The sequence below is a fragment of the Allobosea sp. genome (genome assembly GCF_017308015.1).
In the GTDB taxonomy this organism is placed as follows: domain Bacteria; phylum Pseudomonadota; class Alphaproteobacteria; order Rhizobiales; family Beijerinckiaceae; genus Allobosea.
Genome location: NZ_JAFKFW010000009.1, coordinates 1 through 55,194 on the forward strand (window position 1 = coordinate 1; position 55,194 = coordinate 55,194).

At 64.4% G+C, this 55,194-nt stretch carries 59 protein-coding genes and 1 pseudogene (1 of these 60 only partly in view); 21 read left to right on the forward strand and 39 right to left on the reverse strand.

The window, feature by feature from the left end:
- Both groL and groES read right to left on the reverse strand, forming a co-directional pair.
- Positions 1-1,529, reverse strand: a 1,529-nt coding sequence (gene groL / locus J0I42_RS09525) for a chaperonin GroEL (RefSeq protein ID WP_291654593.1), incomplete at its 3' end; no start/stop codon positions are given.
- A 56-nt stretch (positions 1,530-1,585) separates the two neighbouring features.
- Positions 1,586-1,900, reverse strand: coding sequence for a co-chaperone GroES (gene groES / locus J0I42_RS09530; protein WP_291654594.1), 315 nt, complete (start codon positions 1,898-1,900; stop codon positions 1,586-1,588).
- Positions 1,901-2,161: 261 nt separating this feature from the next.
- Between groES and J0I42_RS09535 the strand changes: the two genes are divergently transcribed.
- Both J0I42_RS09535 and J0I42_RS09540 read left to right on the forward strand, forming a co-directional pair.
- Entirely contained in the window at positions 2,162-2,431 is a 270-nt protein-coding gene (locus tag J0I42_RS09535; RefSeq protein WP_291654595.1) for an usg protein, read from the forward strand.
- Positions 2,432-2,596: 165 nt separating this feature from the next.
- A complete protein-coding gene (locus tag J0I42_RS09540) occupies positions 2,597-2,893 on the forward strand; it encodes a DUF982 domain-containing protein (RefSeq protein WP_291654596.1) in 297 nt (98 codons plus the stop codon).
- Between the two features lie 219 nt (positions 2,894-3,112).
- On the opposite strand, the gene J0I42_RS09545 is transcribed toward J0I42_RS09540, so the two are convergent.
- Both J0I42_RS09545 and J0I42_RS09550 read right to left on the reverse strand, forming a co-directional pair.
- A complete protein-coding gene (locus tag J0I42_RS09545) occupies positions 3,113-5,530 on the reverse strand; it encodes a YbcC family protein (RefSeq protein WP_465247667.1) in 2,418 nt (805 codons plus the stop codon).
- A 24-nt stretch (positions 5,531-5,554) separates the two neighbouring features.
- Positions 5,555-7,126, reverse strand: a complete 1,572-nt coding sequence (locus J0I42_RS09550; protein WP_291654597.1) for a proton-conducting transporter transmembrane domain-containing protein — start codon at positions 7,124-7,126, stop codon at positions 5,555-5,557.
- Positions 7,127-7,229: 103 nt separating this feature from the next.
- Between J0I42_RS09550 and J0I42_RS09555 the strand changes: the two genes are divergently transcribed.
- The gene (locus tag J0I42_RS09555) at positions 7,230-8,120 is read left to right on the forward strand and encodes a LysR family transcriptional regulator (RefSeq protein WP_291654745.1); all 891 of its coding nucleotides are present in this window, start codon (positions 7,230-7,232) and stop codon (positions 8,118-8,120) included.
- Between the two features lie 91 nt (positions 8,121-8,211).
- Here J0I42_RS09555 and J0I42_RS09560 read toward each other — a convergent pair whose 3' ends face one another.
- The 4 genes from J0I42_RS09560 to J0I42_RS09575 form a co-directional block, all read right to left on the reverse strand.
- Positions 8,212-8,694, reverse strand: coding sequence for an NUDIX domain-containing protein (locus J0I42_RS09560; RefSeq protein WP_291654598.1), 483 nt, complete (start codon positions 8,692-8,694; stop codon positions 8,212-8,214).
- A gap of 116 nt (positions 8,695-8,810) precedes the next feature.
- Positions 8,811-9,560, reverse strand: coding sequence for an SDR family oxidoreductase (locus J0I42_RS09565; RefSeq protein WP_291654599.1), 750 nt, complete (start codon positions 9,558-9,560; stop codon positions 8,811-8,813).
- Between the two features lie 84 nt (positions 9,561-9,644).
- A complete protein-coding gene (ribA, locus tag J0I42_RS09570) occupies positions 9,645-10,766 on the reverse strand; it encodes a GTP cyclohydrolase II RibA (RefSeq protein ID WP_291654600.1) in 1,122 nt (373 codons plus the stop codon).
- 311 nt (positions 10,767-11,077) lie between these two features.
- Complete coding sequence (locus tag J0I42_RS09575) at positions 11,078-12,196, reverse strand: IS5 family transposase (protein WP_291654601.1); 1,119 nt, start codon at positions 12,194-12,196, stop codon at positions 11,078-11,080.
- Positions 12,197-12,535: 339 nt separating this feature from the next.
- On the opposite strand from J0I42_RS09575, the gene trpB reads away from it, so the two are divergent.
- The gene (gene trpB / locus J0I42_RS09580) at positions 12,536-13,783 is read left to right on the forward strand and encodes a tryptophan synthase subunit beta (RefSeq protein WP_291654602.1); all 1,248 of its coding nucleotides are present in this window, start codon (positions 12,536-12,538) and stop codon (positions 13,781-13,783) included.
- A 120-nt stretch (positions 13,784-13,903) separates the two neighbouring features.
- On the opposite strand, the gene J0I42_RS09585 is transcribed toward trpB, so the two are convergent.
- The 4 genes from J0I42_RS09585 to J0I42_RS09600 form a co-directional block, all read right to left on the reverse strand.
- Positions 13,904-15,382, reverse strand: coding sequence for a cryptochrome/photolyase family protein (locus J0I42_RS09585; protein ID WP_366509814.1), 1,479 nt, complete (start codon positions 15,380-15,382; stop codon positions 13,904-13,906).
- An 85-nt stretch (positions 15,383-15,467) separates the two neighbouring features.
- On the reverse strand, positions 15,468-15,824 hold the full coding sequence (locus J0I42_RS23980; protein WP_366509815.1) for a DUF2256 domain-containing protein: 357 nt from the start codon (positions 15,822-15,824) through the stop codon (positions 15,468-15,470).
- On the reverse strand, positions 15,712-17,163 hold the full coding sequence (locus J0I42_RS09595; protein WP_291654604.1) for a cryptochrome/photolyase family protein: 1,452 nt from the start codon (positions 17,161-17,163) through the stop codon (positions 15,712-15,714). Before J0I42_RS09595 ends, J0I42_RS23980 begins: the two co-directional genes overlap by 113 nt.
- A 23-nt stretch (positions 17,164-17,186) precedes the next feature.
- Positions 17,187-17,915, reverse strand: coding sequence for an alpha/beta hydrolase (locus J0I42_RS09600; RefSeq protein ID WP_291654605.1), 729 nt, complete (start codon positions 17,913-17,915; stop codon positions 17,187-17,189).
- A 283-nt stretch (positions 17,916-18,198) separates the two neighbouring features.
- Between J0I42_RS09600 and J0I42_RS09605 the strand changes: the two genes are divergently transcribed.
- The gene (locus J0I42_RS09605) at positions 18,199-18,612 is read left to right on the forward strand and encodes a DUF2177 family protein (protein WP_291654606.1); all 414 of its coding nucleotides are present in this window, start codon (positions 18,199-18,201) and stop codon (positions 18,610-18,612) included.
- Between the two features lie 20 nt (positions 18,613-18,632).
- Here the strand turns inward: J0I42_RS09605 and J0I42_RS09610 are convergent, their stop codons facing one another.
- From J0I42_RS09610 to J0I42_RS09635, 6 genes are read right to left on the reverse strand one after another with little or no spacing between them, the layout of a single operon-like run.
- Positions 18,633-19,655, reverse strand: coding sequence for an SAM-dependent methyltransferase (locus J0I42_RS09610; protein ID WP_291654607.1), 1,023 nt, complete (start codon positions 19,653-19,655; stop codon positions 18,633-18,635).
- A complete protein-coding gene (locus J0I42_RS09615) occupies positions 19,652-20,455 on the reverse strand; it encodes a DUF1295 domain-containing protein (RefSeq protein WP_291654608.1) in 804 nt (267 codons plus the stop codon). Before J0I42_RS09615 ends, J0I42_RS09610 begins: the two co-directional genes overlap by 4 nt.
- A complete protein-coding gene (locus J0I42_RS09620; RefSeq protein WP_291654609.1) occupies positions 20,452-21,075 on the reverse strand; it encodes a ChrR family anti-sigma-E factor in 624 nt (207 codons plus the stop codon). The genes J0I42_RS09615 and J0I42_RS09620 overlap by 4 nt, the downstream gene beginning before the upstream one ends.
- A complete protein-coding gene (locus J0I42_RS09625) occupies positions 21,072-21,692 on the reverse strand; it encodes a sigma-70 family RNA polymerase sigma factor (protein ID WP_291654610.1) in 621 nt (206 codons plus the stop codon). The genes J0I42_RS09620 and J0I42_RS09625 overlap by 4 nt, the downstream gene beginning before the upstream one ends.
- A gap of 47 nt (positions 21,693-21,739) precedes the next feature.
- Entirely contained in the window at positions 21,740-22,108 is a 369-nt protein-coding gene (locus tag J0I42_RS09630) for a DUF2147 domain-containing protein (protein ID WP_291654611.1), read from the reverse strand.
- Between the two features lie 30 nt (positions 22,109-22,138).
- Complete coding sequence (locus tag J0I42_RS09635; RefSeq protein WP_291654612.1) at positions 22,139-22,732, reverse strand: hypothetical protein; 594 nt, start codon at positions 22,730-22,732, stop codon at positions 22,139-22,141.
- 134 nt (positions 22,733-22,866) lie between these two features.
- On the opposite strand from J0I42_RS09635, the gene J0I42_RS09640 reads away from it, so the two are divergent.
- The 3 genes from J0I42_RS09640 to J0I42_RS09650 are packed head-to-tail and all read left to right on the forward strand — an operon-like array spanning position 22,867 to position 26,257.
- Positions 22,867-24,225, forward strand: a complete 1,359-nt coding sequence (locus J0I42_RS09640) for an NAD(P)/FAD-dependent oxidoreductase (RefSeq protein WP_291654613.1) — start codon at positions 22,867-22,869, stop codon at positions 24,223-24,225.
- Positions 24,222-25,025 carry a DUF1365 domain-containing protein gene (locus tag J0I42_RS09645; protein ID WP_291654614.1) on the forward strand — a complete coding sequence of 268 codons (804 nt, stop codon included), beginning with the start codon at positions 24,222-24,224 and terminating at the stop codon, positions 25,023-25,025. The genes J0I42_RS09640 and J0I42_RS09645 overlap by 4 nt, the downstream gene beginning before the upstream one ends.
- Entirely contained in the window at positions 25,022-26,257 is a 1,236-nt protein-coding gene (locus tag J0I42_RS09650; protein WP_291654615.1) for an SAM-dependent methyltransferase, read from the forward strand. Before J0I42_RS09645 ends, J0I42_RS09650 begins: the two co-directional genes overlap by 4 nt.
- Before the next feature lie 41 nt (positions 26,258-26,298).
- Here the strand turns inward: J0I42_RS09650 and J0I42_RS09655 are convergent, their stop codons facing one another.
- Complete coding sequence (locus J0I42_RS09655) at positions 26,299-26,580, reverse strand: anti-sigma factor domain-containing protein (RefSeq protein WP_291654616.1); 282 nt, start codon at positions 26,578-26,580, stop codon at positions 26,299-26,301.
- Between the two features lie 15 nt (positions 26,581-26,595).
- Here J0I42_RS09655 and istA point away from each other — a divergent pair, with 15 nt between their 5' ends.
- The 4 genes from istA to J0I42_RS09675 all read left to right on the forward strand — a co-directional run bounded on the left by istA (position 26,596) and on the right by J0I42_RS09675 (position 31,094).
- Positions 26,596-28,641, forward strand: a complete 2,046-nt coding sequence (istA, locus tag J0I42_RS09660; RefSeq protein WP_291654617.1) for an IS21 family transposase — start codon at positions 26,596-26,598, stop codon at positions 28,639-28,641.
- Positions 28,638-29,498: an IS21-like element helper ATPase IstB gene (gene istB / locus J0I42_RS09665; RefSeq protein WP_291654618.1), complete on the forward strand. Its 861-nt coding sequence runs from the start codon at positions 28,638-28,640 to the stop codon at positions 29,496-29,498. The genes istA and istB overlap by 4 nt, the downstream gene beginning before the upstream one ends.
- Before the next feature lie 66 nt (positions 29,499-29,564).
- Positions 29,565-30,185, forward strand: coding sequence for a hypothetical protein (locus tag J0I42_RS09670; RefSeq protein WP_291654619.1), 621 nt, complete (start codon positions 29,565-29,567; stop codon positions 30,183-30,185).
- Positions 30,186-30,554: 369 nt separating this feature from the next.
- Complete coding sequence (locus tag J0I42_RS09675) at positions 30,555-31,094, forward strand: site-specific integrase (protein WP_291654620.1); 540 nt, start codon at positions 30,555-30,557, stop codon at positions 31,092-31,094.
- A 40-nt stretch (positions 31,095-31,134) separates the two neighbouring features.
- On the opposite strand, the gene J0I42_RS09680 is transcribed toward J0I42_RS09675, so the two are convergent.
- The 12 genes and pseudogenes from J0I42_RS09680 to J0I42_RS09730 form a co-directional block, all read right to left on the reverse strand.
- A complete protein-coding gene (locus tag J0I42_RS09680) occupies positions 31,135-32,010 on the reverse strand; it encodes a hypothetical protein (protein WP_291654621.1) in 876 nt (291 codons plus the stop codon).
- A gap of 55 nt (positions 32,011-32,065) precedes the next feature.
- Entirely contained in the window at positions 32,066-33,274 is a 1,209-nt protein-coding gene (locus tag J0I42_RS09685) for an AAA family ATPase (protein WP_291654622.1), read from the reverse strand.
- A 7-nt stretch (positions 33,275-33,281) separates the two neighbouring features.
- The gene (locus tag J0I42_RS09690) at positions 33,282-34,223 is read right to left on the reverse strand and encodes a hypothetical protein (protein ID WP_291654623.1); all 942 of its coding nucleotides are present in this window, start codon (positions 34,221-34,223) and stop codon (positions 33,282-33,284) included.
- A gap of 126 nt (positions 34,224-34,349) precedes the next feature.
- Complete coding sequence (locus tag J0I42_RS09695; protein ID WP_291654624.1) at positions 34,350-35,294, reverse strand: hypothetical protein; 945 nt, start codon at positions 35,292-35,294, stop codon at positions 34,350-34,352.
- Positions 35,295-35,462: 168 nt separating this feature from the next.
- Positions 35,463-35,735 carry a helix-turn-helix domain-containing protein gene (locus J0I42_RS09700; RefSeq protein ID WP_291654625.1) on the reverse strand — a complete coding sequence of 91 codons (273 nt, stop codon included), beginning with the start codon at positions 35,733-35,735 and terminating at the stop codon, positions 35,463-35,465.
- Positions 35,736-35,819: 84 nt separating this feature from the next.
- The gene (locus J0I42_RS09705; protein WP_291654626.1) at positions 35,820-36,818 is read right to left on the reverse strand and encodes a hypothetical protein; all 999 of its coding nucleotides are present in this window, start codon (positions 36,816-36,818) and stop codon (positions 35,820-35,822) included.
- Between the two features lie 118 nt (positions 36,819-36,936).
- Positions 36,937-37,932 carry a hypothetical protein gene (locus J0I42_RS09710; RefSeq protein ID WP_291654627.1) on the reverse strand — a complete coding sequence of 332 codons (996 nt, stop codon included), beginning with the start codon at positions 37,930-37,932 and terminating at the stop codon, positions 36,937-36,939.
- Between the two features lie 117 nt (positions 37,933-38,049).
- The gene (locus J0I42_RS09715) at positions 38,050-39,456 is read right to left on the reverse strand and encodes an exonuclease domain-containing protein (RefSeq protein WP_291654628.1); all 1,407 of its coding nucleotides are present in this window, start codon (positions 39,454-39,456) and stop codon (positions 38,050-38,052) included.
- 12 nt (positions 39,457-39,468) lie between these two features.
- Entirely contained in the window at positions 39,469-39,930 is a 462-nt protein-coding gene (locus J0I42_RS09720; protein ID WP_291654629.1) for a hypothetical protein, read from the reverse strand.
- Positions 39,931-40,210: 280 nt separating this feature from the next.
- Positions 40,211-40,357: an acyl-CoA dehydrogenase family protein gene (locus J0I42_RS24100; RefSeq protein ID WP_465247668.1), complete on the reverse strand. Its 147-nt coding sequence runs from the start codon at positions 40,355-40,357 to the stop codon at positions 40,211-40,213.
- 71 nt (positions 40,358-40,428) lie between these two features.
- Positions 40,429-41,052 (reverse strand): annotated as a pseudogene (locus J0I42_RS09725) (acyl-CoA dehydrogenase family protein); the annotation flags it as partial.
- Entirely contained in the window at positions 40,944-41,315 is a 372-nt protein-coding gene (locus tag J0I42_RS09730) for an acyl-CoA dehydrogenase family protein (RefSeq protein WP_291654630.1), read from the reverse strand. The gene J0I42_RS09730 and the pseudogene J0I42_RS09725, both read right to left, overlap by 109 nt.
- Positions 41,316-41,419: 104 nt before the next feature.
- On the opposite strand from J0I42_RS09730, the gene J0I42_RS09735 reads away from it, so the two are divergent.
- The 3 genes from J0I42_RS09735 (at position 41,420) to J0I42_RS09745 (ending at position 42,469) form a co-directional block, all read left to right on the forward strand.
- On the forward strand, positions 41,420-41,683 hold the full coding sequence (locus tag J0I42_RS09735; protein ID WP_291654631.1) for a hypothetical protein: 264 nt from the start codon (positions 41,420-41,422) through the stop codon (positions 41,681-41,683).
- 196 nt (positions 41,684-41,879) lie between these two features.
- Positions 41,880-42,287 (forward strand): DUF7696 family protein, encoded by a 408-nt coding sequence (locus tag J0I42_RS09740; RefSeq protein WP_291654632.1) that lies wholly within the window; start codon positions 41,880-41,882, stop codon positions 42,285-42,287.
- A complete protein-coding gene (locus J0I42_RS09745; protein WP_291654633.1) occupies positions 42,284-42,469 on the forward strand; it encodes a hypothetical protein in 186 nt (61 codons plus the stop codon). The genes J0I42_RS09740 and J0I42_RS09745 overlap by 4 nt, the downstream gene beginning before the upstream one ends.
- On the opposite strand, the gene ligD is transcribed toward J0I42_RS09745, so the two are convergent.
- Positions 42,466-43,737 (reverse strand): non-homologous end-joining DNA ligase, encoded by a 1,272-nt coding sequence (gene ligD / locus J0I42_RS09750; protein WP_291654634.1) that lies wholly within the window; start codon positions 43,735-43,737, stop codon positions 42,466-42,468. The two genes, J0I42_RS09745 and ligD, sit on opposite strands and share 4 nt — an antisense overlap.
- Between ligD and J0I42_RS09755 the strand changes: the two genes are divergently transcribed.
- Together J0I42_RS09755 and J0I42_RS09760 are read left to right on the forward strand one after the other, a co-directional pair.
- The gene (locus J0I42_RS09755; protein ID WP_291654635.1) at positions 43,723-44,067 is read left to right on the forward strand and encodes a MobA/MobL family protein; all 345 of its coding nucleotides are present in this window, start codon (positions 43,723-43,725) and stop codon (positions 44,065-44,067) included. The genes ligD and J0I42_RS09755 overlap by 15 nt on opposite strands.
- 90 nt (positions 44,068-44,157) lie before the next feature.
- Positions 44,158-45,588 carry a hypothetical protein gene (locus J0I42_RS09760; RefSeq protein ID WP_291654636.1) on the forward strand — a complete coding sequence of 477 codons (1,431 nt, stop codon included), beginning with the start codon at positions 44,158-44,160 and terminating at the stop codon, positions 45,586-45,588.
- 603 nt (positions 45,589-46,191) lie between these two features.
- Here J0I42_RS09760 and J0I42_RS09765 read toward each other — a convergent pair.
- Entirely contained in the window at positions 46,192-47,472 is a 1,281-nt protein-coding gene (locus J0I42_RS09765; RefSeq protein ID WP_291654637.1) for a hypothetical protein, read from the reverse strand.
- Positions 47,473-48,215: 743 nt separating this feature from the next.
- On the opposite strand from J0I42_RS09765, the gene J0I42_RS09770 reads away from it, so the two are divergent.
- The gene (locus J0I42_RS09770) at positions 48,216-48,887 is read left to right on the forward strand and encodes a hypothetical protein (RefSeq protein WP_291654638.1); all 672 of its coding nucleotides are present in this window, start codon (positions 48,216-48,218) and stop codon (positions 48,885-48,887) included.
- A gap of 474 nt (positions 48,888-49,361) precedes the next feature.
- On the opposite strand, the gene J0I42_RS09775 is transcribed toward J0I42_RS09770, so the two are convergent.
- Positions 49,362-49,691 carry a hypothetical protein gene (locus J0I42_RS09775; RefSeq protein WP_291654639.1) on the reverse strand — a complete coding sequence of 110 codons (330 nt, stop codon included), beginning with the start codon at positions 49,689-49,691 and terminating at the stop codon, positions 49,362-49,364.
- Positions 49,692-49,883: 192 nt separating this feature from the next.
- On the opposite strand from J0I42_RS09775, the gene J0I42_RS09780 reads away from it, so the two are divergent.
- Entirely contained in the window at positions 49,884-51,302 is a 1,419-nt protein-coding gene (locus J0I42_RS09780; protein ID WP_291654640.1) for a hypothetical protein, read from the forward strand.
- Positions 51,303-51,509: 207 nt separating this feature from the next.
- Here J0I42_RS09780 and J0I42_RS09785 read toward each other — a convergent pair whose 3' ends face one another.
- Both J0I42_RS09785 and J0I42_RS09790 read right to left on the reverse strand, forming a co-directional pair.
- The gene (locus J0I42_RS09785; RefSeq protein WP_291654641.1) at positions 51,510-52,448 is read right to left on the reverse strand and encodes a hypothetical protein; all 939 of its coding nucleotides are present in this window, start codon (positions 52,446-52,448) and stop codon (positions 51,510-51,512) included.
- Positions 52,449-52,483: 35 nt separating this feature from the next.
- Entirely contained in the window at positions 52,484-52,681 is a 198-nt protein-coding gene (locus J0I42_RS09790; protein WP_291654642.1) for a hypothetical protein, read from the reverse strand.
- A 71-nt stretch (positions 52,682-52,752) separates the two neighbouring features.
- Here J0I42_RS09790 and J0I42_RS09795 point away from each other — a divergent pair, with 71 nt between their 5' ends.
- Positions 52,753-52,941 carry a hypothetical protein gene (locus tag J0I42_RS09795; protein WP_291654643.1) on the forward strand — a complete coding sequence of 63 codons (189 nt, stop codon included), beginning with the start codon at positions 52,753-52,755 and terminating at the stop codon, positions 52,939-52,941.
- Here J0I42_RS09795 and J0I42_RS09800 read toward each other — a convergent pair.
- From J0I42_RS09800 to J0I42_RS09810, 3 genes are all read right to left on the reverse strand, one after another.
- A complete protein-coding gene (locus tag J0I42_RS09800) occupies positions 52,938-53,417 on the reverse strand; it encodes a DUF29 domain-containing protein (protein ID WP_291654644.1) in 480 nt (159 codons plus the stop codon). The genes J0I42_RS09795 and J0I42_RS09800 overlap by 4 nt on opposite strands.
- 158 nt (positions 53,418-53,575) lie before the next feature.
- Positions 53,576-54,337: a hypothetical protein gene (locus J0I42_RS09805; protein WP_291654645.1), complete on the reverse strand. Its 762-nt coding sequence runs from the start codon at positions 54,335-54,337 to the stop codon at positions 53,576-53,578.
- 2 nt (positions 54,338-54,339) lie between these two features.
- Positions 54,340-54,579: a hypothetical protein gene (locus J0I42_RS09810; protein ID WP_291654646.1), complete on the reverse strand. Its 240-nt coding sequence runs from the start codon at positions 54,577-54,579 to the stop codon at positions 54,340-54,342.
- On the opposite strand from J0I42_RS09810, the gene J0I42_RS09815 reads away from it, so the two are divergent.
- On the forward strand, positions 54,578-55,194 hold the 5' portion of the coding sequence (locus tag J0I42_RS09815; protein WP_291654647.1) for a hypothetical protein. Its footprint extends 607 nt past the window's final position; 617 of the gene's 1,224 nt are visible here — the first part of the coding sequence; the start codon lies at positions 54,578-54,580; its stop codon lies beyond the right edge, outside the window. The genes J0I42_RS09810 and J0I42_RS09815 overlap by 2 nt on opposite strands.

A 55,194-nucleotide genomic window follows, 5' to 3' on the forward strand; every position in this document is an offset into this window, starting at 1 on the left:
GATGCCGCGTCCTGGATCGCCGTGCGGACGACCTTGGTCGGGTCGATGATGCCGGCCTTGACCAGATCGCCATACTCGCCAGTTTGGGCGTCGTAGCCCCAGGCGTAATCGGGAGACTCCAACAGCTTGCCGACCACGACCGCGCCGTCATCGCCGGCATTCTCGACGATCTGGCGGGCGGGCGCGGTGATCGCCTTGCGGACGATCTCGATGCCGGTACGCTGATCGTCATTGCCGGGCACGAGCCCTTCGAGCGCCTTGACTGCGCGCAGCAGGGCGACGCCACCGCCCGGCAGGATGCCTTCCTCGACCGCTGCGCGGGTGGCGTTCAGGGCATCGTCGACGCGGTCCTTCTTCTCCTTCACCTCGACCTCCGTCGCCCCGCCGACGCGGATCACCGCGACACCGCCAGCGAGCTTGGCCAAACGCTCCTGCAGCTTCTCGCGGTCGTAATCCGAGGTGGTTTCCTCGATCTGCGCCTTGATCTGCGCGACCCGGGCGTCGATCTCGGCCTTCGCGCCAGCGCCATCGACGATGGTGGTGTTCTCCTTCTCGATCCGGACCTTCTTGGCGCGGCCGAGCATGTCGAGCGTGACGGTTTCCAGCTTGATGCCGAGATCCTCGCTGATCGCGGTGCCCCCGGTCAGGATCGCGATGTCTTCCAGCATGGCCTTGCGGCGATCGCCGAAGCCTGGAGCCTTGACGGCGGCGATCTTGAGGCCGCCCCGGAGCTTGTTGACGACGAGCGTGGCGAGAGCCTCGCCCTCGACATCTTCCGCTACGATCAACAGCGGCTTGCCGGTCTGCACCACCGCTTCCAAAAGCGGCAGCATCGTCTGGAGACCCGAGAGCTTCTTTTCATGGATCAGGATGTAAGGGTCTTCCAGCTCGGCGACCATCTTCTCCGAGTTGGTCACGAAATAGGGGGAAAGGTATCCGCGATCGAACTGCATGCCTTCGACGACGTCGAGCTCGGTCTCGGCGGTCTTGGCTTCCTCGACGGTGATGACACCCTCGTTGCCGACCTTCTTCATCGCCTCGGCGATCATCTCGCCGATCGTGCGGTCGCCATTAGCGGAGATGGTGCCGACCTGGGCGACCTCCTCCGAGCCGGTGATGGTCTTGGAATGCTCGCCGAGCGACTTGGTCACCGCCTCGACGGCAAGGTCGATGCCGCGCTTCAGATCCATCGGATTGATGCCGGCCGCGACCGCCTTGGCACCTTCGCGGACGATCGCCTGGGCGAGCACGGTCGCGGTCGTGGTGCCGTCGCCGGCGGCGTCGTTCTGCTTCGACGCCACCTCGCGGACCATCTGGGCGCCCATGTTCTCGAACTTGTCGGAAAGCTCGATCTCCTTGGCGACGGTGACGCCATCCTTGGTGATGCGCGGGGCGCCGAACGACTTCTCGATCACGACGTTGCGGCCCTTGGGGCCCAGCGTAACCTTCACGGCATTCGCCAGGGTGTCGACGCCGCGCAGCATCCGCTCGCGCGCGTCCTGCGAAAACTTCACGTCCTTCGCAGCCATGATTCCTCACTCCTTCAGACTTGAGGTTTCAGGTTGATGATGGGGATGAGGCCCCGTCAGGCGGCCTTCTTGAGGGCGGCAGTCGTCTCGACGACGCCCATGATGTCGGACTCCTTCATGATCAGAAGGTCCTGGCCATCGATCTTGACCTCGGTGCCGCTCCATTTGCCGAAGAGCACGCGGTCGCCGACCTTGACGTCGGGCGGCACGAGCTTGCCGGTCTCGTCGCGCGCGCCAGCGCCGACGGCGACGACCTCGCCCTCCTGCGGCTTTTCCTGGGCGGTGTCGGGAATGATGATCCCGCCCTTTGTCTTCTCCTCGGCGTCGATGCGCTTCACGACGACGCGGTCATGCAGTGGCCGAAACTTCATGAGTTCCTCCAGTTTCCATGTCCCTTACATGTCAAGGCGGGCCGGCCCTGTTCAGGTCTTGCGGCGAGGTTCCGCGCGCCCTGAGGCGCCGTGCCCGCGCGATGATTTGGGTTACCCGATTTTTGCTTTCAAGAGGTCGGCAGCACTTTTTTTGATAGAGTGCTAACGGGCTGAAAAGGCACCACAAACGCAACCTTTTAGCTTGCCAGGGCGTTGAGAATCCGCTGCCATCGGCGCAGTGAAACCAGGGAGCTGAAAGGAATGGCTTCGACAGACTTCGCCCGCCAGATCGCTGGCTACGGATTGACTACCGCGGGGATCCTCTACCGCCTGCCCGACCATCCTTCGATCCTGCAGGAATACATCTGGCAGGATTACGACCTCGCCCCGCGCTTCCCCGAGCTCAACAAGTTCCTCGCCTTCTGGCAGGCCAAGCTCGACGGCAAGTTGTTCCGCATCACCGTGGCTCACAAGGACCTGATCGGGCCGGCCGACCTTAGTGCGGTCAGTGGCGAGTTCCGGCTCCATTGAGGTCGATGCTTCGGAGGGCTTGATCCGAGAAGCACCCATCCTAAAATCATGGCAGCCGCCGACAGCGTGCCCGACGCGGCGATCAACCAAACCGGACCCATGTTGCTTCGAGGAGGATATGGCTATGGCAACGTTGGCAATGACTCCCAACCGAGGGAGGGCTGCATGACGACATCAGACGACTTCGAGAGGCCGGTCGTGATCTTGACCGGGCTCGGGCACCCGGCGGCGATCGCGTCTGCCATGGAGGCCTACATGTTCCTGGCCGACTGGCCGGTGAGCAGGCGCGATCCGGTCCACGGCTTCGCGCTGAAGGCCTGCCTGGCGGCGCTCCGCGGCGAGATTGAACCGGAGACGGCGCGCGGTCTTTTCGCGTCCTGGGCGGAAAAGCACGATCTTCTCGCCCCCGACGTTGCCGCATTCGCGAGCAACCGCAGGCAAGGCTCACGCGGCCACGCCTGATCAAGAACCCGGTGCCCTCAAGAGGCACCGGGCCATTTTGAGGCAAAGCCTCGCTCACAGGAACTCAACATTCGTGTGGCGGACTATACCTGCTACTTCGCCAAGCTGCCACACTCCGGTTCTACGAGGCAAAACTGCCTATTGCTGTGCCCTCCGAAGCAACTGTGTGTCGTAGCCCGATGGCGGCGAGATGTGCCAGGATGTCCGTTACGCCATTACCTATAGCCTTTTGTCCGCCGTTTCTATATTCGGCGCGATGCTCTCCCAGCGCATATCGCCGACGTAGCGCCATGCCATGCGACCCTGTTCGTCGAGCGCGAAGAGGTGGAGCCAGCGATTGTCAAACAGGGCGCGGACTTGCGGATGACGTTCCAAGATTGCGCCAATCGCCTCGCGCGGCGCCTCGATCAGTAAGGACAAGCGCAGCGGCTCGTGCATCAGCTGCTCGCCGTCGTGGACCGACTGCCAGGGCAGGCCGGCGCGCAGCAGCCCGCCATTGCCCTCGACGACGCCGATGCCGCCGGTGACGTTGTGTAGGAGCTTGTTCCCCGCGCCGAAGAGGTCGGGTGCGACTGTCGAGCCGTAATACTGCAGGCTGATCCAGCTGGCGACGACAACCGGCGCGGTCAGGATTAGTTCGAGCACGCCGAAGTCACCGTCTATCCGCCAGTCGTAGTCGTGCAGGAAGGCGCGGCCCGCAAGGTCGCGCCCGGCGCTGCGCGTGCGGGGTGCGGCGATGAATGCTTGACAGCCGGCGAGCGCCCATTCGGGCTGCAGCTCAGCCCAGTCCCGGGCGCGGTGCGAGATGTCCGCCGCGCGTTCAGCACGAGGCAGCCGCAGCGCCCGCTCCCCACGCGCAAGCGCGCCTGCGGACACCAGCCAGCGCCTCGCCTGGTCGAGATCCGCTGCATGGGATGCCGAGGGATGATCGGCATCGTAGAGCTTTACCGCATCGGTCGTGGTGTCGTGCAGCGCGCCCAGGAATAGCGTGTCTTGGGGAATGGCGATGCCGCGTGTAGCAAGGCCGGCGCGTACCTCGCGATCATTTAGCAGGGTGGCAAGCAGCCGCGCATTGACTTCGCCAGAATAGCCACCGCAGGCGCCACAATGGAGCGCACTTGCATGCGGGTTATTGACGACATTTGCACCGTGCCCCGCGATCAGAACGAGCCGCGCGAAGCCGTCGGTCAGCGACATCGCCTTCAGCACGCTCGCAGCCATGGTCAGTCGCGTCTCGAGGTCGAGCGCCTCGGTCGGGCGCGGCGCGGGGTCGTTGGGCGCGTGCTGGCAAACCAGACCGAGGCCGTCGCGCAGCAGCTTGCCGATATAAACCGGTCCCGTCGCCTCGACGAAGGCGAAGGATGAGATCGCGGCCAGCTTGAAGCGGCCCCAGGCGCGACTAGCGCGGGCCGTAATCCGCGCGGCCAAGTCGCTCCGCTCGACCTCAGGTGTCGGCTCGCCCGAACAGGTGAACACACCGGGCGTCAGCAGCACCGGCAAACGCGCCTCGACCACATTCGAGGCGAAGCGGCGATGCCCGATACCGAGCCCGAAGAAGCCTGCGAAGCCGATCGTCCGGATTCCTGGATCGAGGCTTTCCAGGGCTCGCCTGAATACCTCCGAGCGCACGTCGATGCAGAAGGCCATCTGCAGAACGGGGCGGTCGATCGATTCCGCTGTCGGTGAATTGCTGGCGAAGAGCGCCTGGAGCCGCCTTTGAGCGCCGCGCTCAGCCGCCTCCTGCAGGATTGCATTGATGCCATCGTCCAGTGTGGCGATGACCGGCTTGGCATGGGCTGCCACGACGCCTTGCCATTGGGACTGAATAGTTGGCTCATGACGCAACAGCGCGGCCTCCCAGGCGAGCCGGATCGCGAGCAGGTCGGTGACGCTCGGGTCGGTCGCTCCTGCAAGCTCGGCCTGCCAGAGCCGGTAGCGTGCGACCTGCGCCCAGCCGCCGAGGCTCGTCAGAAGCCGGTGGAAATAACTCTCCAGCGCAGCCTCGGGCAGGCAAAGGCGGGCGACGCTCTCGAAGAGTGCGGCCTCGGCGGTCTCGGGCATATCGGCCACGGTCTGGGCAAAGCCAGCGAGGCCGGCGATCTCCGGCGTCAAATCGTGAGTGGCCACGGCCCGCCAGGCCTGATAGGCCCCGCGTGACGGCAGGCCCCAGAGCGCCTGACCCTGATCGAAATAGCCCGCGGCCCAGTGGCTGATGCGGTCGCTCACGAAGCTTGGCCAATCAAGCAGCGACGCATCGCGTGCGAGCTCCGCAACCGTCGGAATTGCGTCGGATGGATTTGTTGGCTTGCGAGCCGCATCGACGAATTCGGCGAACGTTTCGGGCTTTAGCGTGGCAGAGGCCGCATCGTAGGCTCCCTCAAGATCTGCACCGTTGATCTTGCCATTTTGAAGTCGTTCCGCGTACCAGGCCCGCGGCATGGTGATCGCGACGCCGGCCGTACGCCTCAGCCGTGCCGATGCCGTCGCTAGCGGCTCGCCGGTCTGTCCGATGAACGGATTGACCGCAACGCTCGAAGCGAGCGGCCAAAGCGGGGGAATAGCACGCGCAGCGCGGTCGGCTGCCGCCAGTATAGCCTCTGCGGAAAGGTCGATTGCATAAGTCGGGGTCATCAGCATCGGTCTGCCTCCTGTTATATGTGCTCACGACGCCTTGCGGACGGACCAGCCGCCGAGCAGCCGATCCAATGTTGCGTTGACATAAAGGCCGTTGGAGAGATGGACGCGCAGACAAGCGGCGGCGGGATGCGAGGCCCAAAGTGGGAATAGCGCCTGCGCCGCCGCAACCAGCCCGAAGCTCAGCACCGCGAGCACCATCAGCGTCCATTCGAGGCGACCCGGGGCCGGCGGCGCCGGCAGCACACCATCTGTCAACCATTCGGACGTGGTTTGAAGGGCGAAGTAGCCGACCGCAGCGGCGCAGGCGTAGAGTGAAGTCTTGCGTGTCAGTTCACGCGGCGCCGAGTCGGCGAGGCCCTGCGCAAGCAGATATGCGACGCCGAAGATGAGGATGGCGCCGAGCGCAAACGCCTGCGGCGACTTGTGGTCGAACCCGAAGGCAAAGCCGAACCCCGCGCCGATGGCGCCATAAATCGCGAGCGCGATCAGGAAGGCGCGGCCGACGGCTGATCCATCGGGGACCGCAACCGGCCCTGGCCGACAACTGGCAGCAACCTGCTCGACGGCGCCGCCTGACGCCAGGAACGCGTGGGCCTTGTAGAGGGAGTGGGCGACGATATGGAGCAGCGCTAGCGGGAATAACGCTAGCCCGCATTGCAACATCATGAAGCCCATCTGAGCGACGGTAGACCAGGCCAGCGAGGTTTTGACTGCCGGCTGTGTGAGCATGACCAGCGCGCCGAACAGCGCCGTGAAGCCCCCCAACATGGCCAGGACTGCGAGCACGCCCGGTGCCGATAGCATTACGTCGGCGAAGCGGATCAGCAGAAAGCCGCCGCCATTGATCACCCCGGCATGCAGCAGCGCTGAAACCGGTGTCGGCGCCTCCATAACTTCGGTGAGCCAGCCATGCGTCGGGAACTGCGCTGACTTCAGCAGGGCGGCGAGCGCGAGCAGACCCGCCGCAAAGAGGATATGCCAGGAAGAGTCGGCGGTGCGGGCGAGCCGGTTGATGGTTGCGATATCACTCGTACCGAACCTCATCCAAATGAGGGTCATAGCGAAAAGCAGTGCAAGAGCACCGATCTTCGAGAACATCCCCTTCTTGCGCGCCGCGCGCTGGGCCGCCACTCGGTCGGGGTAGAAGAGCAGTAGATGATGCAGGGCGACGCTGGTCGTGATCCAGGCTGCCGCCAACTGAACCAGATTACCGGCCTGGACCAGCAGCAGCACGGCAGCGAGCGCAACGCAGAGCAAGCCCGTAAATGCACCTTGCCGCATCTCACCGTCGAGGTAGGTGCGAGCATACCGCACAACGATCCAGCCGACGAAGGCGACCAGCAGAAGCATGGTCGCGCTGACCGCATCGAGCCGGACCGAGAGGCCGACGCCGGTGAAACCGATCAGCCCGCTATCTCCAGGGCCGCATATGATCAGTAGGACGAGGGCACCGATGGCAATTAGCAACGCACCAAATGCGGAGGCTTCCGCGACGGCGGGGACGAAGGGTGGCCGCCTTCCTGGCCGGGCGAAAGCCAAGACGGCGGCGAACAGCAGCGGCAGAGGCGCTGCAAGCGGGAGCAGGTAATAGGACAAGGCATCCCCATGAACGATAGGTCAGGATGCCTCCCGATACCAACGGCATGGGCCGTAGAAAAATGCATTGTATATGCAGACTCGTTCGCTATTATCGAACGATATGGGGAATCTCAACTACAACCACCTGCGCTACTTCTGGGCGGTCGCTCATGACGGCAACCTGACGCGTACAGCGGAGCGGTTGAATCTCACCCAGTCGGCCCTGTCAGTGCAGATCCGTAAACTTGAGCAGCGCCTCGGCCATACGCTGTTCGAACGGCGGGGGCGACAGCTGCATCTGACCGAGGCCGGACGAATAGTCCTCGACCACGCCGACGCAATCTTCGCTACTGGGGAAGAGCTCCTCGGCACACTACGCGAGGCGGGCGCGGCGCGGCAGGCGCTGCGAGTTGGTTCGCTCGCTACCCTGTCGCGCAACTTCCAGATGGAGTTTCTGCGTCCCGTTCTCGGCCGCACCGACATCGACCTGATCCTTCGCTCAGGGAGCGTCGCCGAGTTGCTGCGCGCGCTCGAAGCGCTCAACCTTGACGTGGTGCTGATCAACCAGGCACCCGCAAGCGACGCAGTCACCCCGCTGGTCGCACACCGTCTCGCCGCTCATGCGGTCAGCCTGGTGGGTACCCCCGATCGTTTGCGCGGCAGCGCGAGTTTGGCCGATCGGCTGAGGGCACATCCTGTGATCCTGCCCACCTTGGACAACAGCGTGCGTACAGGGTTCGACGCCCTCGTGGACAGTCTCGGCGTCAGGCCACAGATCGTCGCTGAAGTCGAGGACATGGCGATGATGCGCCTGCTCGCGCGCGAGGATGTTGGGCTGGCGGTCCTCCCGCCGATTGTGGTGAAAGACGAGATTGTGAGCGGCGTGCTGGTCGAAGGTGACCCTCTGCCCGGTATCGCCGAGACATTCTACGCCGTCACTATGGCGCGACGGTTTCCCAATCCACTTGTGCGCCGGCTGGTCCAGCCGACGCTCTCTCTGGAGCCAGCGTGACCGAGGCACCTGACAATGGTGCCGCGCCCGATCTCGACATGCGAAGCGAGATCACCTGACATCAGCCACGACCTTGAGATCGACCCACGTCTTAGGGATCGCGCGTTTCTGTTCTGCAAGGCGATTGAAAATGATATTTCAGTTTGCAGGTAAATACGTCTGCTGCATCAAATAGATCTTCATGGGCCCATTCATTCCGCGATCCGATATCGGAAGTAAATATTACTTCTAAAGATTCGAGATTTTCCGACGATATCGGATATAAATCCGACTTAGAGCGCGCAATAATGAGATTATTTTGATAAATATCAGTTTTTATAGAAATAAATTCCAATTGAGACGGATCAATAACGTAACCCGTTTCTTCAAATAATTCTCGTAAACCAGCTTCTTGCCAGGTTTCGCCTCGCATCTGATATCCCCCGGGCAGTCCAAGCAGTCCATAGCCAGGCTCCGTCGCGCGCCGAACAAGCAAGATCTGACCTGCGGCGTTACATGCCAGTATGAAAACCGTTGTCGGAGCGTTGTCATAAATGCGCCTGCCGTCAATAATGGCGATAGGTCGATCACCCATGGTATTATCCGATGTCGCGTACTGGAGCAGTTATACAGCCAATACTCAAAAGCGATTGCTTTGCAGTTTTTGCCTTAAACGGAGGATGCAATTCGAGCATATTCAATATTTGCACGTCACCAAGCTACGGGTTGGCCACGCCAGTCGTAAAAGCCTCCGGTGGCGTCTGCTTCTAGTTGCTCGACCACCGAGAGAAGATGTCGCGCGGCCGTAGCGGGAGGGTGAACCTCCAGCCCGTGGGCGGTGAAGGGTTCGGATAGCTTCGTGGCGACTGTACCGGGATGCAAGGCAATGCACAGCGCTTCAGGAGATCGACGAGCCAATTCAACAGCCGCAGTCCGAACGAGTTGATTGAGCGCGGCTTTAGATGCCCGATAGGAATACCAGCCCCCCAGTTGATTATCAGCGATGCTTCCAACTCGGGCAGACAGCGTCGCGAAGACAGCTTTGCCAGACCGCGGCAGCAGCGGGAGTATATGCTTCATAATAAGCGCCGGTCCGATCGAATTGAGTGCAAAGGAACGCGCTAGATTGACCGAATTAATTTCCCGCCAGGTCTTCTCGGGTCGTTGACGATCATCGTGCAGAAACCCGGTCGCATCTACCACGAGACGAAGTTCGCCTTGATCGCCGGCAAACTTAGCAGCCCGTTCGATGGTGGCTTCGTCGAGAAGGTCTATCGATGGCGAACTGCTGCGGCTGAGCGCAATCACACGCTCAAATCGATCTGCAGAGCTGATTGCATCAAGCAATGCCCCGCCGATCCCGCCGCCACCACCGAAGACGACTGCTATCCCGCCGTTAGGAAAGGACGCGAGCTCATAATCGGCCGCAGCTGTCGCAGGACGTGAATGATGATCGGTCATATTTGCGAGGCCAAAAGTAACGCGGGCACTGGAACGGCAGCGAAATCGAAGCGTTTGATGTCCGCCGATCCTGTAACGAGATGGTCACGCAGGAGAGATCCCGCTTAGAGCTTTCATGTCGATGAAATGACCGGCACGGTCGCGCTTGGAAGCGAGATAGCGGACATTGTGGACGTTCGGGCGTCCCAGAACCCGTTGGCTTGCCGCGACTTCAATGCCCGCGGCCTCGATCGCCCCGATCTTCTGCGGGTTGTTGGTCAGGGCCACGATACGTGAGACGCCAAGCTGCTTCAGCATGGTCGCCGCAAAGTCGAAATGGCGCTGATCCAGGTCAAAGCCCAGAACTTCATCAGCGTCGTAAGTATCCCACCCTTTGCTCTGCAGCCGGTAGGCGCGCATCTTGTTAGAAATGCCATTTCCGCGTCCTTCCTGGTCCAGATAGAGCAAGATGCCGCCGCGATTCTCGGCCATCCACCGTACCGTCTCACGCAACTGGTCGCCGCAATCGCATTTGAGCGAGCCGAAAAGATCGCCGGTGAGACAAGCCGAATGCAGCCGCACGGGCACGGCCGAGTCCAGGTCCGGCTTGCCGACGACGATCGCGACCTGGTCACGCAGACCCTCGCCGCCTCGGAAGACAACGAACTCGGTCTCCGGCGCGCCTTCGAGCGGCACCGGGGCACGGCCGGCAATCTTGAGAGAAGCTGCCTGTTCGGCACGATAGCCGTTGATCGCGGCGAGCGCGACCTCGACCAGCGGCTCGCCGGCGATGTCCGCTTCGGTTACCGACACGACAATTACGGCGGGCAGGACGAGCGATAGACGGGCGAGCTCCAGCGCTGCCTCGTCTTGGGCAGAAGCCGGCGCGATTGGCGCATTTATCCGTGCATCGATCTTCAGGGCCAGCGTCTCGATCCGATCCAGATCGATGGCGGGCAGGACAAAAACGCCGCTCTCGCCGCGCCCCTTGGCGCCAAGGCGGCGCAGGCGCGCCGCGCTAAGCACGAGGTGGCCAGCCCCGCGAGCCAACACGTCAAGCCCTCGCAGCAGCGCCTCGTCGGCAAGCTCCGCAGGGAGCGTCAGCACGAGCCGGTTGTTGTCCCGCAATAGCACCGGGCGGCCGGAGCGAAACTCAGCTATCGCTCGATCAACATTCAGGCTGCCTCGGCTGCCCAGGGAAATAATCTCCTGATCGCATCCTATCATATTACATTCCCTCATCTGGAGAATTCTGGAGAAGGTCTATTAATTCTATTCTTAAGCAGTCTTCTTCGAAGAATGGCGCGTTTGGATTGCGGCTTTCTCCGATTATCCGATTGCAAACGGCTTCCTGCGTAAGTTTGAACTCAATACGAGCCCTGAAGGCAGTCGGTTCACTTTTTGAGCGCCGATGCGAAATAGGGCCTAACAGGGTGATGAAATAGGCCCGTGCGGCGCGGTTTCGCTCCTATCACGGGCCGTCTTCGAAGCCGTTTCGGCGGTCGTCTCGGAGCGTCTGGCCGCGCCTCGCCCTCGTTTCAGGCCGCCAGGAGCTTGGGGAGCCTGACGAGGTTGTAGGCGGCGGCAGCGAACGTGAAGGCGAAGCGCACTTTGGCGAGCCCTCGGACCTTCGTTTTCCTCTGCCCGGCCGAGCCTTTGATCCAACCGAACACCTCTTCGATCCGCTTCCTCACCCGGATGCTCGTGGCGTATCCGGGGTGCCGCGTCGTTCTGACGTCGATTGCCGATCGTCGGCCCGCGGTGTTCTGGGCGATGTGCGGCGTCGCGCCGAGTTCCCGGAGATCCTCGACGAAGTCGCGCGTGTCGAAGCCGCGATCCGCGTCGACCGTGATCCGACGCTTGCCCGAGGGCGATGTGACGCCCTTGATCATCTCGACCGCCGCCATCCGCTCGGCGTGCTCCGACACACGGGTGGTTTCGGCGTCGACGACGAGACCGTTGCGGTTCTCCATCAGGACGTGGCCCATATAGCAGAGGACCGCGCCGGTGCCGGGGCTCTTGCGATAGAGCATCGCGTCGGGATCGGTGGTCGAGGCATGCGTCGCGTTCGAGCGCTTCTCGCCGTGAAAGTCGACTTCGCCATTGCGGACGGCATTCCGGTCACTGGTCGAGCCGCCGCTCGGCGGTGGATCCTGCCCATCGCCGCCGTCCTTCGGGCGGAAGCTCTTCATCGATGCCCAGGCCTCGATCAGGGTGCCGTCAACCGAGAAGTGCTCGGTCGAGAGGAGCCGCTTCACGCGAGGCTGATCGAGGATGGCGGCGAGCACTGCGACGGCGACGTCACCATCGAGCAGACGGTCGCGGTTCTTCGAGAAGGTCGAGGCATCCCAGACCCGGTCGTCGATGCCGAGCCCGACGAACCAGCGGAACGACAGATCGAAGTCGAGCCGCTCGACCAGAAGCCGCTCCGAGCGGATGGCGTAGAACAGTTGCAGCAGCATGGCCCGGAGCAGTTGCTCGGGCGGGATCGAGGGACGGCCAATCCGCGCATAGAGCCCGGCGAAGTCGGCATCGAGCGTGGCGAGCGCCTCGTTCACAATCGCGCGGATCGCTCGCAGCGGATGCTTCGGCGGAATCCGGCTCTCCAGGTCGACGTAGCTGAACAGCGATCCCGCTCTCTCGTCCGTTCCGCGCATCGAACCTCTCCGTCCGCTCCGGAAGGACGGAATCACGCCAACACGCCGTTGGGAAGTGCCTTTTTCAGTAGCCTGCTAACGCTCGACCACGATGAGGGACGATCAATCTGAAGATCGCGGCATACCTGGCTCATCAGGAGTTTGCAGGACGGCTCGCTGCAACGAACGATACCTGGGCGTCGGTGCGTTTGGCCCTACCGCTGTTCGGAGGCGGCGCAAAGCGTCGAGGATACCAGCTCCTCGACGGTCCGAATATCGAATTCCGAGGAGATCTAAAGTGACTCCCAGAACGTATGACACGCAACATTTCCTACATTGCATCAGGGGATAAAACCTATCATGGCTACCGATAGGGTGGGTCTCAATCGGCCTCTCGGCGGGATCAACGCCTCGCTGCGATCCATGCCCGACGATCAGGGCTCGTTCGGACGTTTTGGAGGGCGCTTCGTCGCCGAGACGCTGATGCCGCTCGTCCTCGAGCTGGAGCAGGCCTATAACGAAGCCAAGGCCGATCCCGCCTATCACGCCGAGATGACCAACGGCCTGAAGTATTATGTCGGCAGGCCGTCGGCGCTCTACTTCGCCGAACGCCTGACCGAGCACCTCGGCGGGGCAAGGATCTACTTGAAACGCGACGAGTTAAACCACACCGGCTCCCACAAGGTGAACAACGTGCTCGGCCAGATTTTGCTGGCGCGGCGCATGGGCAAGAAGCGCATCATCGCCGAGACCGGCGCCGGCCAGCACGGCGTCGCGACCGCGACGCTCTGCGCCCGCTACGGGCTGGAATGCATCGTCTATATGGGCGCGGTCGACGTCGCCCGGCAGGCGCCGAACGTCTTCCGCATGCAGATGCTCGGCGCCACGGTCGTGCCGGTCGAGTCCGGTACGAAGACGCTCAAGGACGCGATGAACGAGGCGCTGCGCGACTGGGTGACCAATGTCGCGACGACCTTCTACTGCATCGGCACGGTCGCGGGCCCCCATCCCTATCCGGCGATGGTGCGCGATTTCCAGTCGATCATCGGCAAGGAGACCCGGGAGCAGATGCAGGAGGCGGAAGGCCGCCTGCCGGATTCGCTCGTCGCCTGCATCGGCGGCGGCTCGAACGCGATGGGGCTGTTCCACCCCTTCCTCGACGACGCCTCGGTCGAGATCTACGGCGTTGAGGCGGCGGGTCACGGCATCCTGAGTGGCCTGCACGCGGCATCCATAGCCGGCGGGCGCCCCGGCGTACTGCACGGCAACCGCACCTTCCTGCTGATGGACGATGACGGGCAGATCAAGGACGCCCATTCGATCTCGGCCGGGCTCGACTATCCCGGCATCGGCCCGGAGCATTCCTGGCTGCACGATGTCGGTCGCGTGAAGTATCTTTCGGCGACCGACGAAGAGGCGCTGGAAGCTTTCCAGCTGATCTCGCGGCTGGAAGGCATTATCCCGGCGCTGGAGCCGGCGCACGCCATCGCCAGAGCTTGCGAAATTGCGCCGACGAAAAACGCTTCCCACCTCATGGTCGTCAACCTTTGCGGCCGAGGCGACAAGGACATTCCCCAGATTTCAGATATGCTTTCGGATAGAATCTGATATCTGGACAAATAATTTGCAAAAATTATGTAGTTTCAGACAATATTGCATTGAAGCTGATCGAAATTTTGCGCCGAATAATTAACGTGAACTACAACTCGAATTCAAGCAACCGGCCATTTAATTATAATCGAACAGGTTACTGCGAAATTTTTGAGGTCTATTTTCATTGATCTGCTCTAGAAAATCACGAGCGTCTCGCCGCACGGCAGCAATTTTAACCGGCTCCATGTGGTCGAGAGTCCGGTAAGCCATTTTCATGCGCGGGTTTCGTGAAAGTGCACTGCGGTTTTGGATCAGAAAGTTCCAGTAAAGAAAATTGAAAGGGCAGGCACCCCTACCAGTCTTAATTTTGGGATCATAGACGCATCTTTGACAATAATTCGACATCCGATTGATGTATGCGCCTGAGGCGGCATACGGCTTGGAACTCAGTAGCCCGCCATCGGCGAACGTGACCATTCCGTGGACGTTTGGAAGCTCAACCCACTCAAATGCATCGGCATAGAATGCGAGGTACCATTCCTCGATCTCGGCTGGATTTACTCCTGCCAGAAGCGCGAAATTTCCAGTGACCATCAGTCTTTGAATATGATGGGCATATGCGCTGCGCTTGGTATCCTCGATCGCACACTTCAGGCAATGCATGTCTGTTTCGCCCGACCAGTAAAACCAGGGAAGCTGTCTCGTTGCGGATAGGGCATTCCTGCTCTTGTATCCTGGCATTTCCAGCCAGTAGATGCCTCGAACATATTCACGCCAGCCCAGTATCTGACGGATGAACCCCTCTGCAGCGTTGAGCGGCACGCTACCGCTTCGGAACGCGGCTTCAGCAGCGATACAAACTTCCCATGGTTTGAGGAGGCCGATATTGAGATACGGCGATAGGACTGCGTGAAACAGAAACGGCTCGTCTGCGGCCATCGCATCTTGATAGTCTCCGAACAACGGCAAATAGAATTCTATAAAGTGCGCTAGGGCAACCAGCGCATCTTCTCTGGAAACCGCCCAATTAAATGCATCAATATTACCGAAATTATCTGGATAACACCGGTTGGTTAGCATTATGACCTCAGCGGTGATCTCATCGATATCAAAGCAAATGCGCTTTGGAGGTTGGATCGATGCCGGCAGCGGCTTCCGATTGGATGTGTCAAGGTTCCCGGTGCCGCCAGCGGGATAATCACCATCCATGAGTAGACCGGTTCGCCGACGCATCTCCCGATAGAAATATTCCATACGGTAATCCTTGCGGCCGTCCGCCCAAGCCCGGAAGTCCGCGATCGAGCATAGGAAGCGATCGTCGGCACGAATCTCGATAGGTCGGTCGAACCTCCCGCCCCAGTCATCCATCATGCGTCGGACCCGCCACTCGCCGGGCTCGGTAATCACAATTCGATCTGGATTATGGCGCTCTATGGCGCGGTCCAGCTCCGCCGAGAAGGAACCGGTATTGCCCGCGTCCCCAAGCGCGACGTAGTCGACTTCGATGCCGGCGCTCCGAAGCTCATTCGCGAAGTGCCGCATCGCTGAAAGAATGAAAGCAATCTTTTGCTTATGGTGTGGCACGTAGGTCGTCTCTTCAACGACCTCAACCATCAAACGATGTCGGTATCGCGATCGATTCCTGTGAGCGAGCTGATATTAGGGCTAAGCTGATCGCCCAGGATAAAAATCAGTTTTCTCATCTCTGAAGCGGCTTTCCTTTTGTGTCTCGGCAGCGCTTCGAGCAATATGTGACCTGCTCCCAGTTGCGCGCCCATTTTCTGCGCCAGCTGAATTGTCGGCGGCAAACCGGGCACTTCTTACTTGGAAGGTCGATTTTTCGGCGCATTCGAGCCCTGCGTTTTGTCCTTTGGCATGGCAGGTCCGTATGGGTTGTTGCCTCAGCCTGCTGAATTCGTGGGGATGAACTTTGCTCGTTTGCCTCAGCCCAGCGCTTCAAACGCGTCGAGCGCGCGGCGACGAGCAAAATCGTGGTCGACGATGCGCGTGGGATACCCTTCGACTGCGGATGATGCCTGCCACGGGCGATGAACATCTTGTGGAGGCAGACCCGATAATTCTGGTAGCCAAGCTTTCGCGTAATGCCCACCGCAATCGAATTTTTCCCCCTGAAGAGTGGGGTTGAAGATGCGGAAGTAGGGCGCCGCGTCTGCGCCCGATCCGGCAACCCATTGCCAGCTCGCCGCATTGTTGGCCTGGTCGGCGTCGACCAGAGTATCCCAAAACCAAGCCTCACCCTGGCGCCAGTCGATGAGGAGATGCTTGACCAAGAACGATGCGACCACCATGCGAACCCGGTTGTGCATCCACCCCGTGGTCCACAGCTGACGCATGCCAGCATCGACCAGAGGATAACCGGTATTCCCAACTTGCCACGCTCGCAGCGAAACGGGATCCTCTCGCCACGGCATCCGGTCGAACTTCGACTGGAGGTTTCGGGCGGCTAAGGTCGGATTATGATACAGTAAATAATATGAGAATTCTCGCCAGCCCAGCTCGGACTGGAATTTCTCCAGGTTCCGGTAAGATTTTACGTCGCTTTCAGAATTCTTTGATTCAGCTGCATGCCATATCTGCCGAGGCGAAATATTTCCGAAGCGCAAGTAGGGGGAAAGGCGAGATGTCGTTGGCCTATCGGGAAAGTCCCTGCACTCGGCATATGTATCGAAATGGTTATCTAGAAAATGCCTGAGCTGCGTTTGGGCACCGGTCTCGCCAGGTTGCCAATTGGAACGGAGGCCGCCTGACCAATCGGGTCCCCGAGGCGCAAGGCGGAGCTCGGACAGAGCGACAGCCCCAGGCGGATTGTCACCAAAGTCACCCAAATCCTGCAGTGCTGCTGGAGCCGGTTGCGGCTGTGCAGGGTCGCCCGCTTGATAAGCTGCGCGCCAAAATGCGGAAAACGTTCGAAAAGGCTCGCCGGATTGGGTTTTGATCGCTGCCGGGTCGTATAGCAAAGAGCCGTTAAAGGTGAGAGCATCGATGCGACGCTGCTCAAGCGACAATTGTACGGCCGAATCCACCCTTCGTTCGGCTTCGCCGTATCGATCATTCCAGTAAACGATGGCCGCTTGGCTAATGTTAGCGAGGCGTGGGATCAATTCGGACGCACGACCCCGATAGATTGAAAGACGCGTGCCGCGCTGACGCAGGTCCTTGTCCAGATTCTCCAGCGCGCCATGGAGCCACCATTTTGCTGCCGCTCCGAGAGGACGCAGGCCGTCAGATTCTTCGTCGTACACAAAAACGCAGCGGATTCTCCGGCCGCTTTGTGCCGCGGCAGATAAAGCGGGATTGTCGCATAGCCGCAGATCATCGCGAAACCAGACGATCACCGGAGCTTCCGCCGGATGCAAATTCGCGAAAGATGCCATCAGCATTTGCCTTAGAGTTGAAGCTAAGTTCCCATAACCGGACGCGTTGACGTCTTTAGAAATACGACGACGTCGTCGAGGACCGGCGCTTGCCACTGCAGAATCCGGGACAGAGAAGTGGCCGTACCAGCATGGCCGAGCCCCTGGTAGACCTTCAGAGAGACCGATCGCGCGCCCGCCTCTCGGAGCGCCAGCGCAAGCCGCTCGCTGTTGTGCGGAAGGACCGTCGTGTCCTCCGATCCCGTGGCCAGAAAGACCGGCGGTGCGTCGCGCCTGGCAAAGTTGATCGGCTGCGTCCGGGCGGGGTCGCGCGCATTACCGAACGCCTCCTTCGTCACGTCGATATCGAATGGGAGAAAGTCGTAAGGGCCGGACAGACCGACCATCGACCGGATATCGCCGCCACGCATGCCCACGGAGGCGAGATAGCGTTGGTCCAGCGTCAGCATCATCGCGTTGTAGGCGCCCGCCGAATGTCCCATCAGGTGGATCGCCTCCGGGGCGCCGCCGAAGCGCGCGATGTTGTCACGCACGAAACGTAGTGCCTGCGCGCCGTCCTCGATGAAGGTGGGAAAGCGGACCTCCGGGATCAGGCGATAATCAGCGATCACGGTGACGAAGCCGCGAGCGGACAGCGCGTCTCCCACGAAGGAATAGGTGTCCTTGGCGCCATTGGCCCAGGACCCGCCATAAATGAAGAAGACCACCGGCTTCGGCGCGCTCCCGCCGCCGGAAGGCACGTAGATATCCATGCGTTGCCGCGGATGCGGGCCATAGGCTACATCACGTGCCCCGTTGGTCAGGCGTCCCGGTCGCAGGGCGGCGCATGCTGACAGGCCGAGCCCAGCCAGCAGGGGCGCGATCGTACGTCGGACAATCCGGGTCGTAATGGTCGGTTCGGTGCAAAGAAGCATGCAAGCCTATACGCTGCCCTCATCAGAATGGATTTCCTGGCCTATCGTTCTCGATCGCCGGCGGCTCTGAACCAAGAGCGCGAAAGCGACGTATCTCTTCGCAGAACCTCTGGAGGTCACGATGAGCTTCGTTGCCGGTTATCTCGCTTTTCTTGTCGCTTTCGGCATTTGTGACGCCATCTGGCTGAGCACCATGGCGGCCAAACTCTATCGCCCTGCGCTCGGTGACCTTCTTCTGGAACAGGTACGCTATTGGCCGGCGGCACTGTTTTATTTCGGCTTCCCGCTCGGCGTAGTCCATTTTGCGCTGATGCCCGCGCTGCGTGACGGAAGCGCGGGCGCCGCCTTGCTCAATGGCGCACTTATCGGCCTGCTGGCCTATGCAACCTACGACCTGACCAACTACGCCACGCTGCGGCCCTGGACGCTGACGATCACGCTCGTCGACCTCGTCTATGGCACCGTCGTCGTCGGCCTGTGCACATGGGTCGCTTTCGTCATCGTCCGCCGCCTTGCCGGCTGGGGCTGGGTCTAGTCTCCAGCCCGGCCAAGCCGTCAAACTGCGCGCAGCCTGTAGTGATGGACGCCCCAGGCATCGCCCTGAGCATGGCCGAACAGTCCGCTCGTCGCCAGGAAGAACAGCCGCCAGCGCCGGCGCCAGATCGGCGCATCCGCGCCATAGGTTTCGCGCAGGATCGGATCGATCGTCGCGAGATTGCGATCGAAATTCGCCAGCCAGTCCTCGGCTGTGGCGCGGTAATGCTCGCCGCTCCAGCGCCATTCGTCCTCGACCGTGAAGAGATCGGGGAATTGGTGCGCCAGCGTCGCGCTCGGCATCAGGCCGCCGGTGAAGAAATGCTGCGCGATCCAGTCGCTGGTATCGGCCACATCAAATCGATAGCAGCCCTGCCGGTGGGCAAAGACGTGGATGAAGAGCCGGCCGTCCGGCTTCAGCCAGCCACGTACCCGCCCGAGCAGTTCGCGCCAATTCGCCATATGCTCGAACATCTCGACCGAAACGACGCGATCAAAAGTCTGAGGCGAAGAAAAGTTATTGATGTCTGCCGTAATAACTCTCAAATTTAAGACGCTACGGCGCCGTGCTTCCTGTTCGATAAAATTCCGCTGCGAATTTGAGTTGGATACGGCTGTGATTTGAGCCTTGGGATAGCGTTCCGCTAACCACAGCGACAGGGAACCCCAACCACAACCAAGCTCCAGAATTCGTTGTCCGTCCAAAATATCCGCATGCTCTGCGGTCAATTTCAGAGCGTTCTGCTCAGCCACCGTGAGCGTGTCGTGGCGACTGTTGTAATAGCAGCATGAGTATTTTAGCCGCAAACCGAGAATCTGAACAAAGAATGTATCAGGCAGTTCATAATGCTGTTTATTGGCCGCGTCAGTATGGACGGCAATAGGAAGGGCAGCCATTTCACGTGCGAAGGACTCAGTATTTGCCGGATCAACCTTAAGCGAACGATCTGTAGCCCGCACCAGGGACGCAATAACAGCACGGCTTACAAAGTCGGGAACCGGAAGCCGTTCTCCCCAAGCCGAAAGCTTCTGCATGATCGTCATGACGTCGCTCCTTTCGGCGGCAGCGGGATCAGGGCGCTGGTTCGATGCTGGTAGGCGCGATAGGCCGCGCCGTGCTTGGCGAGCATGTGCTCTTCCAGGGGCGGTATGCCGGAAATGCGGGTCAGCAGCAGCGTGATGCAGGCCGGGGCCAGCAAGGCGAGCCAGCCCCAGGGGTAGCCGGTCGCGAGCGCGATCACTGGATACGAACACCAGAGCAGGCACTCGAAGAAGTAGTTGGGGTGCCGTGACCAGCGCCACAGGCCATGGTCGCAGACGCCGCCCGCTCCCGAGCGCGCGAAGGCCCGCAATTGCCCGTCGGCAATGGCGCCTCCTGCAAGGCCGGCGGCAAACACGGCGACACCGGCCAAATCCCGCCAGCTCAGCGAAGGCGCGGGACTATGTGCCGCGAGGATGATCCCCAGCCCCAGGGGAATGCTGACCAGCGCCTGCATCTGCAGCAGCCGGGCCAGTTGCTGCGGTGCGGCGTTGCCCCAGTCCCGCTTCAGCTTCGCATAGCGGGGATCTTCGGTGATGCCGGCGGTGCGTCGCGCGATGTGCAGGCCGAGCCGAAGCGCCCAGGCCAATGCGAGCCCGGCCACGACGAGGCGTCGTGGCATCGGCCCCGCCCCGAAGGGCAGCAAGGCGCCGGCAACCCCCGTCAGCCCCAATCCGAGAGTCCAGACCACGTCGATCCAGCCGGAATTGCCGGTGCGACGCTCGACCAGCGTCGCCAAGGCCATGAAGGCCGACATGGCTACGGCCACGAAGACAAGAGCCGCTGCGAAGGATGCGATCGTCAAAACCGCACCAGCGGTTGCAGCAGGCGGCCGAGCCATCCCTGCAACTGCACACTACCGGTCATTGCGACGATGCAGGTGCAGCCCTCGACGGGATCGACCCGCGGTGTGTGGTCATGCTCGGCATCGGCCTCGTCGAAATCGCCGGCCGCGTAGCGCCCGTATTCGTGCTCATAGGCGCCGGCGAGGATCGTAGTCCATTCGAACCCGGTATGCTTGTGGTGCGGCAGAGAGATTCCGGGCCCGGCGCGCAGCATGAAGACGCGCGCATCCGCTCCGGGAACCTCGACGCGTCGCATGGCGATGCGGATGCCGATTGGGCGCCAGGGGCCGAGCCCATAGGGGCGCAGCACCTTCGGCATCCCCTCGGACATCGGGGCGGCCTCAACCGACGCTCCCTCGGGTCGTGCTGCAGTGGCCACAGGGCTTGGGCCGGAAGCCATTGCGACGGGCTCGGCCGCATCCAGCAGCGCGCCTTGCACCGCGCGAAGCTCGCGGAGGCGGCCGCGGCTCTCCTGGTCCGCCTCGATATGACAGGCGACGACGACCGCGAGGCCTTCGTCGAGCTGGCCCACTGCGAAGGCGGCAAGCGTCTCGTCGGACGGGCGATGCAAAATGCTCATCGCAGATCCTCCAGCCGGGCACGCAAATGCGACAATGCCAGGCGCAGGCGGGATTTTACCGTGCCCAGCGGGATCGCGAGGCGATCGGCAACGTCCTGGTGGCTGAACTCCTCCAGGAAGGCGAGTTCGACCACGCGGTACTGGTCGGGCGAAAGATGGGTCATCGCGGCACGCACGCGCGCATCGCGTTCCGCGCCGGATAGCGTCTCATCAGGTTGTTCGGGGGCTTCGTCATCCAGAATCTCGTAAACTTGCGACAGCCGCGACCGGGTCTCGCGTCGGGCAATGTCGATGCGCAGGTTGCGCGCGATCGTTGCGATCCAGGTCGAGGCGCTGGCCTTCGCCGGATCGAACAGGGCGGCCTTCCGCCAGACGGCCAGGAGCGTTTCCTGCGCGACCTCCTCGGCCAGCTCGGCCGGGGCGCCGCCGCGCATCAGCAATCCTTTCACGCGTGGCGCGAAATGGTCGAACAGCTTGGCAAAAGCCGCCCTGTCACCGGAGTGCGCGATGGCAGCAATCAAACTATTGGGATCGAACAAGACGACGAACCAATCTCCTCGCGCAACAGGTCCCGCTTTGCGCTTGCCGTCTGCGGTCAGGGCGAGTGCGGAAACCATAGCTTAAATACGTGGACGCTTCCGCCGCGGATCACTCCGAACGGCGGTTATTCGGATACCTTCCAACTCACGTCGCGACAGATCAGTTTGCCGAGAATGCAGCCACGCGTGTTGAGTGCATTGGCCTTCGCAGTGATCGTCAGTGAATAACTCCACCCTCGCTTGGGATCGTACGCACTGCCGGAGAATGAACCGTCGGGCTGGCGGGCGAGCGTCATAACGAGCTTGTCGCCGGGCGCCTCTCCCTTGCTTGTATCGCCGATCCAGATGTTGGTGGCGCAGATCTTGTCGCCGCAGGGCGCGATCCGCACGCGGGCATTTCCGTCGTCGCGCAACCATGTTCCGTCGAGATCATTGGCGACAGCGCTGTGGGCGGAAAAAGCGACGAGCGCGAGGACAAGCGGAAGGCGCGTCATGATGAAGTCCTTTCGGCGAATGCGTTTCCTCTACGCTCCGGGTGCGCCGTCGGTTTCATCGGCGCGCGAATGTGTGTCCGGACGCCCGACGAACAGCCATCCGATCAGGGCGGTCAGGGATGCAGCGCTCAGAAAATTCAGGCGCTGCAAGGCTGCGTACTCGTCAGGCTCGTAGAGATGTATCGGCGCGCCCAGGATGGCGGCCGGCAGCAGATAGGCGGCGAAGGCCAGTGCCGCGAAGCCGAGCGCGAATGGGCGCTCCGTGCGGCGAAACAGCATCAGCGCCAGCATAAGGCAAGGAAACAGGAAGACCTCGACCCCCGAGCCCGGGCCAAAGGCGGCCCGGCAGAGCAACGTGTTGCCGATGCCGGCGACAAGAAGCAGCGATCGCCCGAGCACGGCACTGCGCCGCATGACGGCCGGCACCGCCGCGAAGAAGGGCGTCGACAGGAAGGTGAGATAGGACGGCGTGACGACGGGCGAGACCGCCCAATAAAGATAGAGCGGGTAGAAGGGCTGGTTCGAGACGATCACCAGCGCGACGGTATTGGCGATCGCGGCCTGCGGATCGGGATGCGCCGCGTAGGCGCTGATCGCCGCAGCGACCCGCTTCATTCGGCTCATTGGCATCGTCGCCCTCACTGAAAGTTCCGGCCCTTCCTGGTTTACGCAGGAAGCGTAGCGGCGGGTCACTCGGCCGGCTCATTTTTGCTGGCGCGGCCGCAAATCCAGTCCGGCCCCAGCCGCGTATACCCGTCATGAGTGATAAAGCAGCGACGATGGAACGGGCACAGGGCAAGGCGATGCGGATCGCCGTGATCGGTGCCGGCATATCCGGTCTCTCGGCGGCATGGCTGCTGGGGCAGGCACATGACGTCGTGCTGTTCGAGGCCGCGCCTCGCCTTGGCGGCCACGCCAACACGGTTCGCGTTGCGGGGGCCGGCGGCGAGACGGCGGTCGATACCGGCTTCATCGTCTACAACGAGGCGACCTATCCGAACTTCATCGCGCTGATGGAGCATTTGCGCGTCGCCACCCAGCCGACCGAAATGTCCTTCGCCGTATCGCTCGATGGCGGGCGGCTTGAATATAGCGGCACCAGCGTCGCAGGGCTGTTCGCCCAGCGCAGCAATCTCGTGCGCCCGCGCTTCTGGGCCATGCTGCAGGACATCACCCGCTTCTACCGGAATGCATCGAGGGATGTGCTGGCGGGGCACGCTGCTGATTTCTCGCTCGGCCACTATCTCGCCGCCGGAGGCTATGGCGCCGCTTTCCGGGACGATCATCTCCTGCCGATGGCGGCCGCGATCTGGTCGGCTCCCTGTTCGGAGATCCTGTCCTATCCGGCCGCCGCCTTCCTGCGCTTCCATCACAATCACGGACTGCTCCAGCTCACCGATCGGCCCGTCTGGCGCACCGTCACAGGCGGCAGCAGCGTCTATGTCGAGCGACTCCGCGCTGCCTTTTCGGGTGAAGTAAGGGTCGGGGGGCCGGTGCGTCAGGTTCGACGTGGGGCAAACGATGTCGTTCTGGCCGGCGACGGCTGGGCAGAAACCTTCGACCAGGTCGTCTTCGCAGGCCATGCCGACCAGACGCTCGCCATACTCGCCGATCCCGGCCCGGCGGAAGCCGAGGCGCTGGGCGCCTTCCGCTACAGTCGCAACCGCGCCGTCCTGCATGGCGACGAAGCGTTGATGCCCAAGCGCCGCCGGGCCTGGGCGAGCTGGAACCATATCGGTCAGCGCGCGCAGCCGGATTCCGCCTGCGCGGTGACATACTGGATGAACCGGCTCCAGGGCCTGCCGGAGGCTCAGCCCTTCTTCGTCACGCTGAATCCGCCGGATACGCTGCGCGACGAAGCCATCTTCCACGAGGAGATTTACGAACACCCGCTGTTCGATGCCGCAGCTCTCGACGCGCAGGAACGGCTCTGGTCCTTGCAGGGCATGCGTCGAAGCTGGTTCTGCGGCGCCTATTTCGGATCGGGCTTCCATGAGGATGGCTTGCAGGCGGGGCTTGCCGTCGCCGAGGCCCTCGGCGGCGTCCGCCGGCCCTGGAACGTCCGCAACGAATCCGGTCGCATTCCGATCCTGCCGCGGCTGGAGCAGGCCGCATGACCCTGCAATCCGCCCTCTATGTCGGCCGTGTCAGGCACCATCGGTTCCGGCCCCGGCCCCATGCGCTGTGCTATCGCGTGTTCTGGATGTTGCTCGATCTCGACGAGATTTGTGGGCTGCCGGCGAAGCTCCGCTTCTTCTCCCGCAACCGCTTCAATCTCTACGCCTTTCGCGACGCGGATTACGGGGATCGCAGCGGGCGGCCTTTGCGGCACCAGATCGAGGAAATCCTAGAGGAAGCTGGGATCGCACATGACAGCGGCCCGATCCGGCTGCTGACCATGCCGCGCATCCTCGGCTACGCGTTCAATCCGCTCAGCACCTATTTCTGCTACCGCCGCGACGGCCGTCTCTGCGCGACCGTCTACGAGGTGCACAACACCTTCGGCGAAATCCATAGCTATGTCGCGCCTGCCGATATCTCGGAAGGCGCGCTGAGGCAGGAGGCCGACAAGGTCTTCCACGTCTCGCCGTTCATGAACCTCGACATGCGCTACGCCTTCACGGTCACCGCGCCGGGAGAGCGCGTCTCCGTCGCCATCGAGGGCAGCGACGCCGATGGGCGCCTGATCACCGCTGTGTTGAGCGGCAAGCGCACGGACCTGAGCGACGCGACCCTGTTGCGGCTGCTCGCAACCCATCCGGTGCTCACGCTGAAGGTCACCGCGGCCATCCATTGGCACGCCCTGCGCCTGCTGGCGAAGCGGATTTCCTGGCGGCCCCATCCGGCGGCGCCCGAGCACTCCTTCAGTCTTGGCAGAGCCGTGACAGCCCATGCGAAAGGACCGATGAAGCCATGAGCCGTCCCGACGCGGAACAGCATTTCAGCATGCCCGAAGAGGCGCTCGCCTTGCCAGGTGGTATCGGCCTGTCGCGCTGGTTCCTTCGCCGCCTGCTCTCCCGGATCGCCATCGGCCACCTGACGATCTTCACGCCGGATGGCGAACGGCTCTGCAGCGCGCCCGGTCTGCCGGGGCCGCAGGCGACGATGATTTTGAACAACTGGCGCTCCATGCGCCGCCTCTTGCTCGACGGCGATATCGGCCTGGCCGAGGCCTATCGCGACGAAGACCTTCACACGCCAGATCTCACGGCCTTGATCGAGCTCGGTGCGCGCAATAATGCGACACTGCGCAAGCTGATTTCGGGCGCCTGGCCGGCACGACTGCTCAACCGCCTGCGACATGTCCTCAACGCCAATACGCGTCGCGGCAGCCGCCGCAACATCACAGCGCATTACGATCTCGGCAATGACTTCTACGGCCGCTGGCTCGACTCGAGCATGATGTATTCCTCGGCGCTCTACGAGACGCCGGCCGAGACGCTCGAGGCCGCCCAGCAGCGCCGGCTCGATCGGATCATCGCCATGCTCGACCTCTCGGGCGGCGAGCACGTCTTGGAAATCGGTTGCGGCTGGGGTGCGCTGGCGGAGCGGCTGGCTCGCGAGGGCTGCCGCGTGACCGCCATCACCCTGTCGCCGTCGCAGCTAGAAGCCGCGCGAAAGCGCATTGCCGGCGCGGGCATGTCCGAGCGCGTCACCATCGAGCTCAGAGACTATCGCGACATCGCCGGGCAGTTCGACCGCATCGTTTCGATCGAGATGATCGAGGCGGTCGGCCGCGCTTACTGGCCGTCCTACTTCGACACTCTTAACCGCTCATTGAAGCCGGGCGGTCGCGTCGTCCTGCAGGCGATCACGATCGACGATGCGCTGTTCGAGAGCTATCAGAACGGCACCGATTTCATCCAGCGCTACATCTTCCCCGGCGGCAGCCTGCCGTCGGTCCCGGTGCTGAAAAACAGTGCCGAGGCTGCAGCTCTCGCCGTCGTCGAGCAGCTCGACTTCGGGGGCAGCTACGCCCTGACCCTCAAGGAGTGGCGCCGGCGCTTTCTGGAAAGTTGGGCCGAGATCGCACCTTTGGGGTTCGACGAGCCGTTTCGCCGGCTCTGGGAGTTCTATCTATGCTATTGCGAGGCTGGCTTCCGCGCCCGGACGATCGACGTCAACCTGATCGCCATGCAAGGCCGCTGACGGGCGCGGCCTGTCCCGCCGCACCCATCCGTGCCAGCCGTCTAGAGGCGCCGCGTGGTCAGTCCCTTCGCGACGATCGTGCCGGTCGGGCGACCCGTGGGAGAACCGGTGGCAGGTTCCACCGTGATCTCGAAGAGCTGGTCAGCCCCAAGCGGCAGCTTGTCCAATCGCCGGGGCACGGCGCGAGCCCGATCAATGACGCCGACAGAACGCGGCCCGGCTGCGCGGTCCCATAATGTCCGGATTTCCAGCGCACGTCCCTGCGGCACGCCGATATCCTGAAGCGGCAGCAACTCGACACGCCCATCGGCGAAGGTGTTCACGACGGCGGCTGCGACATGCTCTACGCGCTTGGCGTCGACGGTACGATCAATACGATCGACAAGGCGGGCAAGGCGACGATGAAGTCGAAGATGGACACCATGCTGTCAGCCGGCGCCATGGCCACGGTCGATTTCAATCCGGCTGCCGACCGGCTGCGGGTGATCGGCTCCGACGGCACGAACCTTCGCGTCAATGTCGATGACGGCAAGACCACGGTCGACGGCAAGCTGAAATTCGCCGAGACCGACATGCACAAGGGCGAGCCCCCCATGATCGTGGCCGGCGCCTATACCAACTCGGTCAAGGGCACGAAGGAGACAGCCCTTTACGATATCGACGGCAAGATCGGCGTCCTGATTAAGCAGGCGCCGCCCACTGACGGCGTCCTCGGCGCGGTCGGCAAGCTCGGAATCACTCCGAAGGCGATCGCGTTCGACATCGAAGCGGCGGCTGTGCACGGCGGTGAGAAAACCATCCAGTGGAGCGCCGGCATTTGTGCCGGCGCGGGCGGCGTAAAAGTCGGCCACTGGATAGGCTGCCCCCTTTCGGGGTTGGCGGGGATGTTCGCTGTGGAGATTTACGCGGCGGTTCGCGATTTCGTTTTCAACCAGGAGAAGAGCCGGCGGGAAGCGGCTCGCGTGTTTGGGCTGAGCCGCGAGACGGTTGCGAAGATGTGCCGGTTCTCGCTGCCGCCGGGCTATACGCGCACGAAGCCGGTCGAGAAGCCGAAGCTGGGTCCGCTTCTGCCGGTGATCGATGCGATCCTTGATGGGGACCGGGCGTCACCGGTGAAGCAGCGTCATACGGCGAAGCTGATCTTCGAGCGGCTTCGGGACGAGCACGGCTTTGCCGGCGGCTACACGGTGGTGAAGGACCATGTGCGGCTCTGCCGGGCGCGGGGCCGGGAGACCTTTGTTCCGCTGGCGCATCCGCCCGGGCACGCGCAGGTGGACTTTGGCGAGGCGCTCGCGGTGATTGGCGGGGTGCGTCAGAAGGTACACTTCTTCTGCCTGGACCTGCCGCAGTCGGACGCCTGCTTCGTGAAGGCCTATCCACGCGAGACGACGGAAGCGTTCCTGGACGGTCACGTCTCGGCGTTCGGCTTCTTCGGCGGCGTGCCGCAGTCGATCCTCTACGACAATACGCGCATCGCGGTGGCGAAGATCTGCGGCGACGGCCGGCGCGAGCGGACGCGGGCCTTCACCGAGCTGGTGAGCCATTATCTGTTCCGGGATCGGTTCGGCCGCCCGGGCAAGGGCAATGACAAGGGCAAGGTCGAGGGGCTGGTGAAGTATGCCTGCTCGAACTTCCTGACGCCGATCCCGGTGGCGGCGAGCTTCGCCGAGCTGAACGTGATGCTGGCAGAGCGCTGCCGCCGGCGGCAGGACGAGCGGGCTGGTCGGCATGCGCAGACGATCGGCGAACGGCTTGTGGCCGATCTTGAGGCCCTGCGCTCCTTGCCGGCAGTGCCGCTGGAGCCGTGCGAGAAGCGTGGTGCGCGTGTCTCGTTGACGGCACTGGTCCGTTATCGCTCCAACGACTACTCGTTGCCGACGGCCTATGGCTTCCAGGACGTGGTGGTAAAGGGCTTCGTCGAGGAGGTTGTGATCCTGTGCCGGGGCGAGGAGATCGCCCGGCATGCGCGCAGCTACGGGATGGGCGTGTTCGTCGCCGATCCGCTGCATTACCTGGCGCTGATCGAGGAGAAGCCGAACGCTCTCGACCAGGCAGCGGCGTTGCAAGGCTGGGATCTGCCCGAGAGCTTCCAGCATCTGCGCCACCTGCTGGAGGCCCGGATGGGCAATCGCGGCAAGCGCGAGTTCATCCAGGTATTGCGGCTGATGGAGGCTCTGCCGCGCGAGGTCGTGAGCTTCGCCGTCGGCGAGGCGATCCGGCTTGGTGCGATCGGCTTCGATGCGGTGAAGCTGATCGCGCTGGCGCGCCTGGAGCGGCGCCCGGCCCGCCTCAACCTGGCGGCCTATCCGCATCTGCCGAAGACTATGGTGAAGACGACCTCGGCCGCCGACTATGCGGTGCTTCTGCCGGGAGCGGCGGCATGACCGGCGTGAAGGAGACAATGCCGGCCGGTACGATGGCGGCGGCCCCGCAGGTTCTGCTGGCTCATCATCTCAAGCAGTTGAAGCTGCCGACGGTCCTGCGCGAATATGACAAGGTCGCGCGGGAATGCGCCCGCGACGGCGTCGATCATCCCCGCTACCTGCTGCGGCTGGTCGAACTCGAACTGATTGACCGGGAACGGCGCATGGTCGAGCGGCGGATCCGGGCGGCGCGGTTCCCGGCGGTAAAGAGCTTCGACACCTTCGACTTCACGGCGATCCCGAGCCTGAACAAGATGCTCGTGCTGGAGCTGGCGCGCTGCGGCTACATCCTGCGCCGGGAGAACATCATCGCGCTGGGCAACAGTGGCACGGGCAAAACCCATGTCGCTCTCGCGCTCGGGCTGGCCGCGTGCCAGAAGGGCTTCTCCGTCGCCTTCACCACGGCGGCCTCCCTGGTCAGCCAGCTCCTCGAGGCCCGCGACGAGAAGCGCCTGCTCCGGCTCCAGCGCGAGTTGCAGGCGGTCAAGCTGCTGATCGTCGACGAGCTCGGCTATGTGCCGCTCTCGCCGACCGGCGCCGAGCTCCTGTTCAAGGTCTTCTCGCAGCGCTATGAGCGCGGCTCGACCATCGTCACCTCGAACCTGCCCTTCGAGGACTGGACGTCCGTCCTGGGATCGGAGCGTCTGACCGGCGCGCTGCTCGACCGGCTGACCCACCACGTCAGCATCCTGGCGATGAACGGCGACAGCTACCGCCTCAGGCAATCCGCTGGTCGCCGGCGCGCCACCGCCGCGGCGGAGCAAAACCAGGCCACCATCGATGAAGCCGATCCCGAAACCGGCGAGATCATCGCCTGAGCAATCCCGGCTGCGCGATATGGCAAGGGCCCCGATCGAGGCCCTTGCCATATCCGCCGCTCCCCGATGCCAGTGGCCTGCTTTTACTCCGCCACGCTGGCCTGGAATCCGACCGCCGTTGACATCGAGGCCGTCACGTCCGAATTCGACTCTAACATCGCCCATCACCTCGGTAGGACCGACGAAGAGGCACTCGGCGGCGAGGCGGACCCGCCTACGCGGCCGCCGGATGAAAAGACCGCCGAGCTCATGGCGGCGATCGATATGTATGATGCCAAGGCGCTCGCTGCCTGGGCGGTGAAATACGAGACCGATCCCGCGAAACGTGCGGTCGCCCTTGAACAGCTCTGTGGCCCGCTCGTCGATGACGAGATCGCCCGCAAGCAACTGCTCGTCGATGACAACTCCCGCAAGCTGACGCTCGAAGCGATGGGCCATGTCGCCGACGCGTTCGGCGACATGGCGAACCGTCGCCTGACCGGCATGGACTACGCCGATCCATTCGCTGCGGGGCTGCCGGCGTGGGATGCGCCGAAGCCCTCCAAGCCTCGCCCTGACGTTGCGCCGCGCGGCGTCCTGACGGTCGAACAGCTGTTCGACAAATGGAAGGAAGCGCATGCCAAGACACGCGCCGCCGCGACCGTGCGCCGCTATGGCTTCTCCATCAACGCTCTCATTGCCTTCTAGGGCAAGAAGGACGTCAGGCTGCTAAGCCACGCCGACGTCTGGGACTGGGCCCGAGAGCGCCAGAAGACCGTCCCGGCGCATACGATCAACAAGAACGATCTCGTCGCCGTATCGTCTCTCCTGAGCTGGGCCACGACCCATCTCGCCGGACGCCTCCTGGCATCAAATCCAGCCGAGAAGGTCAAGCTTCCGGAGGAGAAAGAGACCGTCACGCGTGAGAAGCGGTTCCGCGACGGTGAGATCGCCGCGATCCTCCTCGCGTCACGCCGCGCGCGCGTCAATCCCAAGATGCCGCGGGCCTCGGCGTCACGGCGCTGGGCAGCCTGGATCTGCGCTTACGCCGGCTGCCGGATCCAGGAGATCTTCTGGGTGACGAAGGACGACATCTACTGCGAGGGCGACGTCTGGCTGATCAATTTTCCGGTCACTAAAGTCGATATCGCGCGCCGCGTACCGCTACACCCCGCTCTCATCGAGGAAGGGCTTCTCGAGTTCCATGCGCAAGCCCCGACTGGCTACCTCTTCTGCGGAGACGTTGCCCAGAAGTCGGGCGCAACGCGCACCCAGCAGGAGCAGCGCGCCAGCGAACTCTCGGAATGGATCCGGGAGCAGGTGACGCTCGATGCAAGCCTCAGCCCCAACCATGGCTGGCGCCATACCTTCGTTTCACGGGCCGACGCCGCCGGGATCAGCAAGCGGGCCAGCAATGCGATCACGGGGCACAACACGAAGAAGGACGCCAGCGACGGCTATTACGCGCCCACGCCTCAAGAGCTGAGGCAGGTGATTGAGCGCTATCCGCGCTACGATCTCGATCTGCAGGTGGAAGCGCTTACGCCATCAGAAGCCGAGGCAGCCCGTGGCGAGAACGCGACAGACTGCCCTTCCGAGGGTTCGGATGCTTCGTGATCGCGCGCCTCCGAGATCGCACGGAGGTCGGTGATCAGGGCTAGGTTATGTTTTGGCCGGGAAGCTGCAAGCTCGCCCCGAACCCCTGTCCCCTCGACTTCCAGCTGGCGCTGACCCGCCCCTTCCGCTTCAGGACATGGTCGTGGATGATGTGCTCCACGATCCGCAGCAGGCGTTCGGCATCACGGCCCTTGGGTCGGAAGAAGTAGAATTCCTGCGCTTCGCTCGCCCGCTTGGTTTCACCGAATCCAAAGGCCGTGGCGCGCATGAGCGCGAGGGGCGCTATGCCGAGCAGGGCGCAATGCGCCTGGCCGGGCTCGCTCCGCAGCCAGGGATTGAGCGCGGCGTTGTGCATGCGGGCGTGCAGGCGCTTGTCGAACTCACGCACCGACAGGTCGTGCGGCAGGCGCACAGCGAGCGACCGCTCGGCCAGGACGACGGGCGAACCCGGCATCGGAGCGCTCGGCGGCAGGATGTGCTGGAGCATCCAGTTGTCATAGCCAAGGTCGCTGCAGAGGTGACCGTCCGGGCTGGCGGTCAGCGCGCCGTACCGGTCGGCGTTGAGTTCGCGCAACCGGTCGCGCAGATTGACCTGCGCCGTGACCGAGACCTTGTGGACCGCCATCTTCAGGCGTCGCGCGAGCCCGAGCAGACCCGTCGCGGTCGGCATCCGATTGTCCTCGCCGCAGCCTGCGCAGTAGACGAAGACCAGCTTCTCCGGCTTATAGGCCGTCAGGAAGCGTTCCTCGACGAAGGCGTCCTCGGGCAGCTTGAAGACCGCCTTGCCGCCGATGCGGGGCCACTGGGTGGGGTACCATTCGGTGACCGCGCCGGCGCTGCCTGGCGGCAGGAGCCTGCTGCCAATCGCGCGCCTGGCCGGGTTCGTCACGCTCATGCTGTGATCAATTGTGGTCATCTTCTGCTTTCTCCGTGCTGGGTTTCGCAGGGGCATTCCCGTTCTCACCCTCGCTTCACCTCCTTTCTCCCTTCGAGACCGGATAGATGAATCCTATCGGCTTCCTCGCGCCCGCCTTCCCGGCGAGCAGGACCTGCTCGGCCCCGCGGATGTCCTCGGCAACGAGGTGCCGGCGCCCTTCCTCACAGGCGAATCCCATGGCGATGTCCCAGAGACGCGACAGGGTGCGCGGGTTGTGACCGGCGGTAGAGGTGAACAGGGCCGTTTCCGGCTCGGTAAAACTCTGGCCGACGCGCAGATTCGCCTCGTGGAAGATGCTCTTCTGGATGGCGAGCATCTCGCCGTCCTTCAGCGCGACCTGGAACACGATCAGGCGGTCGACGATGCTGTCGGGCAGCGGGTCCAGGCTGTTGGCGGTAGCGAACCAGAAAATGTGGTCGGCGCGAATTGGCAGATCGACGAACTCGTCGACGAAGCAGGCGGCGTTCTCGCGTTCGAGGAGCGAGTGCAGGACATTCGTCGGGGTCTCGTTCGGGTTGATCGGCGAGGCCTTCTCGATCTCGTCGATGACGATGAGCGGGCAGGCATGGCTGCCCTCGATCAGGAGTTTGGCGACCTTGCCCGGCCCCGACGACCGCCAGACCGGGGTCAGCCCGGTGAAGGCGGAGCCGCGATCCGTCATCAGGTTCATGGCGATGACCTCCGACGGCACGCCGAGCGCCTCCGCGAGCTTGCGGGCGTAGAAGGTCTTGCCCGTCCCCGGGGCTCCGACCACCACAGCGGGATCGAGCCGCAGCGGCGTGCCGGTGGTTGCGCCGAGCCTGGCCGCCCTGACGACCCAGGCCGTCACCTCCGCGAACTGCGGGCAGATCGCATCGAGGCCGACGATCCCCGCGATCATCGCCTCGTCGGGGATGACGAGCTTGCGCCAGGGACCGTGCTCGTCGGATTGCATCCGGTTCCAGAGCTTGATCTGGCGCGCTTGGGCGGCGTCTTCGTCGTTATTGACCTCAACGGGATCACCGACAAAACCGTCGCCATGGCCGAGCCGGCGCGCCAGCCGGTCGGCATCGTAGATTTCGATAGCGGGGCCGGCGGGCTCGGAAGTAGCCGCATCAGGCGAGGCCGGTTCGTCGGTCGGCGATGCTGGCGTTCCGCTCTCGGGCCGTTGCCGGCGCAAATGGCTGAGCAGGACTCGATTCTCGTGATCGCTCCGGGACTGGACGAACTCGGTGTCGGCGTCGTTGGAGGTGACGCTGTTCATGACCGCCTCACAGCTCGACGCCGCCGAGGACGGTCACGAAGGGTGGCCCCTGGCGAGCGATGCGGCGCCCGACGCCAAGTGCGATCTCAACGAGCGCGCGCATCGAATCGGGATCGGCGGTACGCTCGGATATGAGCCGCTCTAATTCCATCTTCGCGACGAGATCGCCAGAGCTGCGCGCTGGCCATAGCCCGATGCTGCAGAGCCGAGCATAGGCGAGGATTAGAGCACCGCGGCGGGCGGCGTACCAGGACGGCCCGGGCTCCTCGGGCTCGGACCAGGCGTCGATCGCAGCGAAAAGGCACCGTGCGTCGCTCAGCAGTGCCGGGAGATCCGGAGGCGCGTTGAACCAGGCCTCCAGCGCATGCGCGTCTTCGAGGTGATAAACGCCGGGACCGGTTTCGTTCTCGTCTCGCTCCGGCAAGACCTCCCCACGGAAGCGTCGTGCAGCCATCTCCATGCCGACCGGAATGCGCGCGCCGATCACCAGCCGCATGCCGCCCGACCGAACGGTCGCCCGCAGCGCGCGATTCATCAGCGCCGGATCGTGACGGCCGTCGCCATCGGCGCGGTATTGTCGGGCGCGCTCCTTCGCCAGCATGGCTTGCGCGAAGTCGTCATCGGGAGAGCCCGGCGGCACGAGCAGCATCGCAATCTCCCCGGCATGCGAAAGGATTGCGAGCGCATTACCGGTGTCGACGCGGGCCTCGAGGGCGGAGGGATCGGCCTCGGCGAGCGCGAGGAAGCGCTCGTACTGCTGCGCATGAACCAGTGCCCGCCCGCGCAGGTCGAGGAGCGGCGGGAGCAGCCCGAGCAGCGCGGCATGGCGCTCCTGATCATCGGGTCTGTCGGGAAGCAGCGTCTCGAGCCGGGCGAGCTCGTCGAGAATGGGACGCGACCTCGTCTTTGCGAGCGTCAGATCGCGCAGGGTGCTGGCGGTATCCGTCATGGTCGTACCTTTTGTCCTGGGGGCGGACTGCCCGCGCCTCCAGCTCCCCGTCCTCGCCATGACGAAAGGCGCGCCGGCGAGGACGCGCCTTCCAGAATGGCCGAGCTGATTCCCGCAGCGCGGGTGTCAGTCGCGCTCGTCGACGTTCAGGAACCGCAAGCTCTGGCCGGAGACCGTCTCGCCCTGGCCCAAGGCGATTTCCCAGAGGGCGCTGAGCCGGTCCGGATCGCCGTCGCGGGCGCGGACGAGATCGCGCGCGGCGATCTTGGCCGCGACATCCCCCTCGGTCCGCGCCGGCCACAGCGCGACGCGCAGCAGACGGGCATAGGCCAGGATCAGCCCGCCTTCGATCGCATCGCCGGTCATGGGGTCCGGCTCGGCAATGCTGCGCAGCCCGTCGATCAGCGCCAACACCTCCCTGGCACCGCCCAGCAAGCCGGCGAGATCCGGCGCTGCGTCGAAGTAAGCCTTGAGGCTTTCAGCCTGCTCCAGCGAATGCGTGCTCGGAGCGCCGGGCGCGGCCACCTCCGGCTTCGGCTGCAACGCCCCGACCCGGCGCGCCATCGTCTCGATCATCTCGCTGATCGCCTCAGCGCCTGCCGGCAGGGCCAGGTGGACCGGCCGGCGCGGAAGCTCGCCGACAGCGCGGCGCGCCAGCGCGATCTCTTCGCCATCGCCGTTCCGGCGCGCATGACGCAGCAGGTTGCGACCGAACTGCTCGCGCGCCCAAGCGTCGTCCTCGGAGCGGGCCGGCAGCAGGAGCAGCGCCAGGTTCGACGCATTGGTCAGGATCGTCAGCGCATTGGCGACGTCGATCCAGATCTCGACCTGATCCTTCTCGCGCGCGAGCAGCCCGATCAGCCGGCGAACCTGTTCGGTATGGGCCTGGCCGCGGCCGCGCAGCGCCAGCAGGCTCGGCAACTGATGGCGGAAGATGGCGAGGCTTTCCAGCTCGCTCGGCGCCTCGGGGACGAGGCGTTCCAGGGCGGCGAGGTCGTCGACGATTTGGTACACGGTCGGGTCGACGGCGATGGTGCTGAGCAGCTCGTCGCGATGGGCGGTGATCTTCATGGTGTTTCCTTTGAGTCCATAGGGGTGACGGTGTCGTTCCGTCGAAATCCTCCTTTCTCTCGCTGATTTAGGCCGCTCCGCGGGCCTGAGACTCGAAAGGGCAGTACCGGTGAAGGCACTGCCCTGCTTACTGGCGGATGACCGGAGCGACTATCGGGCGCTTCGGCCCTACTCGGTCGCGAACAGCGCAGCGATCGGTATACGGAGGGCCGGCGCGATGAGGCTCACCTCGTCGAGGTGAATCTGAGCGGATGCCGCCTCGACCGCAGCAAGCCGCTTCGCCGCGATACCGGTCCGGCGCGCGAGATCGTCGATCGACAGGCTGCGTTCTTCCCGCAGACGTCGAAGGTTGCGCGCGAGGAGCTGCGCGGCCGATAGAGGTTCAGATGGGTTCATGTGGGTCCCTTTCCTTCTGGATCGGGAGAGCCCCTTGGTGTCCAAGGCCGAGGCGTCGCCGCGCCCCTCACCATGACAAAGGCAGCGCCGCGGAGGCGCTGCCCTGTTGTTGTTGCTATTACCCGTCGCTTAGACGAGCTCGCTCCAGTCGAAGACGAGCCTGTCGCGGGCGTCGACCGGCAGCGACCTGACCCAGGCGGCATCGGCGGAGACATGCCGGATCGCCCCCTGCATGTGGACGGGATCGCCAACCTCACCCCGCAGGTTGATCAGCGCGACGACCTCTCTCTTGAGCGCCAGCGCCGCCCGGTTGTGCACCGGCCAGATCATCGCCTGCGCCGCTGCGAGATAGCCGGCGATGCGCGCGCCCTCGGTCGCGACCATCAGCTCGCCGGCGTTCTGCGGTCCGCGGCTCGCCAGCGCAACCAGCCTGTCGCAGGTGTCGAACATCTTGCGCGCGCGGGCGAGTAGATGATCGAGGTCGGGCGCGGCCTTCGCGAAGCCGACCCAGCCCGCGACCTGATTGTGGGCGAAGGTCGGCGGACCGCCGCGGAGCGGCAGGCCGGCGACGAGGTCCCAGCGCTCGAGCGGCCAGGTCGCCAGCCCGCGGCTGTCGCCCTGCGGCACGGCGGGCGCCGGCGGCAACATCAGCTCGGGCACAGCGAAGGCCGCGCGCTTCCAGCGCAGGCGACGTGCATGCGCCGCCTCCATCGACGCGACGTAGTCCTTCTCATGGCGGTGGTGCAGAGCGCCGGTGCGCTCGGCGAGCGCAAGCTTCGCTTCCGCCTGGTCGAGATCGTCGGCCGGCCAGATCGCGGTCAATGCGACGAAGCTCAGGCTCATGATCTGCAGACCGGCGCAGGCGAAGTCGGTGTGGGTGTCGCCTAGTTCCTTCGTGAGGCTGAGCCTGAACTCCTCGTTGGACAGCGCCTTGGCGTTGCGCGCAGCCGCCTTCAGGTCGATCGGCTGACGCCTGAACGCCACGAGCTCGTCGAGGCTGGGATCCTCTCCGCCGGCGATGTCCATCGCCAGCGCGATCGGATCGCGTAGCATCTTGCCGTCCCTATCATCCACCGGGCCGCCGCCGTGCGGGGCGAGCGAGCGACCGCCCTGGTCATTTTTCGTCATGTCGAACTCTTTTCTCGTGGGTTACGACCATCTGGCCGCGCGTCCCCTCCGCTCCCGGAATCGAAAAAGGCGCCCCGTGCGGGACGCCTCCATCAGGTCATGAGTCTGCGATCGGCTGTCAGACGATCGGAATCCACTCGGGATCGAGCTCGAGCGTCGCCCCGAGCCTGAACCCCTTCGCGATCCAGTTCGCCTGAGAGACGACATGGCGGATCGCCGCCTGCAGGTGCAGCGGATCGGGCCGCGAGGCCCGCTCGTTGACGAGCGCGACCAGCCTGAGCTTCGCCTCGGCATCGGCGGAGTAGCGCATCGCCGGCCAGATCGCGGCGCGCGCCGCTGCAAGATAGGCGAGGATACGAGCGCCCTCGGCCGCACGGCGCAGGAGCCGGGGATCCTTGGCGGTCGTGTCGGCGAGCACCATCAGCCGGTCGGCTGTCGCGATCATCCGGGCGAAGCGGTCGACCAGATCGGAAAGCGTCGGATAGGTATCGACGAACGCGGCCCAGCGGGCAATCTGCGTGCTGTCGAGGATGGCGTCGCCGCCCGCGAGCGGCACGGTATCAACTAGGTCGAAGCGCGAGAGAGGCCAGGTCGCGAGGCCACGCTCGGACATCGCGGGCGCAGCCGGCTCAGGCGGCACGATACGCTCGCCGACCGCAAAGGCGGCCCGATGCAGCCTGATGCGGCTGGCATCCTCGACGGAGAGCATCGGCGCGATCCGATAGTCGGTATCATCGCCATGCATCCGGGTCTCCCGGGCCAGCGCCTGCTTGGCGTCGGCGTCCGCGACCGTGTCGGTCGGCCAGACCGCCACCATGGCGGTGCAGCTGAGCCCGACGATCTTCAGCCCGACCCGCGCCATCCGGATCTCATGGGTCTGCTCGCGGCTATAGGGCAGCCGGTCTGCCTCGTCGTCGCAGCGTTTTGCTTCGCGGGCGAAGATCGCGAGATCCGGCGCGCTGCCGCGGAATGCGAGCAACTCCCCAAGCGAGGGATCGTCGCCGAGCGCGTCGGTCATGCTGGCGAGAGGATCGCGGATCGGCCCGGTCCGTCGCCCCTCATCCGCATCGTTCCGATGCGGCGCGATGCTCCTGTCCTGATTGTCCTTCGTCATGATGGTCTCATTCTCGTGGGTCACAGCCCCAGCGGCTGCGCTTCCCCTCCGCTCCCCCGGAATCGAAAAAGGCGCCGTCACCGGCGCCTTCCTCGTCATCGACAGGGTCTGTGCCTCTCAGGCCGCGAGCGCGAAGAACCGGCCGCGCTCGTCGAGCCAGCGCTCGATCGCATCGAGATGCCCATGGCGTCCGACATCGTCCGCCGGCAGCGTTTGGCGCAGGATCGCGATCTCGGCCAACGCTTTCGGTAGCGTGAGCCACGGGACATCGGCCTCGATCAGAAGCCGCTCGCGCAGCCAGCCCTGGCCCTTCTGCCAGGCGATCGCAGACAGCGATTGCGGCGCCTCCAGCAGCATCAGCCGGTTGGCGAAGGCTTTCAGCCGCGCGTCATGAAAGCCCGCCGCGATCGCGGGGCGATCCGGCCAGGGCGAAGCATGCCAGCGAGCGCAAGACCGGGCATCCTCATGCGAGAGGAAGCCCCCCGCATAGAGCGTCGCCTCGTGATGGGGCGAGGGCTCGCGATCGGCGAAGCGGCCCGCCATCGCGACGGCAAGGTTCGCCCGGAAGCCGGCATCATCGCGGATGCGGGCGGCGCGCTCGTGGTAGAGCGCAAGATCGCGATGGTCCTCGTCCAAGGCGTGGCAGCCCTGCTCGTAGGCCAACAGGATCGGCTGGGCGTTGGTCTTGACCGCCCGGATCGGTCGGACACCACGCTGCGAGAACAGCGCGACGATCTCGTCGACGGCTAAGTCGAGATACGCCGCCGGATCGACCGTGAGGTCGGCCACCGCCCAGGAGGTTGCGACAGTCGGGTTCGCCGTGACGCCGACCACCGGCGTCAGTCGCGCGGACCCGCCGAGCAGCAGCACCTCGCCGCTCGCCATCATCCGGTGCGGCACGCCCTTGTCGGCGAGGCCGAGCAGCGTCGCGACGGCGGTCGGGGCGACGTCCCGCAGATGCCGCAGCAAGGCGAGCGTCGCCTTGGTGTCGGCCATGGCGTCATGCGCCTCGTCTTCCGAGAGCGCGATGCCGTTGGCGCGGCAGATTTCGCCGAGCCTGAAGATGGGCTTGGCTGCCGCGCCGAGCGGGACGGTGATGGCATCGGGCTCCAGCATCGCCACGGCCCGCACCATGGTCAGCAGGTCGGCGCGGCGATGGCCGTTCAGCGAGGTCGCATAGGCCGGCATGAGATGGGTGAAGAAGGCGTGCCGCAGCACCTCCTCGTCGAACCGAAGCGTGTTGTAGCCGATGATCGTCGCGGGCGCCCAGACCTCCAGCGCCCTGGCGATGATGCCGAGCATCTCGGTCGAGGACAGCGGGGCCTGCTCCAACTGTTCAGGTCGGATGCCGCTCGTCAGAAGGGCGGCAGGCGCCGGAACCACATGCGCCGGCAGCCGGCAGCGCAGCGAGAGCTCACCGAGCGGCCGAAGATCGGCATCGGTCTGAATCAGCGCCGCTTGCAGCGGCAGGTTCCATTGTGGTTCGAGGCCGCTTGTCTCGAGGTCGTAGATCACGAAGGACACGGGTTCAGGTCCTCAGTGCCGGCTCGGCGAGCGGCCGGGCTCGACCGCTACCTTCGTCAGGTTGATGCCGAGTTCGCGGGCATCCTGCTGCATCGCCGCCTCGACCATCCAGGAGGTGCGCGTCCGGCGGATCTCGTGCTCGTCGAAAGCCATGGCCTCGTACACCATGATCTTGGTCTCGAAGTGCTCCGTCGCCCGCGCCGGCGCCTCGGCCAGCAGGAAGGCGAACAGGCGGGCGGCCGCCCGCGCCCCTTCCGCCAATTGCAGGGCGGTCAGGCCGTCCTGCTCCGGATACGCCCGCTCAGCCTGCTGCTCCAGCAGCAGCGCATGCGCCATCGCCTCCTCCCAGAGCCAGTAGAACCGCTCCGGCCGATCCGTGGTCAGCCGGTAGCTGCGCCGATAGCGCGCCAGGTGCTCGGCGCTCGGCCGCGCCTCGTCCCGGGCGGTCGCGCCGCCCTCGTTCATCCTCGTCATTCCCATATCCGTTCGGGCTCGTTTCAACCCGGAACGGCTCTGTCGGCCTCAGTTCTCGGGGGTTCCCGGGATCGGGTTCCGGTTACTCCTCCTTGCATGAATGTATGATCTCGCTTCGGGCTCGAACGCAAAAATCTGGCCCGTAGCCGACATCTGGAAGGTCTGCTTCCGGGCCGCGTGATGAAGCGGGCGGGCTGCCAGAGATGGCCCGAAGCGGCCCTGGGAACCTCCGCTTCGGGATATGCTGACATCCCCGGCTCAGGCACCGTTCTTGATTAGCTCACGTGATGGTACGCTGGATCTGATTGGTGCCTTCGTAGATCTGCGTGATCTTGGCATCGCGATAGAGGCGCTCGACCTCGAAGCCGCGGATATAGCCGGAACCACCGAAGACCTGCACGGCATTGGCCGTCTGCGCCACCGCCATGTCGCTGGACTCGAGGAGGCGGAGGTTGCAGGTCTGCCGTGGTCGATCAGCAGCGCGGCGCGCTCGACAAGGGCGCGGGCGGCGGCGATGTCCTTGGCCATGTCGGCCAGCATCCATTGGAGCCCCTGATTGTCGAGGATCGGCTTGCCGAACTGGCGCCGTTCGCGGGCGTAACCCAGTGCTGCCTCCAACCCTGCCTGTGCGATGCCGACAGCCAGCGAGGCGATGCCGATGCGGCCCTTCTCCAGCACGCTCATCATGATGTGGAAGCCGCGCCCCTTCGGACCGAGCAGCGCCTCGCGCGGAACCGCGACGCCGTCGAAATTGAGCGCGCCGACCTGGCTCGCGCGCTGGCTCATCTTGTGCTCCTTCGGCCCGCGCGAGACGCCCGGTGCATGGAGATCGCCCAGGAAGATGCTCATGCCGCGATGGCCGGCGGCGGGATCGGTCGAGGCCAACACGAAGCCGAGATCGGCGACCGGTGCGTTATGAATCCCGAGCTTGCCGCCATCGATGACATAGCCCTCGGCCGTTTCGCGCGCCGTGGTGCGAACGTTGGAGAGATCGGAGCCGGCCTCCGCCTCGGTTAGGCAATAGGCGATGCGCGTCTTGGCCGAGAGGATGTTGGGCAGGCGCTCAAGCTGCTCCGGCGTGCCGTAGCGGGTAGCGTCCCGATCAACACGACCAGCCCGCACTGGTCGGCGACCGAGGAATAGCCGCGCGAGAGTTCCTCCATGACGATCGCGTAGGCGTGGGTATCGAGCCCCGCGCCGCCATGCTCCTCCGGCACGGTGATGCCGAACAGACCGAGCTCACCCATCTGGCGATAGATCTCGGCGGGGAAGGTCTCGTCGCGGTCGAGATCGGCTGCGGCGGGCCTGACGACATCCTCGGCGAAGCGCCGGGCGGTCTCGCGAATCTGGTCGTAGATTTCGGCGTCGAGCAGCGGGGCGTGCATGGTTTGCATCCTCCAATGTGATGTGGACGGTTGGCGCTACGAGCCGCGAACCCTCGCCGTCATTTCAGGGCGCCGCAAAGCGGCGAGCCCGGAATCCAGAGCCGATGCCGTTCACAAAAGAGGGCTCCGGCCGTCCCATTCCATGCCCGCACGGCACCGGTTCTGGATTCCGGGCTCAGGCCTGCGGCCTGGCGAAGACCAAGCACCACGCCTTGAACGAGGGCGAGCGCCTGAGCCGCTCCGCAGAGGGTGTAGCGGTCATCCACGTCACGGCGGATGACGAAACCGGCGAGGTCAGTGAGCTCGCGGTGCTGGCGCGGCACGGTGCGATCCCGGAGGAATTCGAGGAGCAGATCAGGGCGCTATGAAACGCAACCCGCGGCGCGCCTACGACGAGAACGGGCGCGAAATCCAGCCCGCGACAGTGGGCTCTCAACGCGCGAGGGGCTTCACCAGAGCGGAAATCTGGTGCAATCCTTGCACGCGCTTCGTCGAGGTCAGCCTCCACGGTCTACCTGACGAGCTGCCGATCCCCGACATCTGTCTGCGCTATCGGTGCTCGAAATGCGGCGGCAAAAGCCTGACATCGCGCGGCAGCATCAGGGAGCATTACGAAAAGCTGGACGAGCAGAGGAAGGCGCGATCCTGAGCGTTTCCCGCGACGCCCGAATCTGGCAGATCGCCCGCATGCCATACCCGCCCGACAACCCTCCGCACGTCTTCTCTGTCCTCGCCGGCCGCGAGGTTTCGACATGGTCGGAGGAGTGGAAGCACGAATGCGAGGTCCGGTACCTGGCCGGGTTGCCGCTGGCGCAGCGGAACGACGCGCTGGACGGCAGCTCGGGCAGCATGAAATTCAAGCGCGGAGAGGCTGCCGTCGCCTACCTGCGCGCCGAGATCGAGCGCTATGGGATGCTCAAAGGCAAACCTTCACCCGAACGAAGTTCGCGCCGGCAGGTTTGCGGCGTATGAGCCTCGTGATCCGAAACGACGTCGAGTTGCTGGCTGCGGTTGATCGAGCGCAGGAGCTTCTGGGCTGCGTCGAGGGGAGCGCCGAGCAGCGCGAGCTGGAAGAAATCGCCGAGGCGGTCGAGCAATACACGCAGATTACGCTCGCGCAGCGGCATGCCGCCAACGACCACACCAGAAGCTAGCCCAGTCGATAGATTGAGGATTCGTCCGCTTCCTCGCGCAGGCCCTTATAGGAGGCGTGTCGAAGCTTGCTGTCATCGGTCCAGCCGCGCAGCGCGATCTCCGCGACCAGCTCCGGCCGGATCCATCGATAGCCGCGCTTGCGGACAGGCATCGCCAGCGCCGGCTTGTCTACGATCAGCTTGTCCATCTGCTTGCGCAGCGCGGCGCCGCTAGCTTGGGTAAAGCCGGTGCCGACGCCACCGACGTAGACGAGATCATCCCCCTTCTGGGCCGCGAGCAATAGCCGGCCGATGCCGCCGAGCGCGATCGTCGAGGGCTCGTAGCCGACGATGGCGAAGCTCTCGGACTGGATGCATTTGATCTTGAGCCAGTCGCCGCTCCGTCCGGATCGGTATGGGGCATCGCGACGCTTCGCGATGACACCTTCAAGCCCGAGTTCGCATGCCTTCCGCAGCAGCCGATCACCCTCTGCTTCGATCTCCTCGCTGAAGCGGATCGAGCCATGCGGGGTTCGGCCGATCAGCTGCTCCAGCATCTGGCGGCGCTCTTCCAGCTCCAGAATGCGCAGATCCTGGCCGTCGAGATAGAGCAGGTCGAAAGTATATAGCGATGCCTCGGCAGCGAAGCGCTTACCACCGCGCCCGCCCAGCGCCTTCTGCAGCGCGCCGAAGTCGGAGGCGCCGCGCTCGTCGAGCACCACCGCCTCACCGTCGAGAATCGCGCTGTCCACTCCGAGCTCCAGCGCATCATGCGCGATCGTCGGGAAACGCGCTGTCCAATCGTGGCCGCCGCGCGTGATGATCCTGACGCGCTTGCCGGCGATGTGGATGGCGAGGCGATAGCCGTCCCATTTCACCTCGTACGCCCATTCGTAGCCCACCGGCGCCTTGCTCTGCAGCTGCGCCAGGCAAGGCTCGACCCGTTCTGGCATGGGATCGGCGAATAGGTCCCGGCCGCCCTTGGGGCGCTGCGTCGCCGAGCTCTTGACCAGATCGGCCTCCGGCCCAGCTCTGAGAACCCGACGCGCACACATTGAACGCAACTCCACAACGCAACGAGTTACGAACCGGGGCTGCCCCGAATCGTTCCCCGGAACCCGGAGTACCTCGAGGACGATAAGAAGGTCACGGCAAACGACCCGGACAAAGGCCCTGCACCGGCGAAGGCTCCCGCCTTCAGCTTCGGAACGCCCGAGATCGGAAGCACGCTCAAAGAGCGCATGGCGTTCTGGGACCTTGCGGAGCAGCACGCGATGGGCGAGGTCCATACCATACAGCACCGCCTGATCGTTGAGCTTCCGCACGAGTGCTCGGCGGAGGACCGCCTCGCCATCATGCGGAACTTTACGAAGAAGTACGCCGATGACGGCGTGCCGTATTGGTGCGTCCTCCACGCGCCGGTCAAGGGAAAGAACGACGACCGAAACTTCCACGCGCACATCGTCCTCCACGGAAGGCCCGCGAAGCAAATCGACTTCGCGGCCGACGGGATCGACGACGGGAACGGAAAGCCGACCGCGAAGGTCTGGGACTTCGCGGCCGTCACGCAGCAGCGGGACGCGTTCCGCAAGACGCGGGACCGCCACCTGCACAGGTAGGACATCCCGGAAGACTAACGGAACAAGTTCGTCGCCAACGAGCGCAAGCGCTTCGCGCAGATCGTCAACGCCAGGATGACGTCGTCAGGCGTGCCGATCCGCTACGACCACCGCAGCTACAAGGCGATGGGCCTCGAGGTCGAGGCGATGAGCTCCGTGAAGAACCTCATCCTGAAGCAGTCCGAAAAGTGCGAGCGCCTCGTCCTCGACGCCGGTCAGACCCAGCGGATCGTCGCCCGCGAGATCGAGCGCCTCGCAAGGCAGCGCGCGGACGGGTTCGGGGAGATCGAGAAGGTCAAGAAGGCGATCCGCAGGAGCGCCTACCGGCTCACGGAACTCGATCGCGAGGCGCGCAGGCTCGGGCGCCGCGCCGGCCTCGCAAGGAACGCCTCCATGGCCGTCCGCAGGGCCTACGCCAACGCGGCCCTGCGCTACGCGCTCGCCAAGGAGGCGCACCTGAAGGCCGAAGTGGCGCTGCGCTTCGAGGACGAGAACCTCAGGCGCCACGTCGAGGCGACGCGGCCCGAGCCCATCACCCCGCTCCGCGCCAAGATCGAGGAGCGCCTGCAGCAGGCCCGGAGGGACGACGAGGCCGCGGCGGCGAAGCAGGCCGAGCGCCTGGCCAAGGCGGGAGCGGACCCGCAGCGGGCGGCTCCGCGCCGCCGGACGGAGTTCATCGTCCAGGGCATCGAGAAGGAACTCGACGCCCTGGCCGATCCCGAGATCCTCGGGATGCTCAACCGCGAGGCGAAGATCGAGCTGGCCCGGGTCGAAAGGGAGCATGCCAAGGCCCTCTCAAAGAGCGAGATCATGGTCGAAAAGGCGCTCCGCGCCTGGAAGTCCGTAGGCGCCGCCACGCCTGCCGAGGTCCCCATGCCGGCCTATACCGAGGCCGCGGCCAGGCCGCCGATCCGGAACCCGGCGCTCGAGAAGGAGGCGCCGGAGAAGCCGAAGAGCCACCTCAGGCACTACGCCCTGTCCGCGCACGACATGATCAACAGCATGTTCAACACGCCGCACGCAAGGGCCGCCCTCGACATGGCCAACCGCCTCAGCGACCACATCAAGGAGGCGGGCAAGCTCAAGATCAAGGGAAAGGACACCGCCCAGATCCTCCGTGAGGAAGTCAAGGCCATGGCAGACGCCTTCGCCAAGGGGCCCGCGGAGGGGCAGATCCTCCTCGCGATCGGACCGCAGGACCGGACGCCCCTGAGAGAGCTGGCTGATGCCTACGCCTCGCTGCGCGCCAAGGGCAGGCCCCAGCCCGCGAAGGATCGGGACGAGTCGCACGCGGAACGCCCCGCACCCGCCGCCCCGGACGCCGGGGAGGCCAGCGCCCCGTCCGCCGCGCCCAAGCCGCAGCCGGAGGCCCGGCCGGAGCCGCCCCCGGCCAATGCGGGCGACCAGCCTCCGCCCGAGGAGGATCCGAAGGAGGCGAGGAGGCGCAAGCGCCGCGAGCGCGACAGGGAGCGCCGCCGCGCGATCGTCGCCAACCGCAACCGCGACTTTGATCGATCTTGATACGCGTTATGGATGAATCGTGACCGCCTGTCCCAGGGTAAAGTATGGAGCCTCGTGATGGCCGGCTTCGCTATAGTAGCACATGAAGCCGCGGTAGAGCTCTTCGCACATCCAGATCCGCGCGATCCTGCCGACGATCTCGGATCGCATCCGCCCGTATCTGGCGCCGCATCTCCATCATCTGGTCGGGATTGAGCCAGTAGGCCTTGATCGGGGTCTTGGCTCCATTCGATGGAGAACACTCCATCTACTAGATGGAGTGTTCCATAGGCTTGTAATTCAAGCGAATTTTCCTCGATGGTGAGGTGGACGTTGTACCCGATCCGATCGATGTTCGTTGCGTTTAAACGATCGAGGAAATGCACCGTGCCGTCGATCATGGTCGCGGTCATGCCGAGATGCTCGAAGGTCTCCTGATCTTTCAGGATGATCTTCGGTTCCCTGCGCACCTTGGCTGCTCTGCGGGCAGCACCATTGCCGGTCGGCTTGAGTCCGGTGGTCGGCGTTCCACCTGAGTCCTCGGTTCGGCGCCATGCGCGAATCAGTGTCTCAAGCTATATTCTGCCTGCCGCTGCGGCCTCGGGCGAATCGGCCTAGACGTCTTCAGGAACCTTTCGTCAGCCTCCCAAGGGGGCCGGAAAGACGCGAGACCACGCCCTGCGCCTCCGCTGCGCGCCCCGCGGCGACGTTCGCCTCGATCAGGCTCCGGATCTCCCTCAGCTCGCCGTGGAGGCCCTTCATGGCCTCGCCGTTCGGCAGGGATCGGCAGAGCAGCGCGATCTCCGCGATCTCCTGGACCAGCGGGTGCACGGCCTGGGCCGCGGCCTGCTCGATCGTCAGGATCGCGAATGGGTCGGACTGCGGGAGAGCGACTGGCTCGGTCCTGAGCGGCGGCGGCAGATGCCTCTTGGCGCCTAGCCGCCTTGCGCGTGCGTCCAGCGCCGTCGCGATCATCAGGCCCGATCCGTCGAGGACGGTCTCGGAGAGGCGGCCCGTCGCGACGTGCCAATAGAGCAGGTCGAGGCGGTAGTGGATGTCGGTGAGCCCGCCCGGGTCGAGGACCGTGGCGATGGCCTTGGCCTGCTCGTGGTTCATAAGGAAGACCGAGGTCAGCTTGTACTCGTGGCCGAGGTGCTGGTAGGCCTCGATCTGGTACCACGGATCGGGACCCATCAGGCGCAGGCGCGACTGCAGCTCGCGCACCCGCGGACGAACCTTGTTCGTGCACTGGCCGCCGATCGCGTGACCGAGGTCGACGTCGAAGACGCGCACCTGGTCCTCGGTCACCGTGATCGTCAGTTCCAGCGTCGTTTCGATCCGCGTGAATCGGTTGTCCTTCCGCACGGACTCGATGAAGCCGCCCAGGATCGCCGCCGGCGGACCGGCCGTCAAGAACCGGCTGTGCTCGATCGAGTAGTGCCCGGGCCACTGCCGGCCGGAGGTCGGCGTCTTGGCGCCGTAGGCCGCTCCAGGGCCCTGCGCGGCCTCTTCTGCCGCGACGAGCCTGCCGTCCTCCCAGGCCTTGAAGACGGCCAGGACCTGGCGGGCGAGCTCCTTGCCCGCGGGCGTGCGCGACTGGATGATGATCCAGCGCACCTGCTCCTGGTTGAGGTAGTAGACGGTGCCGTCCTTGGTCCGGCCCTTGCCGCGGCCGCCCTGGGGGATTGGCGAGATTACTAATCTCACCAATCCGTAGAATTCGAGCTCGGCGAGGTTCCGCTTGATGAGTGTGCGGATCTGGTTCGTGTGTTTCCAGCCGATGCGCTCGCCGATGTCTTTGTCGACCATGCAGGGCTCGCCGTCGAAGACGTAGAGGCGGTACCCGTCATGGGTGAACAGTGCCGGCTCGGCGGTGGTCACGGAGGTCGAATGGCTGTCGGCCATGATGGCCTCCTTTTACGCGCATCAACGGCGGAACGGCGTTGATGCTGCCCGAATCCGGGCGTTTCGGCGAATCCTGTCAGGATCGCGGAGACCCGGTTCGGCTAAGCTCTCGACCTTCTGCCACCGCCCTGTCAGGGTGGTGCGGCCCAACGGGACGCGCGGAATGAGGTCTCCCAGACCGTTTCGAGAGCCTTGATCGGCGGCCGCGCAGCGCCCCGATCCGCCGTCTGCAAGACCCCTCGGAGAGCACGGGGAAGACAAGCGGGAGCGAGGCTTCCTGCGAAGTTGCCGCGGTGCCGGAGGCAGTGCTGCAACTTTGTATGTCGTGCCCTCATTCCCCTCCTCTGACAGGCTATGAGCGTTGTAGCTCTCTGCCCTTCTAGCCTGTTATGTAAGTCCTTGAAAATGCTCGTTGTAGAGCCCTCAACCTGCCCTTTTCAGGACGTACTGGAGGGTCTCTTCCCCAAGGCCCGTTGTAGGGCCTTCCCTGGCCTCGAACCCGTTTTGAAATGGGCCTTTTAGCGGAAACGCCCATTTATCAAGACGGCATGGATCGCTTCGAGGTGGCGGTTGTACGCCATAAATGGTTGATTTCGCAGAAACGACCATTTATACACCTAAAATGGCCGTTTCCGCATTTTGTTCTATTCGCAGGACGAATGGTTCTTTTTACGAATCGGCCTGCTTATGCGGAAACGGCCATTTGCGCTTTTGCGCCTTTTGCGACGGGACGAGCTGATCCGATGAAGAACGTGACCGCGATCGAGTGGATCAGGAAGGCCCGGCGGATCGCCCTCCGGTTTGCCGGGAGGGTGGCCTCGTCCGACTACAAGCAGGACGACCTTGACTTGGCAAGGGTGCTCTTCGGCACCTCGAAGTTCGACGATCCCGTCGTCGGGAGCGGGCTCGTGTCGGATCCGAGGCTCGGCCTCGACGATCTCTCGGACGACTTCGCCCTACTGGTCGAAGCAGTGCTCGCGCAGCATGCGACCCCGGAGCGCCTTGCCGCGATGCGCCAGGTGATCAAGTCGCGTCTCGCCGCCGAGCGCGGCAAGGGCCTGCCCGAGGGTTGGGATCCGGACCGGATCGACCCCGAGAAGCTGAAGGCCCGTTCTTACCCGAAGCGTGAGGCCGGCGTCGTCTCGGAGGTCTCCAGGAAGACGCTTGCGTACCAAGACGAGCGGGACGCCGGCCTTGCGTCGGTGCACCTCCTGCAGCGGGCCCTCTACGTCGGGTTCTGCCGCGTGCTGCTGAAGCTGGCCGACGATCAGAACCACATGGTTCCCGGCCGTCTCTGCGGGCACGCCGAGGTCAAGTTCGGCGACGGGAAGGCGGCCGAGGCCGACGCGCTGATCGCTAAGTGGCTCCGGGGCGGAAGGCACCGGAAGGACGACGTCTTAGACGACGAGGACTGATTGCGGGCCGCCCTGGCCGGGCGCCTTGCGTCGCCCTCCGGCGGGGCGGTGCCGTCCTTATGGGCTTTTCCCCATGATGGCATCTGGCGCACGGCGCTGGGCGGACGGCCTATGATGCGTCCCTGTCGGCGTCATGGACGACGCCCTGTTGGCGAGCCTTTGGCCTGACCGAGCCTTGCGAGGTGGGCGAGCCGGGGGCGGAGCTCCTCCGTTCCGACTGACGCGGAACAGTCGTCGCTGTCTTCTTGCGTCGGTATCCCTATGGGGAGGGCGCGAGGAGAGGATGGCTCCGGGTCGGATTGGACGGGCGAACGGCGTTCGCGCGTCTCATTCTGCGATTTCCGACCCCTTCTTGCGCGACCCGAGCGACAGCGTCGGCTTCGCCTCGTTGGCGTTCGCCTTGTGCTCGGCGATATTTGTCGTCGTATAGACGACCCTTTGGAATTCGGCCTCGCTCGTAGGGAGGACCCGCGGTCATCCGCGTTCGTGGTTCCAGTTCTCGAGGGCCGTCTCGGAGATCGACTGGAAAAGTTTCTTGCGCCGATCGTACTCCTCGTCGGTCTCGTCCTCTTCGCGGATGACCTCGTCATCAAGCGCATCGACGAGGTCCTGCCGCGTCGTGCCTGGCGGATGGTAGACCCGCAGGCGCGGGAACTCGCGCTCGAGCCGTTCCTGGACGGCGAGCGTGAGATAGTCCGCGACGCTCATCCCGAGGGCCTCGGCGTTCTCGGAGACCTTGTCGGCCTGCTCGGCCGACAGCCTGACGGCGAGGACGCGCCCGGCGGGCGCCTTTTGATCGGACATGTCTTCTTCCTTTTCCGCGGGGTTCCCGCATCCTCTTCCATCGGCCTGTCGGCCCGCAACTGCGGTTGGCTAATTCGGCCGCGACTTTCGCTTCCAGGGCCTATTTTTGCCTGTGGGATCCCTCCAAAATGGCTTGACAGACCGATTCGCGGAAGCGTGAGCGCCGCGCCTGGCACCCGGAAGGAAAGCATCGTGACCGACTCCACTGACGACAAGGGCGTACCGGCCAAGGCCTTGCCGACCGTCTTCCACCATGAAGGGAGGCGTCTGTTCCTGATCGACGGCGAGCCGAGGGTCGTAGACGTCGATCTCGCGGTTGATTTGGGCCGCGATGGGGTTCGCTTCATCAGGAGCTTGATCAAGCGCCACGCGGTTGCCCTGGAAAAGAAGGCTAAGCTCCTGTGTTTCCGTGAGAAAGGTGAATTGAGCTATGGTAGCTCAATTCAGGGCGAGATGCTTCCGCTCCTCCGTCGGGAGGGTCTGATCGCGCCGACCGGCGTCAAGCCGACGATCGCTTTCCTCAACAAGAGGCAGGCGCGCTGGATCGTCGCCAAGTCGGATACCGATGCGGCTGACGATCTGCTTGAGCGGTTGTTCGACCTCTATGACGCCTGGGAGGAAGGCACCCTCGAGCCGGCCCGTCCGGCCGTGGAGCCGCCGTCCTCCGGCTCCGCTCGCACCGGCCCGGTCCCGGCGCACATCGCGCCGCACCGGATGACGGGCCATATCGAGTTCTGCCATTTCGAGGGCATCCTCTTCTCCTTCAGCGAACGCGGCTCGATGCACGTCTGGGGCGGCTCCGTCGCCGAGGCGCTGGGCCTGGACGCCGCCGCGTTCGGGGCGGAGCTGGCGAAGTGGCCGCAGCTCCCGTTCCTCGGCGAGATGCCCTCGCTCGAGGGCCGTCCCGGCCTCTGGCTGACGCGGGCCCACTTGTCTTTCCTCCTCAGCCGCCCCGGCCTGGCGACGGACGCCGCCTGGCGCATCGCCGGCGTCATGACGGCGCAGTCCGACGACAGGGCTTGGGTCAGCAACGGCGAGCTCTACCTGCACTACCCCGCCGCCGCGCTCGGTCCGCCGGAGGCGCGCCGGCACGCCCGCGCGGGCGCGCATGTGCCGTGGGTCACCGCCCCGTGCAACTTCCTCCGCGACGGTCGCGGGCTCCTGCGCATCCGGCATGACTCGCTGGCGCGCCTCTGGAATCGCGATCCGGTTATCCTGGCCGACGAGATCCTGCGCCGGCGCGACGCCATCCGGGACGGCGTGGCGAAGGTCATGGAGCGCCACGAGGTCGATGCCGAGGGCCGCTCGGCGGCCGGCCTCTACCTGACGCTCCCGCATGCGGCGCGGCTCGCGCGGCTCCTCTGCCTCGACGAGGGCGTCGCGCGGGACGCCTTCGCGCGCTGGGAGGAATTCGACGCGAATCTGATGGAGGCCCTCGCGGCCGACCAGCGCGCATTCGCGGCATCGCTGCCCTCGGCCGCCGTGGCGTCGTCGCTCGGCGCCCTGCGGCAGGAGGTCGCGCGGATCGGGGAGATGATCGGGGGCGCGCTCTCCGCGCCCGTCTCCCGGGACGGCGCGCTGCGGCGGCTCGTCCGCCAGGTCTGGGGCTAGGACCGGCCCTCTTTTGCGAAATCCGGCATACTCGAATCCCCATGTCCCGCGATCCGGGTGCGGAGGCCCGTCAGGGCCGGGAGCTCGTCCGTTTCGACTGACGCGAAACAGTCCTCGCTGCTTTTCCAGGGTCGGTCTCCCTATGGGGAGGGCGCGAGGAGAGGATGATTCTGGGTCGCTTTGCCCGGACGAACGGCGTTCGCGCGTCTAGTCGGCGATGCCCGTTCCCTTGGTCTTTTGCGTTGCGTCCGATGTTACGGACTCGGAGGCGGCGTTGGCTTTGGTCTTTGCTATCGCCGCGGTAATGCTGCCGTACTTGTCTTTAAGCTCGTCGAGGATCGCCTGTCCTCTCGACCCCTTCCTCCCGCGAGCGCGTTCCCTGTCGGGGGCGATGCGTTCTTCCAGGCCGGCTCGGAATGTCTCGATCTCGGTAATCTGGATGGCTAGGTTCTTTTGCCGGTATCGCTCGTCGATCCTTGGATCGTCGGCGAATGCGCGCAAGATCCCAAGTGGGTCGACTGGCGTCTCCAGATGCGCCCGCCGCCCGAACTCGTCTCGCCGCAGATACGTGAAGAGGCCCTGGAAACAGGCGGCGGTCTCTCGGTGGGCTCCGTCGTTGATTGCGTGGTCGATGTAGGCGATCATGACGTGATGGGCGGCGCGGGCTTGGTCGAGAGCCGTCGCGTCTTGGCGGCGCGTCGCCGGATGCATGATGTTGGCGATCCTGCTTTTGAGGCAGAGTACCGGATGCATCACCGGGATCATGACCTCTCCGACACGCCCCTCGCTTTCGGCGGGGAACTTCAGCTCCGAGACGCCCTTGGCGAATTCCCGGTTCTTGATTCCGAGGATCTTGTTGAGGAAGTCTATGCTGACGCTTCTGCCGCCGATCTCGATCTCGACGACTGCGGTGCTTGGCGTGTTCATCGCGTCTTGGCTGGGGCGCCGTACATTCCCGCCGAGCGCGTCCGCCAGCATCCGCGCTACGCCAGCCTCGCCGAAGTAGTCGACGTCGATGCTTGTGAAGATCTGCTCTTCCCGTTGGCGCGGGATCTTGTCCCGGTAGAACCACGCCCATAGGTTCGTGGCCTGGCCCCCGACGACGAATGCTCCGTCGTCGGCTTGCACGTGCGATACGATAGACAACACTTCCCACGCCCTTAGGGGCCTTGGGTCTCGCCTCACGGGACGCGGAACGGGACGCGCCGCCGCGAGATGCTCATCTTCGTGGGATCAAGGGACGAGAAGAAGTTGTTCCGGCGTGCGATCTCGGCGCGCGCCGAGGGGTCGCGCGCGATGCGCGCATCGTCCTCGGCCCTGGCGCGGGCCTTCTCTTTCCGTCGCTCTTCGACGTCGAAGTATTCGATGTCGGAACTCATGGGGTGCTCCTTTGCGCCGAATCTACTCCTTCTGGCCTCTCCGATCAACGCAAGGCCAGATTGCACGCACATTGTCGATCGCGGCCCAGCTTTCGAACATCGTTTCGTTCGGCAAGGTCTATCAGGCCGATGCCGCAGATGGGACTGCGTCGGTCATCGAGACCTCGGAATCGGGCGACGTGTGCGAATTGCGGTTGCCGACCGCAATTCGCGATCAGCTTTATGCCTTGCTCGAAGCCGAGCGTATGGGCCGACGCTAGCGCTCGATGATCTTCACCGGCTTGGGCATGAAGCTGAAATCTTCAGCGTTCGTGCGGCTGAACGGCGCCTGTCGCGGAAACTCCTTGAGCAGGAGGCCGGTTTCCGCGGCCGCGACGCGACGGGCGTCCTGGTAGGCCATCTCGAAGAGTTCGTCGCGCTGCGGCTTGAGGCCGGGGTTGTCCTCGATGAGGCGCGCGATCTGGTTGCGCGCGTTTGCGATCGAGGCGTTCCAGCTCTTTGTGTGCATTTTGGGCTGGTACGCGGCCTTCAGCAGATGAAGGGTGAGGATCTCATAGTGCGAGCGCAGGGCGCTCCGTTCCGAACGGCCCAAGGTCTCCAGCTCCTCGGCGATGTTGGCGATGTCGATGTCGCCGAGCTTCCCTTCGCGGAGGAGCTTGGCCTGGGCCATAGCCCAGGAATAGAAGTCGGCCTCGTAGCCGGTGTCGGCTTCGGCCTTCTTGAGTGCGACGCTCATGGGGGTTCCCTCCCGTCTTCCGCAATCACCTTACCATTTTCGGGCCTTCGGTGGAATCAGGCCATCGCCTTCGGGGAAGAGCGTATTGCCTTCGATCGCGTCGAGCTCCACGGACCGTGGGCGCGCCTAGACGGCCATGCCCTTTCCGCTCCCTCTCGTTAGGCCTGGGCCGTGAACGGCACCGTCCCGCGCTCGGTGGCCTCGAGGGGCCTGAGGGACTCGAGTGCCTCGTTCGTCGGGAAGACGGCCTTGCCGGTTCGAGGATTGAAGTAGAGGCGGCCCGGCTTGGCTTTCCAGCCCCGCTCCGTGATGGCGTCGATGGCGGCCTGGACGCGGTCCGCGAACGCGAACTTGAGGGCGCCTGCCCCTGGCAAACCCGAGCCGGCGGCGAGGCGCAGGGCCTCGATGTCTTCGGCCGGATGGCCCATGGCGATCTTCCGGGCCCGCTCGAGGAGGTCGATTGGGGACGCACCGGGCGCCTTCGCCGGCGCTGCGATGGCGGCGATGGCGAGGGGCATGTAGCGCCCGTCGATGAGGAAGAGGTCCACCATGTCGCGCGCCTCGCGTCGCGAGGCTCCCGCGACCAGCTTCTGGATGGCGAGGTCGGCATTGTGCAGGGCCCACCCGAATGTCGGATGGGGTTGGATCTTGAAGAAGCGGGCCCGGTCGGCCTCGCTCCATTCGAGCTGGGTCTGCTCTCGTCCGTCGGTGATGGTCGCCTCGACGGCGAAGCCGTAGTGGTCGGTGCGGTTCAATACCTCGAGGCCGGCCCCTCGCAGGGCGCCGATGTCGGCATCTGCGATGACGGGCACCTCGGCGTCCTCGACGTGGATGTCGATGTCGCGCGACCGGAACGATTGCGGAGAGCGCCGCGACTTCAGGATCTGCGCGATCCGCTTTTCCAACTCGTCCGCAGGCACGATCAGCGTTCCAGCAGTGATAGGATGCGCTGGCCGTCTCGATAGGCCTGGATCCCCTTGCTGGCCAGCATGAGGTGGCGCCCGATCCAGCGGGCCCGTTCGGAGGTCAGGGGGCGCTCTTCGAGCAGGCGATCCAAGTCGACATTGTCGAACGCCTGGGCTTGGTGAAGCCTTGCAATTCGCCGGATTTCGGCGTCGGCCGGATCAGTGATCGGGTACCGGGCTTCTGCCGCAGCGGCCATGGGCGCGCCTTTCTCCGGGGTTCCTGATTGTACTACTATATCCTGCCGCCTCCTGGCGAGCACGGAACGGGAACGCCGGTTCGCGCGAATCAGCGCGATCTGGTATTTCCGGGCCATGGCGAGGAAACCGAAGCCTTCGATACCCAGGCCGGATATCAAGGTCGACCGCGACAGCTGGTTCGGCCGCGCGCGCCTGCTCGCTCTGAAGAACATGCTCGGCCTTGGTCTGACGCCGGACGAGGAGGCCTTCCTCGGGCCGTTGCCCCGCGTCGCCGTTTTCACCCCCGAGGAGGTCATCGCCCTCCTCGGCGACGGGGAGCGCGGCATCCCCCGGATGCTCCCCGTCGACATCGCGCTTGGGAAGCTCGGCATGCCGATCACCAGGGCAAACCCGGACGGCACGTTCGAGCGCCTCGAGGGGGACTTCTGCAAGGCGTGGCTCGCCCGGCGCAATTCGGACCGGGCGATCGCGACGCATGTCGCGAAGACGTACGCGGAGGTCCCGAGGGGCTGGTACCTCGACCGCGAGCGGTTGGAGATGTCCGACGCGGATGCGGCGGGCGACGATCTCTCGGCGCTGGGTCCCGGCGGGGCGCAGGCCCTCGCCGACATCGC

Bases quoted from the DNA above. Each gene is read 5' to 3' on its own strand.
- J0I42_RS09555 (WP_291654745.1), top strand. From the start codon at position 7,230: ATGGGGAATCTCAACTACAACCACCTGCGCTACTTCTGGGCGGTCGCT.
- J0I42_RS24100 (WP_465247668.1), bottom strand. From the start codon at position 40,357: ATGGCGGTGGCGCAGACGGCCAATGCCGTGCAGGTCTTCGGTGGTTCC.
- J0I42_RS09740 (WP_291654632.1), top strand. From the start codon at position 41,880: ATGCGGCGGCAAAAGCCTGACATCGCGCGGCAGCATCAGGGAGCATTA.
- J0I42_RS09775 (WP_291654639.1), bottom strand. From the start codon at position 49,691: ATGTCCGATCAAAAGGCGCCCGCCGGGCGCGTCCTCGCCGTCAGGCTG.
- J0I42_RS09800 (WP_291654644.1), bottom strand. From the start codon at position 53,417: ATGAGCGTCGCACTCAAGAAGGCCGAAGCCGACACCGGCTACGAGGCC.
- J0I42_RS09595 (WP_291654604.1), bottom strand. From the start codon at position 17,163: ATGGCATCTTTCGCGAATTTGCATCCGGCGGAAGCTCCGGTGATCGTC.
- istB (WP_291654618.1), top strand. From the start codon at position 28,638: ATGACCGGCGTGAAGGAGACAATGCCGGCCGGTACGATGGCGGCGGCC.
- ribA (WP_291654600.1), bottom strand. From the start codon at position 10,766: ATGATAGGATGCGATCAGGAGATTATTTCCCTGGGCAGCCGAGGCAGC.
- J0I42_RS09540 (WP_291654596.1), top strand. From the start codon at position 2,597: ATGACGACATCAGACGACTTCGAGAGGCCGGTCGTGATCTTGACCGGG.
- J0I42_RS09650 (WP_291654615.1), top strand. From the start codon at position 25,022: ATGAGCCGTCCCGACGCGGAACAGCATTTCAGCATGCCCGAAGAGGCG.
- J0I42_RS09560 (WP_291654598.1), bottom strand. From the start codon at position 8,694: ATGGGTGATCGACCTATCGCCATTATTGACGGCAGGCGCATTTATGAC.
- trpB (WP_291654602.1), top strand. From the start codon at position 12,536: ATGGCTACCGATAGGGTGGGTCTCAATCGGCCTCTCGGCGGGATCAAC.
- J0I42_RS09630 (WP_291654611.1), bottom strand. From the start codon at position 22,108: ATGACGCGCCTTCCGCTTGTCCTCGCGCTCGTCGCTTTTTCCGCCCAC.
- J0I42_RS09645 (WP_291654614.1), top strand. From the start codon at position 24,222: ATGACCCTGCAATCCGCCCTCTATGTCGGCCGTGTCAGGCACCATCGG.
- J0I42_RS09610 (WP_291654607.1), bottom strand. From the start codon at position 19,655: ATGACGATCATGCAGAAGCTTTCGGCTTGGGGAGAACGGCTTCCGGTT.
- J0I42_RS09695 (WP_291654624.1), bottom strand. From the start codon at position 35,294: ATGAAGATCACCGCCCATCGCGACGAGCTGCTCAGCACCATCGCCGTC.
- J0I42_RS23980 (WP_366509815.1), bottom strand. From the start codon at position 15,824: ATGTTCATCGCCCGTGGCAGGCATCATCCGCAGTCGAAGGGTATCCCA.
- J0I42_RS09755 (WP_291654635.1), top strand. From the start codon at position 43,723: ATGGGCGAGGTCCATACCATACAGCACCGCCTGATCGTTGAGCTTCCG.
- groES (WP_291654594.1), bottom strand. From the start codon at position 1,900: ATGAAGTTTCGGCCACTGCATGACCGCGTCGTCGTGAAGCGCATCGAC.
- J0I42_RS09810 (WP_291654646.1), bottom strand. From the start codon at position 54,579: ATGGCCGCTGCGGCAGAAGCCCGGTACCCGATCACTGATCCGGCCGAC.
- J0I42_RS09720 (WP_291654629.1), bottom strand. From the start codon at position 39,930: ATGACGAGGATGAACGAGGGCGGCGCGACCGCCCGGGACGAGGCGCGG.
- J0I42_RS09735 (WP_291654631.1), top strand. From the start codon at position 41,420: ATGCCGTTCACAAAAGAGGGCTCCGGCCGTCCCATTCCATGCCCGCAC.
- J0I42_RS09745 (WP_291654633.1), top strand. From the start codon at position 42,284: ATGAGCCTCGTGATCCGAAACGACGTCGAGTTGCTGGCTGCGGTTGAT.
- J0I42_RS09730 (WP_291654630.1), bottom strand. From the start codon at position 41,315: ATGCACGCCCCGCTGCTCGACGCCGAAATCTACGACCAGATTCGCGAG.
- J0I42_RS09680 (WP_291654621.1), bottom strand. From the start codon at position 32,010: ATGACCACAATTGATCACAGCATGAGCGTGACGAACCCGGCCAGGCGC.
- J0I42_RS09790 (WP_291654642.1), bottom strand. From the start codon at position 52,681: ATGAGTTCCGACATCGAATACTTCGACGTCGAAGAGCGACGGAAAGAG.
- J0I42_RS09710 (WP_291654627.1), bottom strand. From the start codon at position 37,932: ATGACGAAGGACAATCAGGACAGGAGCATCGCGCCGCATCGGAACGAT.
- J0I42_RS09620 (WP_291654609.1), bottom strand. From the start codon at position 21,075: ATGAGCATTTTGCATCGCCCGTCCGACGAGACGCTTGCCGCCTTCGCA.
- J0I42_RS09685 (WP_291654622.1), bottom strand. From the start codon at position 33,274: ATGAACAGCGTCACCTCCAACGACGCCGACACCGAGTTCGTCCAGTCC.
- J0I42_RS09670 (WP_291654619.1), top strand. From the start codon at position 29,565: ATGCCAGTGGCCTGCTTTTACTCCGCCACGCTGGCCTGGAATCCGACC.
- istA (WP_291654617.1), top strand. From the start codon at position 26,596: ATGCTCTACGCGCTTGGCGTCGACGGTACGATCAATACGATCGACAAG.
- J0I42_RS09545 (WP_465247667.1), bottom strand. From the start codon at position 5,530: ATGCTGATGACCCCGACTTATGCAATCGACCTTTCCGCAGAGGCTATA.
- ligD (WP_291654634.1), bottom strand. From the start codon at position 43,737: ATGGACCTCGCCCATCGCGTGCTGCTCCGCAAGGTCCCAGAACGCCAT.
- J0I42_RS09575 (WP_291654601.1), bottom strand. From the start codon at position 12,196: ATGCGCGGAACGGACGAGAGAGCGGGATCGCTGTTCAGCTACGTCGAC.
- J0I42_RS09690 (WP_291654623.1), bottom strand. From the start codon at position 34,223: ATGACGGATACCGCCAGCACCCTGCGCGATCTGACGCTCGCAAAGACG.
- J0I42_RS09600 (WP_291654605.1), bottom strand. From the start codon at position 17,915: ATGGATATCTACGTGCCTTCCGGCGGCGGGAGCGCGCCGAAGCCGGTG.
- J0I42_RS09585 (WP_366509814.1), bottom strand. From the start codon at position 15,382: ATGGTTGAGGTCGTTGAAGAGACGACCTACGTGCCACACCATAAGCAA.
- J0I42_RS09765 (WP_291654637.1), bottom strand. From the start codon at position 47,472: ATGGCCGACAGCCATTCGACCTCCGTGACCACCGCCGAGCCGGCACTG.
- J0I42_RS09705 (WP_291654626.1), bottom strand. From the start codon at position 36,818: ATGACGAAAAATGACCAGGGCGGTCGCTCGCTCGCCCCGCACGGCGGC.
- J0I42_RS09625 (WP_291654610.1), bottom strand. From the start codon at position 21,692: ATGGTTTCCGCACTCGCCCTGACCGCAGACGGCAAGCGCAAAGCGGGA.
- J0I42_RS09535 (WP_291654595.1), top strand. From the start codon at position 2,162: ATGGCTTCGACAGACTTCGCCCGCCAGATCGCTGGCTACGGATTGACT.
- J0I42_RS09605 (WP_291654606.1), top strand. From the start codon at position 18,199: ATGAGCTTCGTTGCCGGTTATCTCGCTTTTCTTGTCGCTTTCGGCATT.
- J0I42_RS09635 (WP_291654612.1), bottom strand. From the start codon at position 22,732: ATGAGCCGAATGAAGCGGGTCGCTGCGGCGATCAGCGCCTACGCGGCG.
- J0I42_RS09640 (WP_291654613.1), top strand. From the start codon at position 22,867: ATGAGTGATAAAGCAGCGACGATGGAACGGGCACAGGGCAAGGCGATG.
- J0I42_RS09565 (WP_291654599.1), bottom strand. From the start codon at position 9,560: ATGACCGATCATCATTCACGTCCTGCGACAGCTGCGGCCGATTATGAG.
- J0I42_RS09770 (WP_291654638.1), top strand. From the start codon at position 48,216: ATGAAGAACGTGACCGCGATCGAGTGGATCAGGAAGGCCCGGCGGATC.